Below are 53,628 nucleotides of genomic sequence, written 5' to 3'. Positions count from 1 at the left end.
CTGCGGGCGGAATCGGGACAGCGGGGTCTCGCCGGCCGCGCCCAGGCGCTCGATCAGCGCCGCGTGCGGGCCCAGCGCGCTGCCGAAGCGCACGTCCCACGATTCGAACGAGGCGTCGCCGAGACGTCGCATCGCGTGGTGCGGCCAGTTCGGGTCGTCGAGGACCGTGCGCCCGAGCAGGATCAGGTCGGCATCGCCGGATGCGACGAGCAGGCGTGCCTGTTCGGGCTCGACGACGAGTCCGACCGTCGCGACGGGCACGTCGACGGATTCGCGGATGCGGCGGGAGAAGTCCGCGTGGAAGGCGAAGCCGCGGCGGACGCGCGTCTCGATCGATCGATCGGTCGAGACGCCGCCGGAGGACACGTCGATGAGATCGACGCCGGCATCCTGCAGGCGCCGCGCGAAGACGGCGGTCTCCTCGACGGTGAGGCCGCCGGCGACGCCGTCCACGGCGGAGAGGCGGTAGGCGAGCGCCGCGTTCGTGCCGACCGCCTCGCGCACGGCCGCGACGACCTCGAGCGGATAGCGCATCCGCCGTTCCGCATCGCCGCCGTAGGCGTCCGTCCGCGCGTTCGCGACGGGTGACAGGAACTCGTGCAGGAGGTAGCCGTGCGCCCCGTGCAGCTCGACGATGCGGAACCCGGCGGAGACGGCGCGCTCCGCGGCCTCGACCCAGCGGGCGATGCTGCGGCGGATCCCGGACTCGTCGAGGGCGTCGGGCGTGGGCCATCCGGGCCCGGCAGGCAGGGCGGACGGCCCCTCGACCGTCCAGGGCGCGTACCCCGCGGCGGCATCCGTGTCGTCCAGCGGAGCGCCCGCGCGCCACGGCTCGCGGACGGAGGCGCGCCGGCCGGCGTGACCGAGCTGGATTCCGGGGATCGAGCCGTGCGTCGACAGGAAGTCGGCGATGCGTCGCAGCCCCGGGACGTGATCGTCGCTCCAGATGCCGAGGTCGTGGTGCGAGATGCGCCCCTGCGGCTCCACGGCCGTGGCTTCGACCATCGTGAGGGCCGCGCCGCCCAGGGCGAGCCGACCGAGATGCACGAGATGGAAGTCGGTCGCGAACCCCTCGGCCGCCGCGTACGTGCACATCGGCGAGACCGCCAGACGATGCGGCAGCTCGATCGGGCCGACCACGAGGGGCGCGCGCAGGACGTCGGTGTTCTCCATCGGCCGGATCCGTTCAGCTTCGCGTGATCGTGCGGCGTGCGAGGCGCCAGCCGTCGGGGCCGCGCGTGAACGCGTCGTCGTACACGCCCATCGTCGCCAGCCGCGGCGTCGCGTGGGTGTCGAGGTAGTAGCGGTAGTACGCGCGGGATGAGGCCCGATCGCCGTCCACGGCGATGGCGATCGTCGAGACGTCGTGCCTCGTACGGCTTCCGGGGCCCTGCATCCCCTGCCGCCGCCGTTCGCGGACTCCGGCCTCGAGATCCGCGCGACCGCGTCTCGTCTGCACCTCGAGCCCGATCCCGCTCGCGTCGGCGAGCTCCCACTCCGCGTCCGTCGTGAAGCAGTCGAGGTAGGCGCCGACGGAGCCGTCGTCCGCCAGCTGTGCGATGCGTGCGATGAGCATGGCGATCTCGACGCGGTCGTCCACGCTCATGCGCCGGCCTGTCGCCAGGTGTCGAGCCGAGCACGCAGCTCCGCCGGGAGCGGCACCGGGCGCTGATCGGCCGACACCGTGACCACGGTGTTCGACGCGCGCGCGACCTGCACCTCGTCCCCGAGTCGGCGCATGTCGAAATCGAAGCGGAACGATGTCGTGCCGACCTCCCCGAGCCTCAGGTCGATGCGGAACTCCTCGAGCAGCCGTGCCGCGGCGACGTACTCGCAGCGCGTCGCGCGGGAGACCGTCCACCAGCCGAACCGGTCGAGCAGAGTGTCCTGCCGCAGGTCCTGAAGGTAGAGGAACTCGGTCTGCAGCGCCTCCATCTTCGGAAACCACGCTGCGTAGTAGAGGATGCCGGCAGGATCGGTGTCGGCGTAGCTGAGGCGGTGTCGCGCGCTGTGCAGGACGGGACCGGCGCCGGTCACTGCGTCACCGTCCAGCCGCCGTCGACCGGGAGGAAGACGCCGTTCACGTAGCCGGCGAGGGGCGACAGCAGGAAGAGCGTGGCGAACGCGATGTCGTCGGGAGAGGCCATCCGGCGCAGCGGGATCCGCCCGAGCACGCGCTCTCCCATCGGGCTCGCGGCGAAGCCGGCCAGTCGGGGCGTGTCGGTCATGCCCGGTGCCACGCCGTTGCTGCGGAACTCGGCGGCGCGATGGGCGGCGAGGTGGCGGACATAGCCCATCAGCCCGGCCTTGGCCGCCGAGTACCAGTCGCTGTCCGTGCCGACGAGGTTTCCCGCGACCGAGGTCGTCACCACCATGGCGGCCCCCTCGCCCGGCCCGCGCTCGGCCCAGGCGGCGGTCATGCGGCGGACGCTGCCGACGCACAGCTCGAGGGCGCGTTCGAAGCTCAGGCTCGCGCTCGACGGCGGTCCGGCGTTGTTGTGCAGCAGGCCGATCGGGCCGAGCGCGGCGATGGCGTCGTCCAGGCCGTCGGCGACGACGGCGGGATCCGTGACATCGCCCACCCACGGCCGGGCGAGGCCGCCGCCCTCGGTGATCAGGCGCACCGTCTCGGCGAGCCCGTCGGGGGCGATGTCCCAGGCGCTGACCCGGAGTCCCTGCTGCGCGGCGCGCAGGGCGGTCGCGCGCCCGATCCCGCTGCCGGCCCCCGTCACGAGGATCGTGCCGCCGGGGCGGAATCCGAAGCGTGCATCGTCCATGATGCTCCAATCAACCAAGCATTTGCTTTGTCCGATGGTAGCCGGATCCGCCCGCGTCCGCCAGAGGCAGACGGCTCCCCGGGTGTCAGGCGGGGACCGCGGTGCGGGTGCTCAGCACGAAACCGGTGTAACCCTCGTCCGCGATCCGGTCGACCCGGTCGATGTACGGCCGGAAGCCGCCGATGTACGGCAGGAAACCGCGCGCCTTGCCGGCGATGTTCGCGCCGGAGTACCAGGAGTCCGTCTTGCTGAACAGCGATCCCGAGGCGACTTCGGCGCCGTGCTCGATCCACGCCTGCGCGGCGTCCGCGCGCACCTCCGCCGAGGTGAAGCCCTGTGCGGCGCAGTGCGCGATCAGCCGCAGCGCGTAGTCGCCCTGCTGCTCGGAGGTCAGAGCCATGTTCGACAGGACGCTGGGGCTGCCCGCGCTGTTGAGGGTGAGCAGATTGGGGAAGCCGGGCACGCCGATCCCGAGGTAGTTGACGGCCCCCTCGGCCCAAGCGTCGCGGAGCAGGATCCCGTCGCGGCCGTGGATGTCGATGTGGGTGAGTGCGCCGGTCATGGCGTCGAACCCGGTGGCGTAGACGATGACGTCGAACTCGCGCAGGCCCGACTCCGTGCGGATCCCGCTCGGGCCGACCTCGACGATCGGATCGCGACGGAGGTTCACGAGCGACACGTGCGGAAGGTTGAACGACCGGTAGTACCCCGAGTCCGTGCAGATCCGCTTGGTGCCGATCGCGTACCCGTGCGGGGTCAGGTCGGCGAGGGTCTGCGGATCCTCGACGATCTCGGCGAGCTTGCGCTCGAAGAACTCGCGGGCGGCGTCGTTGATCTCCTGCCGCGCGGTGAGGCCCTGGAACGCCTTGGCGAACAGCACCCCTCCGCGCAGCCAGGCCTCCTCGAAGATCGCCTCGCGCTCCTCCTCGGGCACCTCGTCGTACGGGACCGGGTGGCTGGTCCACGGGGAACCCGCCAGGCCGTTCCAGGAGAGCTCCCGGCGGTGGTCGTAGTCCTCCTGCGCGGCCCGCCAGTCCTCGTCGGTCAGCGGCCGGTTGAAGGCGGGCACGCTGTAGTTGGCCGTGCGCTGATAGACGACGACCTCGGCCGCGCTCTCCGCGAAGATCGGCACGGACTGCACGGCGGAGGCGCCCGATCCGATCACCGCGACGCGCTTCCCGGTGAAGTCCGGGTGCTCGTGGGGCCAGGCCGCGGTCTGGTAGACGTCGCCGGCGAAGGACTCGCGCCCGGGCAGATCCGGGAGGATCGGGGTCGACAGGCAGCCGCTGGCCATCACGAGCCAGCGCGCGCTCGTCTCGAGCCCCTGTTCGGTCCGCACGGTCCAGACCTGGGCGTCCTCGTCCCAGCGGGCCTGGGAGACCCGCTGGGAGAACCGGTAGTGCCGTCGCACGTCGTGGCGGTCGGCGACGTGCGAGAGGTAGCGGAGGATCTCGGGCTGCGTGGCGTAGCGCTCGCTCCAGCGCCACTGCCGCTGCAGGTCCTTGTCGAACGAGTACGAGTAGTCGATGCTCTCCACGTCGCAGCGGGCGCCCGGGAAGCGGTTCCAGTACCAGGTGCCGCCGATGTCGGCGCCGGCCTCCAGGCCGATCACGTCCAGGCCCGCCTGCGCGGCGTGGATGGTGGTGTAGATGCCGGCGTAGCCGGCTCCGACGACGACGATGTCGTGAACGGTCGTGCTGTCGCTCATCGGGCGACCTCCTCGAGGGTGGGTGCGGTGCGGAAGGTGCGGGCGAAGTCGGACCAGAGGATCCCCGAGGCCGCGATGCCGGGGCCGTATCCGGGGATCGTCAGGAAGCCGTGGAACTGGTCGGGGTAGTGCCGGTGCACGACCGGGACCCCGGCGGCGACGAGCGTCTGCGCGTAGGCCGCGCCCTCGTCGGTGAGCGGGTCGAGGCCGGCGGTGATGACGATGGCGGGCGGGAGGCCCTCATGGGTCGCGGCGAGCGCGGGGGCGATCCGCCAGTCGGAGGCGACCTCGGCCGGATCTGCGCCGAGGTACGTCGACCAGTAGTAGCGCAGCTGGCGCGCGGTCACGAAGTAGCCCTCGGCGCGCGTCGTGTAGGAGGCGCGGGAGGTGGTGGGATCCAGGAACGGATAGGCGAGGACCTGCCCGACCAGGGGCGAGTCGCCGCGGTCGCGCAGGGCGATGGCGACGACCGCGGCCAGGTTGCCGCCCGAGCTGTCCCCGGCGACGACGATGCCGCGGCCCTCGTCGAGCCCCCAGGCCGTCACGGTGTCGATCGCGGTCAGGACGTCGTCGGCAGGCGCCGGGGCGGTGTGCTCGGGCGCGAGGCGCATGTCGACGGAGACGACGACGGATCCGGTTCCGCGCGCCCACTCCCGGCAGAACCCGTCGTGGCTCTCGATGGACCCGTGCAGGAATCCACCGCCGTGCAGGTACACGGTCGCGGGCACCGGACGGGGCTCGTGCGGACGGTAGACGCGGATCCGCACCGTGGCGCCGGGCCCGCCGAGGACGTGATCCTCTGCCGAGGCGACCGCGTCGAGGTTGGCCGGCGTGCGTACCCGGGCGTCGACGACGGCCCGCGCTTCGAGCGGCGGCATCGTGGTGATGTCGGGGAACACCTCGTTGAGCAGATCGAGCATCCGCGTGGTCTCGTCCATTCGATCTCCTTCGATCGATATGACTAACAGTCATAGTGCTTTCCGTACTCTGGCACGGTCGCCGGCGCTTGGTCAAGCGCTTGTTTTTCCGCGGATCGGGATGCTAGAAACGACTCGCGCCGGTACGGGTCCGTGCCCAGCGCGGGACGAGGAGGTCCGGAAGATGGCTCGGTTGGACGGCAAGGTCGTGCTGATCAGCGGTGCGGCGCGGGGGATGGGCGCCGCGCACGCGCGGAGGTTCGTGAGCGAGGGTGCGCGCGTCGTGCTCGGGGACGTGCTCCGCGAGGACGCGGCCGGTCTCGCGGCGGAGCTGGGTCCCGCCGCGATCGACGTGCCCTTGGACGTCGCCGACTACGCCGCCTGGGAGGCGGCCGTCGCCGCGGCGCGGGAAACGTTCGGCCGACTCGACGCGCTCGTGAACAACGCGGGGATCGCCGCCAGCGCGCCGGTCGACGAATACCCTCTGGAAGGCTGGGACCGGATCATCGCCGTCAACCTCACCGGGACCTTCTACGGGATCCGCGCGAGCGTGCCCGCGCTGCGCGCCTCCGGCGGCGGTTCGATCGTCAACATCTCCTCCGTCGCGGGACTCAAGGGCATGCGCAACATCGCCGCGTACACGGCGTCGAAGTTCGGTGTGCGCGGGCTCACCAAGACCGCGGCGCTCGACCTCGGCCCCGACGCGATCCGCGTCAACTCGGTGCATCCCGGCCTCGTCCGCACGCCCATCATCGACGGTGTCGACGACTCCCAGACCCACGTCGCGCTGAAGCGGGTCGGCGAGCCCGAGGAGGTCAGCGACCTGGTGCTGTTCCTCGTGAGCGACGAGTCGCGCTACTGCACGGGGGCTGAGTTCGTCATCGACGGGGGCGAGACCGCCGGCATCGCCGACTACGTCGGGCGGCGGACGCCGGTGGCGCCGTGACGGCGATCGCCCTCGTCGCCGATCTGGGCGAGGATATGGCGGACAGTCATGCTCCGGTGCGGATCGCCGGAGCGGATGCGAGGAGAGCCATGCCCGACCATCCCGCAGCGCCCGGAGCCGTCGCCGACCTGGAGGGCATGCCCGCGACCAGCTGGGCCGTGCTCGGCATCCTCTCGTTCGGGGAGCAGCTGTCCGGGTACGACATCAAGCGCTGGGCCGAGCAGAGCCTGGCGTTCTTCTACTGGGCGCCGTCGCAGAGCCAGATCTACACCGAGCTGCGGCGCCTGGAGGACCTCGGCCTCGTGGTCTCCCGGGTCGAGCAGACGCACGAGGCGAAGAGCCGGCGGCTGTACGAGATCACCCCCCGCGGACGCGAGGGCATGCGGCACTGGGCGGACCGAATGGATCCGGATCCGGTCGTGCTGAAGCACCCGATCCTGCTGCGGGTGTGGGCGGCGCACAACGGCGACGTCGCCCGGCTGCTGGGCGTGCTGGACGCGCACCGCGAGGAGCTGCTCGCCCGGGCGGAGCGCGCCGAGCGTCATCAGCAGAACGCCGTGGACGTGCCGGGCTGGGCGTTCTCCGCCCTGGCGCTGGAATGGTCGGTCCGGTCCCTGCGGGACGAGGCGGCCCAGATCGAATGGCTGCGGGAGCAGCTGGAACGGGGAGGGTTCGCATGAGCGCAGCGACGACGGGCACACGACCGGAGGACGTCTTCGCCGGCGGGCTCGCGGTCATCACGGGGGCCGGCGGCGGCATCGGCGAGGGACTCGCCCGTCACGCCGGGGGGCTCGGCATGAAGGTCGTCATCGCCGACGTGGACGCGTCGAACGCGGATCGCGTGGCCCGCTCGCTCATGGAGGAGGGGACGCAGGCCTGGGCCGTGCCGACGGACGTCCGCGACCCGGATCAGGTCGAGGCGCTCGCCGAGGCCGCGTTCGCGCACGGCCCGGTGACCCTGCTCGTCAACAACGCCGGGGTCGAGCAGCTCGGCCTTCTGTGGGACACGCCGCTGGAGAACTGGCGGCGGATCCTGGACATCAACGTCAGCGGGGTGTTCCACGGGATCCGCGCCTTCGTGCCCCGGATGATCGCCTCCGGTGGCGCGGCCGCGATCTGGAACGTCGCCTCGGTCGCGGCGGTGAAGACGATCTCGGGGCAGGCCCCGTACATCGCGAGCAAGCACGCGGTGCTCGGGATGACGGAGGCGCTCAAGGTCGACCTCGAGCGGGTCGGGGCGCCGATCCGGGTCTCCGCGGTCCTGCCGGCGGCGGTGAGGACCGGGATCTTCGATGCGACCGGCATGGTCGACACCGGCGACGTCGCCTCCGCGGAGCAGGAGCGGGAGACGATGCGCCGGCTCCTCGCCACCGGGCTCACGCCCGCCGAGGCGGCGGCGGAGACCTTCGCGCAGGCCGCGGCGGGCGCGTTCTACCTGCTGCCCCAGCCGGAGACGGGCGCCGGCATAATGCGGGAGCGCGGCGAGCAGCTGATCGCGCGGACCGCGCCGGTCGAGCGCCGCACGGCGGTCTGACCCGCGATCGGGTGTCCGCAGGCCAGGATCACGCCGCCGGGCGGTCAGACCCCGTAGCCGCCGTCCACGTCGAGCTTCTGCCCGGAGATGAACGCGGCCCGGTCGGAGGCGAGGAACGCCACCGCCTCGGCGATGTCGGCCGAGGCGCCGAAGCGGCGCAGCGGGATGTTCGCGGTCGCGACCGCGAGGGCGCGGTCGTCGAGGTCTCCGCTCGCCTGCAGCCGTGCGGACATGCCGTCGGCGAGCATCCCGGGTCCGACCATGTTCACGCGCACCCCGTAGCGGCCCTCCTCCGCGGCGAGTCCGCGGGCCAGAGCCTCGACGCCGCCCTTGGGGGCCGCGGACAGGCCGTCGCGCGCGGGGTGACGGCGGGTCGCGGCGGTGGTGACGGCGACGATGGATCCCGCGGACGCCCGCAGCAGGGGGAGGGCGGCGTGCGCGACCGTGAAGAACCCGACCAGGTCGGCCTCGACCTGGCGGGCGAACTGCGTGGGGGAGACGCGGGAGAGGTGCACCATCGGCACGTGCGGCCCGGCGGCGTGCACGAGGGTGTGCGCTCCGCCGTGCGCCGTCGCGATCTCGTCGAAGAGCTCGTGCACCGCGGTCTCGTCGCCGACGTCGAGCGCACGGCCGATGACGGCGTCGCCGAGATCGTCGAAGAGTCCGTCCGGGCGATGCGAACGGTACGTCGCGACGACGCGGGCGCCGCCGGCGGCCAGTCGTCGTACGATCGCGGCGCCGATGCCGCCGGAGCCGCCGGTGACGACGGCGACGCCGCGGCGGTCGAGGAAGTCGACGGGAGAGGGGAGCTCGTGGGTCGTCATGACCAGGACGGTAGCAGTGCGGAACGACCAATACCAAGCAAATGCATGGTTGGTATTGTCCCCTCCGCGGGAATGTGCCAGACTCTCTGGAGCATGCTCTTGAGCAAGCGTTTGGTAGTTCCTCCTCAATGACGAGAAAGGTCGACTCGTGCGACGCACCCGAATCACAGCAACGGTCGCAGCCTTCGCGATCTCCGCACTCGCCCTCGCGGGCTGCTCCGGCGGTCAGGCGGACGCGAAGCCCGCCGCCAGCGGAGACTCGACGCCGATCAAGGTCGTCGTCCTCGGCGGTATCGGCGCCAAGGGCATCCTGGCCAACAACGCGACGACGTCCGTGACGTCGGCGCAGGCGTCGGTCGCGGCGATCAACGACAAGGGCGGCATCCTCGGCCGCAAGGTGCAGATCCAGGTCGTGGACGACACCGGCGACCCGACGGTCGCGGTGACGAAGCTCCGCGAGCTGATGGCGGGCAAGGACAAGCCCGACGTCGTCCTGAACTCGGGGCCGTCCACGGTCACCGAGGCCATGATGCCGATCGTGACGCAGAACAAGGTCCTCTCCTTCGACATCGGTCCGACGGTGACGTCGGGGGATCCGAAGAAGAACCCCTACAACTTCGACCTCTCCGCGGGCGTGCCCGACTACATCAACTCGTTCGCCGAGGAGATGAAGAAGCGCAAGGTCAAGAAGGTCGCGATCCTGCACGGCTCGAGCGCATACGGCGAGCTCTTCGGCACGGTCACGAAGGACTCCTTCGCCAAGGCGGGCATGACGGTCACCGGCGACGAGGGCTACGACATCGCGGCGCTCGACATGACCCCGCAGATCGAGGCGCTGCAGCAGGGCAAGCCCGACGTGCTGGTTCTCGACGCGTACGGAGCCCCGCTCGGCTACGTGCTCCAGGGCATCGAGAAGCTCGGCTGGAACATCCCGATCATGGGCAACACCTCGGTGTCCGCGACGGGTCTCATCGCCACCGCGCCGCCCACCGGCGTGCTCGGCACGTCCGCGGTGAAGAACCTGACCATGCAGGTCTTCACGAGCACGAAGCACGACGCCAAGGACAAGGCGGTCAACGACGCCGTCGCGCAGATGAAGAAGGCCGGCGACATCAAGTCGTCGCTGATCCTGGCGTACAACTACGACTCGATGTTCCTCGTCAAGGCGGCCGCCGAGAAGGCCGGCAAGTTCGACGCCGCCGCGATCTCCAAGGCGCTCATCGACCCGAAGGTGCAGAAGTCCGCGGGCACTGCGATCCTGTCGGAGTACGCGTTCACGGCAGACTCCCACACCCCGCACGTGAAGCCCGGCGACTTCCTCTTCATCTCGCCGGGGCCGCTCGTGGACGGCCAGTTCCAGTAAGCACACGACGCCGAGGCGGCCTCGGAGCGCGATCCGGCGCCCGGGGCCGCCTCGCAACAGCGGGCGGACCGCGAAAGGACCCGAACCCATGACGATCATCTGGTCCGGACTCGCGCTCGGGGCGGTCTACGCCCTGGTCGCGGTCGGATACAACATCGTCTTCCTCTCGCAGAAGACGTTCAACTTCGCGCAGGCCTCCCTGATGATGGTCGGCGGCTTCATCGCCTACGTCGGCACCGTGTCCTGGCACCTGGAGTGGTGGATGGTCGCGATCATCGCGGGCGTCGTGGTGGGCGGCATCGCCGCGCTCGAGGAGCGGATCGCGATCCGTCCGGTGAAGGATCCGCACAACATCCTCGTGACCACGCTCGGCGCGTCCATCATCATCGAGGGCATCGCGCAGGTCATCTGGGGCGGCGAGCCGCTCAACGTCCCGTTCTTCGCCGGCGACAAGGTGCTCACGGTCTTCGGCGGACGGGTCTACCCCGTCGAGCTCGCGCTCATCGTCCTCGTCGTCGTGGTGGTGCTCGCGCTCACGCAGTACGCGAAGCGCACCCTGACCGGGATCGCGCTGCTCGGCATGAGCGAGGACCGCGAGGCCGCACAGCTGCGCGGAGTCAACGTCCGCCGGTTCGCGTTCTTCGCGTTCGTCTTCACCGGCATCCTCGCCGGCGCGCTCGGCGTCTTCGTCGGGCCGAAGACGTACGCGGTGGCCACGCTCGGCGCCTCGTTGGCGTTGAAGGGCTTCGTCGTGCTGGCGATCGGCGGGTTCGGATCCCTCTGGGGCGTGCTGGCCGGCGGCGTCATCGTCGGCCTCGCCGAGGCGCTCGCCGCGCGTTACATCAGCGCGGACGCGGCGAACCTCAGCATCTTCCTCGTGCTCATCGTGATCCTCATGGTCAAGCCGACGGGCCTGTTCGCCCGCCGCAAGGAAAGGGCCGTCTGACATGGCCGCGTTCTGGTTGAAGCTCCGCGCCGTGCCCGGCTGGGTGTGGCCGCTGATCATCGGCGTCGCGCTGATCGCCCTGCCGTCCGTGGGAACCGACTATCCCGTGATCCGGCAGGTCGAGCTGACGCTGCTGATGGCCCTGATCGTGTCCGGGATGAACCTGTCCCTCGGCTACGCGGGCGAGCTCGCGATGGGCCAGGTGGCGATGTACGCCGCCGGTGCCTACACCGCCGGGATGATCGGCGCCGCAGGGATCACCGAGATCTGGCTGCAGCTGATCGCCGGTGCGGCGGCCGCGCTGATCGTCGGCCTGATCTCGGGCATCCCCGGGCTCCGCCTGGGCAGCTGGTCGCTCGCCATGACCTCGTTCTTCCTGATCCTGCTCGTCCCCGACGTGCTGTCGATGTTCAAGGGCGTCACCGGCGGCCGCAACGGCCTCGCCGGCATCGCGCCGCCGACCTTCGCGGGCGAGATGATCGACCCGTCCGCGTACTACGTCATCATCATCGCGCTCGTGATCGGATGGTTCGCGGTCATGCGCAACGTCGTCGTGTCGCGCCACGGCACGGCGCTGCGCGTCCTCAAGCAGAGCCCCGTCCTCGCCTCGTCGATCGGGATCTCCGTCTTCCGCGCGAAGCTCACCGCGTACGCCCTGGGTGCGCTGCCGGCCGGCATCGCCGGCGTCATGTTCGCCAACCTCGACCTGTTCATCTCGCCGGAGGCGTTCTCGTTCTCCTTCGCGATGACGGTCCTCGCGGCGTCGATCTTCGGCGGATCCTCCAGCATCTACGGCGCCGTGGTGGGCGCGGCGGTCCTGCAGTTCGGGATGAACCAGGCCACGAACTTCCAGCAGTACGGCCTCATCATCACGGGCGCCTTCCTGCTGTTCGGCGGCGTGCTGTTCACCGGCGGCCTGTCGGGCCTCGCCTGGTCCCTGATCCGTCGGGCGGATGCCGCGGCGCGGCGTGTGACCGGCGTGCAGGAGGCCCCGGCGGCGGAGGCCGAGATCCCCGAGATGAGCGGTGCGCACCTCCGGATCTCCGACGTCTCGAAGGCCTTCGGCGGGAACAAGGCGCTCACCGAGGTCAGCGTCGACGCCCGGCCGGGTGCGGTCACCGCGATCATCGGCCCGAACGGATCCGGCAAGACCACCCTGCTGAACATGATCTCCGGCTTCTACCGGACCGACTCCGGGGCGATCACGCTGGACGCCCACGAGATCAGCGGGCTCCCCTCGTACCGGGTCGCCCGGGCCGGCGTCTCGCGCACCTTCCAGACCCCGAACCTTCCGGAGAAGCTCACGGTCCTGGAGACCGTCGAGTCCGGCCGCTACGCCCGCGACCGCGTCGGGATCCTCGGCGCCGTCCTGCGGCTGCCGGTGTTCCGGCGGGTGCGCCGCGAGGACCGGCTCGAGGCGGAGCGCGCTCTCGCCCTCGTGGGCCTCAGCGCCCACCGCCACGAGCTCGCCACCGCGCTGCCGCTCGGCAACCGCCGCCTGCTCGAGGTCGCCCGCAGCCTGGTCGGGGGCCCCAAGGTGCTCCTCCTCGACGAGGTCGCCTCCGGTCTGGACGAGGACGAGCTCGACGTTCTCGCCTCGCTCATCACGCGCCTCCGCGACGCCGGGATGACCGTGGTCCTGGTCGAGCACAACTTCCAGCTGGTGCTGCGCCTCTCCGACGACATCTACGTGCTCGCCCAGGGCAAGGTCATGGCGCACGGCACATCGGCCGAGATCGAGAGCGATCCGCGCGTGATGCAGGAGTACCTGGGCGTGACGCCCGAGGACGTGACGACCGCACACGGAGGCGACGATGACTGATGAGATCCTGCTCGAGGTCGAGCATCTGCAGACCGGCTACGGCGACCTGAAGGTCGTGCGCGACGTGTCGCTCACGGTGCGCGCCGGCGGCATCACGGTTCTGCTCGGTCGCAACGGCGCGGGCAAGACCACCACGCTGCGTGCGATCACCGGGCTGAACCGGGCCTCGGGTGGGACCGTGCGCTACCGCGGCGAGACCCTCGGCGACGTGCCCGCCCATAAGCGGGTCGGCCGGGGCATGTCGTACGTCCAGGAGGGCAAGCGCGTGTTCCACGAGCTCACCATCGAGCAGAACCTGCTCCTCGGCGGCATGTCCACCGGCAAGGCCCGGCGCGCACTGGACCGCGCGGTGCGGGAGATCTACGAGCTGTTCCCGATCCTCGGCGAGAAGCGCTCCCTCACCGCCGCGAGCATGTCCGGCGGCCAGCAGCAGATGCTCGCCATCGGGCAGGCCCTGATGGCCAAGCCCAGACTGCTCATCCTCGACGAGCCGAGCCAGGGTCTGGCCCCGGTGATCGTCAAGGAGGTCATGGAGCGCGTGCACGCGCTGAAGGAGACCGGCATGGGGATCCTGCTCGTCGAGCAGGCGGTGCAGGACTCGGTCGCGATCGCAGACGACGTGAGCGTCATCGAGATGGGGCGCACCGTGCTGGCCGGAGCGGCCGACACGGTCACCCTGGAGGACCTGCAGAAGGCGTACTTCGGCGGACCGGACGCCGAGTCCGCGGCCTGAGCCATCCGCCGGCGTCCCCGGCGGGCCGAGGTCAGGCGCCCGGCGGCAGGATCCGGGCCCGCAGCGCGTGCAGCGGATCCCCCGGGCCCCTGCTGCCGCGGGGTCCCGGCCCCTCGGGCGCGACGATCCGCCCGGCATCGGAACGGGTCCATTCCCGGACCGCGAAGCGCTCGACGATCCGCCAGCCCTCCGGGTCCCGGCGCAGGTGATCGAGATAGCGGAACCCGCTGGTGAAGTTGCGGGCCGGATCGTCGTGCGGCGAACCCCAGTGCACCGCGGTGCCGTACGTCTCGGCGACCGCGTGATCGCCGTTCAGCTCGGCCAGGTGGTTGCCGACCAGATGCATCGTGCCGTCGAAGACCGCGATGCGCTCGCGCAGCCAGGCGACGTAGTCGTCGGCGGGCCCGGAGAACCCGGTGTGGTGGTCGACGCCGTCGGGCGCGTACACGGCGCGGACGCCGGCGTCGTCCCCTCGATCGACCGCGCGGCAGTATTCCAGCACGAGCCGGTGGATCGCGGCCCGGTCCTCCGCCTCGCTCATGCGCCGTCCGGGCGGTTCGTCCAGCCGCGGGTCGCGGTGCGCCCGTACCAGCCCGATGCGGCGAGGGTGCCGCCGTCCACGGGGATGGTGTGCCCGGTGACGAAGCGGGCCGCATCGGAGGCCAGGAAGGACACGACCTCGGCGTGGTCGTCGGGGGACCCGAACCGCCCCAGCGGCACCCAGGACCGGACGAGCGCGGGATCCCGGCCCTCGAGCATCGCATCGGCGGGGGTCTGCGCGGTGTCGGTGAGATCCGGCGCGATGGCGTTCACCCGGATCCCGCTCGGGCCGAGTTCGACGGCGAGGCTCTTCGTGAACGCGCTCACCCCGGCCTTGTACGCCGAGTAGACGGCGTTGCCGGGGATGCCGCGGAACGCCTCGACCGTGGAGACGTTCACGATCGCGCCATCGCCGCGGGCGATCATCGCGGGGATGACGAGGTGGCTCACCGCGAAGACGTGGTGCAGGTTGATCCGGTGCAGCGCCTCCCACTGGTCGGGGGAGCTCTTGTGGAAGACGGCGCGGGCGGGCCGGAAGTCCCCGACGTTGTTGACCAGCACCTCGATCCCGTCCGCGGTCTCGCCGTCGATCAGCGCCCCGAGCTGTTCGACCGTCTCGTCGCGCGTGATGTCGCCGACGAGTGCGAGAGCGCTGCCGCCCTCGCCGCGGATGCGCTCCGCCGTGCCGGCCGCGCCCTCCGCGTCGACGTCGACGAGGATCACCCGCAGACCGTCGCGGGCGAGGCGGCGGCTGACGGCGCCGCCGATCCCTCCTCCGCCGCCGGTGACGACGGCGGTGCGGTCGGGGCTGCCGGGGGACGCTGCGCTGCGCTGCTCCATGCACCAAAACTAGCATTTGTTTGGTAAGGTGACCAGAGACCGCGACGACGCGAGGAGATCCAGTGAGCGTGACCATCGATCTGACCGGCCGGGTCGTCCTCGTCACCGGCGGCGGACGAGGCGTGGGCGCCGGCATCGTCGACAGGTTCCTCGCGGCCGGTGCCGAGGTCGAGATCTGCGGTCGCACGGAGCCCGATGCCGCCTCCCTCGCCCCCGGCGTCGTCTTCCGCCCCGTGGACGTGCGCGATCCGGAGGCCGTGGACGGCTGGATCTCCGACGTGATGGAGCGCCGCGGGCGCCTCGATGTGGTCGTCAACAACGCCGGCGGCTCGCCGTTCGGCCGCTTCGAGGACGGTTCGCCGCGATACCTGCGGGCGATCACCGAGCTCAACTTCCTCTCCGCCGCGTTCGTGTCGCGCGCGGTACTCGAGCACCTGCGCGCGAGCCGCGGATCCCTCGTCAACGTGACCTCGATCAGCGCACGCCGCCCGAGCCCCGGCACCGCGGTGTACGGCGCGGCCAAGGCGGCCATGGAGAGCCTGACGCAGAGCCTCGCGGCCGAGTGGGCGCCGCACGTCCGGGTCAACGCGGTCAGCTGCGGGCTCGTCGCGACCGAGGGCGCCGCCGAGCACTACGGCGACGCCGCGACCTACGAGCGCATCGCCGAGACGATCCCGCGGGGACGCCTGGCGAGCCCGGCCGAGATCGGCGACGCCTGCGTGCTGCTCGCGTCGCCGCTCGCGGGACACATCACCGGGGCGGTGGTCCCGGTGGACGGCGGCGGGGAGTGGCCCGCGTTCCTCGTGCACACCCCCGACGCCCCGACCGTCTTCCCTCGCCACGGCGGAGGCCGTGGCAGCGACCATGAAGGAGACCAGAAATGACCGAAGCGGTCATCGTATCCGCCGCCCGCTCGCCGATCGGCCGGGCGAACAAGGGCTCGCTCAAGGACATGCGCGCCGACGACCTCGCCGTGCAGATGGTGCGGGCGGCGCTCGACCAGGTGCCCGAGCTGGATCCCGCCACGATCGACGACATGATGGTGGGCTGCGGCCAGCCCGCCGGCGAGCAGGGCTACAACATCGCCCGCCAGATCGGCCTGCAGCTGGGGCTGGACTCGGTGCCGGGCACGACCGTGCACCGCTACTGCTCCTCGTCGCTGCAGACCACCCGCATGGCCCTGCACGCGATCAAGGCGGGCGAGGGCGACGTGTTCATCTCGGCGGGCGTCGAGACGGTCTCGCGCTTCGGCCTGGGCAAGGCCGACGGCATGCCCGACACGAAGCACCCGGCGTACGCCGCGGCGGCGGAGCGCACCCGTGCGCTGGCCGAGGATCCGACGTCGACCTGGGCCGATCCCCGCACCCGCGGCGAGCTGCCGGACATCTACATCTCGATGGGCGACACGGCCGAGAACGTCGCGCAGTTCCGCGGCGTCTCCCGGCAGGCGCAGGACGAGTGGGCGGTGCGCAGCCAGCGGCTCGCGCAGGAGGCGAAGGCCCGCGGCTTCTGGGATCGGGACATCACCCCGGTGACGCTCGGCGACGGCACCGTCGTTTCGGCCGACGACGGCCCCCGGGCGGGCGTCACCCTGGAGAGCGTCTCCGGACTGCAGCCGGTGTTCCGCCCGCACGGCACCGTGACCGCGGCGAACTGCTGTCCCCTCAACGACGGCGCCGCGGCGCTGGTGATCATGAGCGACACCCGGGCCAGGGAGCTGGGCCTCGCCCCGCTCGCCCGGGTGGTCTCGACCGGCGTCTCCGCGCTGAGCGCCGAGATCATGGGCCTGGGCCCCGTGGGCGCCGTGGCGCAGGCGCTGCGCCACGCGAAGCTGTCGATCTCCGACATCGACCTCCTCGAGATCAACGAGGCCTTCGCGGCGCAGGTGCTGCCCTCGATCGACGACATCGGCATCGATCCGGACCGGGTGAACGTGAACGGCGGTGCGATCGCACTCGGCCACCCGTTCGGCATGACCGGCGCCCGCATCACCACGACCCTCATCCACGCGATGCAGGAGCGCGACGCGCAGTTCGGCGTCGAGACGATGTGCGTGGCCGGGGGCCAGGGCATGGCGCTCGTGCTGGAGAGGCTGAGCTGACCGCGGGTCCGCTCGACGGGGCGGCCGTCGCGATCACCGGGTCGGCGGCCGGCCTCGGGCGCGCCTACGCGCTGGCCTGCGCCGAGGCGGGGGCCGGGGTGGTCGTCGCCGACCTCGACGGGACCGCCGCGGAAGCCGTCGCCGCCCGGATCCGCGGGGCCGGAGGCCGCGCCATCGCACTGCGGCACGACGTGCGGGATCCTGCGGCGGCGGAGGAACTGGCGGCGCTGTGCGTCTCCTCGTTCGGCCGCATCGACGGATTCGTCGCCAACGCCGGGCTGATGCGCTCCGGTGACGCGGTCGACGTCGACGCCGTCGATGTCGCGGAGATGCTCGCGACGAACGTGGCCGGCGTCGTCCACGGCGCGACCGCGGCGATGCGGGCGATGCGTGCGGCCGGCACCGGCGGCAGCATCGTGACGGTCGCGTCGGGGGCGCTGCAGGGTCTCGCGGGCCTCTCGCTCTACGGAGCGACCAAGGGGGCCGTGATGTCCCTCACCTACGCGTGGGCGCTCGAAGGGGCCGACGCGGGGATCCGCTGCAACGCGATCGCGCCGCTCGCGCACACGGCGATGTCGGTGCAGAGCTCCGCCAGCGCACGTTTCCCCGGAGGCAGGCCCGAGAGTGTCGCGCCCGCGGTCGTGCACCTGCTGAGCGCGGCCTCCGCGCCGATGACGGGCCAGATCGTGCGCTTCGACGGGCGGCGGCTCGGGCTCATGGATCCGCCTCAGCTGTCCTCGGTCGCCCAGCGCGAGAGCTGGGACGCGGCGGCGGTCGCCGCGGCGCTCGACGGCGTCCTCGCCGAGGCGATCGCGCCGGTCGGACTGCTCGCCTCGCCGCGTCCGCGCTGGGTCTGAGCCGGACGCACCCCCGGGGCGAACCCCGGGGGCGCGGGGCCGCCACGGGCGCTCAGGCCAGGCGGCGCAGCTCCGCCTTCAGGATCTTCCCCGTCGCGACGCGCGGGAAGTCCTCCACGATCACGAACTCCGCGGGCACCTTGAAGTTGGCGAGACGCTCGCGGCAGAACGCCGTCAGCTCCGCGGCGTCCGGGCGGTGCTCGATGTCGCTGAGGAACGCCACGTAGGCGCGCCCGACCGATCCCAGGCGGTCGTCGGGGATCCCGATCACCGCGGACTCGTTGACCGCCGGGTGCTTGCGCAGCACGTTCTCGACCTCGGCCGGGTACACGTTGAACCCGCCGACGATGAACATGTCCTTGAGACGGTCGGTGATCTTCAGGCAGCCGTGCTCGTCGAGCTGACCGATGTCGCCGGTGTGGAACCAGCCGTCCTCGTCGATCACCGCGCTCGTCGCCTCGGGGTCCTCGAAGTACCCGAGCATGACCTGCTCCCCGCGGAGCAGGATCTCGCCGTCGGATCCGGTGGGGACGTCCCGCCCCTCCTCGTCGACGACCCGGATCTCCATCCCGGCGATGGCCGGTCCGGTGGTCTGCTGGGCGTGCTCGAGCGACTCGCCCTGGCGCGACATCGTCGCGACCACGCACTCGGTGAGCCCGTACGCCTGCGCCACCCGCTGGAAGCCGAGGATCTCGACCATGTCGCGGAACAGCGTGGCCGGGGCGGCGGTGGCGCCGGCGATCGAGAAGCGCAGCGAGGACAGGTCGTACTCGCTCAGCCGAGGGTGGTCGATCAGCGTCGTGAAGATGGTCGGCACGCCCGGCAGCACCGTGATGCCCTCCCGCTGGATCACCTCGAGCAGGGCGTCCGCGTCGAGCACGGGCAGCGGGTGGATCGTGGATCCCGCGACGAGCGCGGCGATCATGCCGGCCTTGTAGCCGAACCCGTGGAAGAACGGGTTGACGATCGCGTAGCGGTCCGCAGGGGAGAGCTCGGCGCCCTGCGCCCAGGCCCGGGCCACGCCCAGGGTCTGCCGCTGCGCGCTCATCACGCCTTTGGGGATCCCGGTGGTCCCGGACGTGTACAGGATGTCGATCACGTCGTCCGGGGAGACGGCGTCGAGCGCCCGGCGCAGGGTCTCGTCGTCGATGCTCCGCCCGGCGTCGAGGAAGCTCCGCCAGTCGGTGCCGCCGTCGCCGGCGCGGCCGTCGAGGTCGACGACGAGGCGGAGGTGCGGGAGGCCGGGCACGGCGTCGCCGTCGGCCGGCTCGAGGTCCGCGGCCGCCTCGCGCAGCATGCGGGAGAAGGACCGGCCGAGGAACCCGTCGGCGAGGACCAGCACGCTCGCCCGCGAGCGGGAGAGGATCCCCGCCGCCTCGTGCCCGGTGTAGCGGGTGTTCAGGGGGACGACGGCGGCGCCGATCGCCTCCGCGCCGAGCATCGCGAGGATGAAGCCGAGCCGGTTCGGCGCCCACACGGCGACCCGGTCGCCGTGGCGGACGCCCGCGGCGAGGTAGGCCCGGGCGGCCTCGTGCACGCGCGTCTCGAGGTCGCGGTAGCTCACCCGGTCGTCTCCGTCCACGACGGCAGGATGGTCGCCGAACGCGCGGACGTCGGACAGCAGCGCGGGGACGGTCGTGGCCGGGGAATAGCGTGTCATCGGGGGTCCTTCGTGCGGGGAATCCGGGTGTTCCGGCATTCGGGCGTGTCGTGGAGGCGTATCGTGGGGGTAAGAGCACATTTGAACAAACGCTTGATCAACTCATCGGGGAGAGCCGGATGGCCATGAACACTCGAACGGAACGTGCCGACCAGAGCTCGGTGCGCCGGACCCAGATCCTTGCGATCGCCGCGCGGCTGATCGCGTCTCAGGGATACTCGGCGACGACCGTGCGCGACATCGCGGACGAGGCGGGAATCCTCTCTGGAAGTCTTTACCACCATTTCTCGTCCAAGGAGGCGATCCTCGAGGAGATCCTGCGCAGTTTCATGGACGGGCTGCTCGCCCGGTTCGAGGAGATCGCGTCCGCCGGCACGAGCCCGCGGGAGACGTTCGACGCCCTGGTCCAGCACTCGTTCCTCACCATCGAGCGCGAGCCGGATGCCGTCGGGCTGTACCAGAACGAGTCGGCCTTCCTCGCGACGCAGCCGGGTTTCGAATTCCTGCAGGAGAAGTCCTCGCGCATCGAGGCGCTGTGGATGACCGTGCTCCGCGAGGGCCAGGCCGCCGGCGCGTTCCGCGGTTCCATGGACGTCGGCGTCGTGTACCGGTTCCTGCGCGATTCGCTGTGGTCGACGGTGCGCTGGTTCCGGCCGGGCGGCCGGCACACGGCGGAGAGCGTCAGCGGTCACTACCTCGACCTCTTCCACAACGGCCTCCTCGCCGACTAGCGGTGGTGACGGCGGGGCCGGACGGAGTCGTCCGGCCCCGCCGTCGTTCAGTCCGGGACTTCCTTGGAGCGCAGGTTCCGCGGATCCAGGACCTCGCGGATGAGGCGCAGCTCTTCCGCGTCCGGGATGCGGGTGGCGGGGACGTCCGTGGTGCCGATCTCGAAGCCGGTGCTCTCGCGCACCGTCTCGGGGGAGATCCCGGGGTGGATGGAGCGCAGCTGCACGCGTCCGTCGGCGTCGTAGCCGAAGACGGCGAGATCGGTGACGATCACGCCGAGGTGATGGAAGCGCAGCGTGGATCCGACCTCGCGGGCGCGGTCGTTGCCGACGCCCGACACCATGTCGACTCTCTCCACGAAGACGCGCGCGGAGTGCCGCGCGACCCAGTAGTCCACCCGGTGATTGGCGGTGTTGCCGGGGGCGCCGCGCACGCCGATGAGCTGGCGCTTCGGCCGCGCCCAGTCGCCGATCAGGGAGATGTTCTGGTTGCCGTGGCTGTCGATCTGGCTGGCGCCCATGAGGCTCTGCCGGCGGCCGGTGGCGAGGATGTCGAAGATCCTCCGGAACGGCGCCCAGCTCTCGATGATGCCCCCGGCGGCCGCCGAGCGGCCGAGGGGCGGGGGCTCGGCCATCAGGAACGCCTCGCCGTCGGTGAGCACGATGTCGGGCGCGCTCGTGAGCTTCGCCAGGCGGGCGCCGAGGGTCGGCACGATGCCGACGGCGTGCGCGAGGACCTCGCCGGACTCGCGGTAGGTGTCGGCGCACGCGGCGATGCAGATTTCGGCGTGGGTGGCGGCGCTGGTCATGACTCTCCCTGGGAGGCGTGGAAGCGGGCGACGGCGGCCTGATACGCGGTCTCGTCGATGCCGAGGAACGTCTCGGCGAACGCGGCCCAGGCGGCGGGGTCCTTCGCGGCGGCGGCGTAGTGGCGCTGGAAGGCCTCGTCGCGGTCGTAATCCGGTTCGCAGCCGGTGAAGTGCGCGCCGTTCGGTGCCTCGACGACGCCGTCGACGTACATCCGGCTGAACAGCATCGTGTGGAAGGATCCCTCGTCCAGCAGGTTCTCGGTGGGGACCACCTTCTCGGCGGAGACGATGGTGCGCTGCGACGCCATCGCGAACAGATCGTCGAAGTAGGGGTCCGGGCCCAGGAACTGGGCGTTGCCGCGCTCGTCCACCCGGTTCATGTGCACGAGTGAGACGTCCAGAGGCAGGGCCGGCATGGCCACGTAGACGTCGTCGCCGTAGGGAGACGCGACCGTCCTCAGATGCGGGTTGGCCGGCAGCACGTCGGACCCGAGGCCGGCGCGGATCGGCAGGAACTCCAGGCGCTGGGCGGCGGCGCGCAGACCGGCGACGAACATGCCCTCGTCGTACTCCTCGATCTCGAGGTCGCCGCGCTCCCGCGCCTGCGTGAAGAGGGGATCCAGCGGGATGCTGTCGAGGGTGACGAAGCCGTACACGAGGCGGCGGATCCGGCCGGCTGCGGCGAGGAGGCCGACGTCCGGCCCGCCGAACGCGACGACGGTCAGGTCGGTGATGTCGGTGCGCAGCAGTGCGCGGACCAGGGCCATCGGCTTGCGGCGCGACCCCCACCCGCCGATGCCTATCGTCATCCTGCTCTCGATCGACGAGACGGCCTCGTCGATCGTCATCAGCTTGTCGGGCATCCTGCTCCCTCTCGCGACTCTGCGATGGCCCAGGCCTCCGGAGTCGATCCGAGCGACCTAGCGCTTGTTTGGTTTCCAGGCTAGCATGACGATGGCGCGGACGTGCGACGTCCGCCGGTTCCGTCGAGGAGGACGCATGAACAGCGGTGTCCCGCTTGCTCGACGCCTCACGAGGTCGGGCACGAGCTCGCGCCCCCTCCGCCGGCCCGGCTCAGTGCGGCGGCTCGAGCAGCTCCACCCTGACGTCGTCCGGCCCCACGACATAGACGTAGCGCCACCCGTCGATCGGGCCCGCGGTGGCGGTCATCGGCGCCGACAGTGCCCGGTAGCCCAGTGCCTCGACGCGCGCGAGCGACGCGGCCATGTCGTTCACTGTGAGGGCAGGATGGGCCGCCCCCGCCGCCCCGTTGTCCGGAACGATCCGCGCACCGGAGCCACCGCGGTATTCGACGAGCTCGATCACCGCATCCCCGTCGGGAAGGGTGAGGTAGGTCAGCAGGATCTCGACGCCCGGATGCCCGACGGCGGCCTCGACGGCCGGGCCCTTCTTCACGAGCGGGCCGATGACGTCGCCGTCCGTGAGGGCGCGGTAGAAGTCCAGCGCGGTCGCGGTGTCGCTGACCGTGAGCCCGATGTGGTGGAGTCTCTGCATGCGGCTCAACCTAATGCTTGCTCGGTCATCCGCTCAACCCTGCCTGCGACGGGGTGCATCGACCAGGACCCCATCATGAAGAAGCACGCAAGAACAGGAGCACATCCATGACCGCACCCGTCATCGACCTCTCCGGGCGCGTCGTCGTCCTCACCGGCGCCGCCGGCGGACAGGGCCGGGCGCACGCCCGGCTGCTGCACGACCTCGGCGCCCGTCTCGTCCTCACGGACATGGACGCCGCGGGCGTCGAGGCTCTGGCCGCCGAGCTCGGGGACGCGATCGGCCTCGCGCACGACGTCTCGTCGCCGGCCGCGTGGGAACAGGTGATGACCGCGACCCGCGAGGCGTTCGGACAGGTGGACGTGCTCGTCAACAACGCCGGCATCTGCCCGACCGGTCCTCTCGCCGACACGACGGAGCAGACGATCCGGCTCACCCTCGACGTCAACCTCGTCGGGCCGATGCTGGGGATGCAGGCCGTGCTCCCGCTGATGCGCGAGCACGGCGGCTCGATCGTGAACATCTCCTCCACCGCAGGGCTCGCCGGCTACGCGAACCGCGTCCCGTACGCGGCGTCGAAGTGGGGCCTGATCGGGGCCTCCCGCTCGGTCGCCCGGGAGTACGGACCGCACGGCATCCGGGTCAACACGATCTGCCCCGGTGCGGTCGACACCCCGATGATCAGCGAGGAGACCCGGCAGGGGACCGGCTTCATCACCACGATCCCGATTCCGCGGGCGGGGCGCCCGGAGGAGGTCTCGCGCCTGGTCGCGTTCCTCGCCAGCGACGCGAGCAGCTACTGCACCGGGCACGAGTTCGTCATCGACGGCGGCCAGATCGCCTGAGCCGACGGCACGCCGCACGGACGTGAGGCCCCGGGGAACAGTTTCCCGGGGCCTCTTCCGCAGGGTGGCGCTGTCAGAGTGCGAGCGCGTCCTGGATCCGGCGGCGCTGCGCATCCGGATCGCCGAGCAGCTGGGCGGTGGCGTGAGCGCGCTTGAAGACCAGGTGGGCGTCGTGCTCCCAGGTGATCGCGATGCCGCCGTGCAGCTGGATCGTCTCGCCCGCGATGCGGTTCAGGGCCTCGGAGCAGCGCGCCTTCGCGAGAGGGGCGAGGTCGGCGAGCTCGGCGGCGTCGTTCGCCGAGGCCCAGCAGGCCGCGCGGGACGTGGTGCGCGCCGTCTCGAGCTCGACGTGCATGTCGGCCATGCGGTGCTTGAGCGCCTGGAAGGATCCGATCGCGCGGCCGAACTGCACGCGCTGGCCGGCGTACTCGACGGTCATGTCGAGGCCGCGGGCCGCCGTCCCCACCTGCAGCGCGGTGATCGCCGTCAGCACGCGGTCGCGCAGCACGTCGAACCGGGCGTCATCGCCGACGGCGAGCAGGCGCGCCGCCGTGCGCGCGAAGCGCACGTTCGCGAAGCGCAGGGTCGGATCCACCGCCGGGGTGTCGGTGCGCTCCGGGTCGCCCGTCACCTCGAACAGCGCGGGGCCGTCCTGCGTCCGCGCGATTGCGAGCAGCACGTCGGCCTGCGCGCCGTACAGCACGAGCGGAGTCTGCCCGGACAGGACCCAAGCCTCGCCCGCCGGCTCGGCGGTCACCGCGACGGATTCGGGCGCCCAGCTCCCGTCCGCGTCCGCCCAGGCGAGCGCGGCGATCACGGACCCATCGGCGATGCCGGGGAGCAGACGCTCGCAGGCGTCCTCGTCCCTGGCGAGCAGCAGGGCCTGGGCGGCCATCACGGCCGAGCCGAGGAACGGCGACGGCGTGAGCGCGTAGCCGAGGGCCTCGAGCACGAGATGGGTCTCGGCGGAGGAGAACCCGGATCCGCCGAACTCCTCCGGGATCGCGAGCGACGCGGCGCCGATCTCCTCGCAGAGCACCCGCCACAGCTGCGGGTCGTATCCCTGCGCGCTCGTCATCGCGGCGCGCACGGCGGCGCTGTCGGAGCGCTGCTGGAGCAGCGTGCGCAGCATCGACGCGAGCTCCTCCTGCTCCTCGGTCAGGTCGAATCGCATGGCGATGCTCCGGTCAGGCTCGGGTGAGCGCGCGGGCCACCCGCGCGCGGTGGAAGGTGGGGGTGCCCCAGGCGGCGTCGAGCACGGGGGCGAGCGCGATCCACAGCCCCACGGGGTGCTCGGCCGTGTAGCCGATCGCGCCGTGGACCTGCAGCGAGGTGCGGGCCGCGCGGCGGGCCGCGGCCCCTGCGGCGACCTTGGCGGCCGAGACGTCGCGTCCCGCAGTCGGGGTGTCGATCGCGAGTGCGGCCGCGTGCACCAGCGGGCGCGCGAAGCTCAGGGCCACGCGCACGTCCGCGAGCTGGTGCTTGAGCGCCTGGTACTCGCCGATCGGGCGTCCGAACTGCTCGCGGATCTTCGCGTACTCGACCGCCTCGTGCAGGAGCCGCTCGCCGGCTCCGAGCAGGAGGGCGGAGGCAGCGAGGGTGGCCTCGTCCAGCGCGGCACCGAGCGTGGCGCTCTCGAGCGGGGACCGCTCTCCGCTCGCCGTGAGCGGGCTCAGCCGGCGCAGGCCCGAGAGGGACTCGATCCGGGCGCCGGCCTCCGCCGCGCCGATGGATCCCGCGTCGATCGCGAAGCGCAAGGCCGCCGCATCCGCGTCCTGGGCGTAGGGCGCGACCCCCTCGACCGCCGCCGTCGCGACCGCGCCCGCGGCGAGTTCGGCCCGGGTGCCGGCGTCGACGAGGCGGGGGAGCAGCGCGACGCTCTCCAGGTACGGGCCGGGCACGGCGTGGTAGCCGAGCCGCTCGAACACGACCGCGAGGTCCACGGCGCTGCCGCCGAGCCCGCCGTCGTCCTCCGCGATGCGCAGACCGCCCAGGCCCAGCTCGGCGAACTGCTGCCAGAGCGCGAGCCCCGGGGCGGTGTCGCCCGCGGACCAGGCCTGCGGGATGTCGGTGCCGCCGAGCCCGTCGACGATCTCGTCCACGGTGTCCGCGAACGCCTGCTGCTCCTCGGTCGGGAGAAAGCGCATCATGACCTCCTTCGGTCGCCGCGGGGGAGGGAGAGGATCCGCTCCGCGACGATGTTGCGCTGGATCTCGTTGGTGCCCGCGTAGATCGGGCCGGCGAGGGCGAACACGTAGTCCTCCGCCCAACGGCCGTCGTCCGGGGCGTCGGGCCCGCGGAGCTCGGCGCGCGGGCCGAGCAGTCGCAGGCCGGTCTCCTGGATGTGCAGGTCGAGGGCGGACCAGAACAGCTTGTTCATGCTGCCTTCGGCGCCCACGTCCGCGCCCTCCAGCATGCGGCTGACGGTGTTCCAGGTGAACAGACGGTACGCCTCGGCGCCGATCCAGGCGTCCACCACGGCGTCCTCGGCGGACGGCTCGTGCGCGCCCTCCTCCTGCCACAGGGCGGTGAGCCGGTCGGCGGCGGCGAGGAAGCGGCCGGGGGAGCGCAGCGAGAGCCCCCGCTCGTTGCCGGCGGTGCTCATCGCGACCCGCCAGCCGTCGCCGGGCGCGCCCAGTACATCCTCGTCCGCCACGAACACGTCGTCGAAGAAGATCTCCGCGAACCCGGTCCCGCCGTCGAGCTGCTCGATCGGGCGGACGGTGATCCCCGGGGCGTCGAGCGGGAACAGGAAGTACGTGAGGCCGCGGTGGCGATCCGCCTCGGGGTCGGAGCGGAACAGCCCGAATCCGCGGTCGGCCCACACGGCGCGCGAGCTCCAGATCTTCTGACCGTTCAGCACCCAGCCGCCGCGCACGTCGTCGCGTCGCGCGGTGCTGCGGATCGCGGCGAGGTCGCTGCCGGCACCGGGCTCCGACCAGGCCTGCGCCCAGATGGTCGTGCCGTCCGCCATGTCGGGCAGATAGCGGTCGCGCTGCGCCTGCGTGCCGTGCTCGAAGATGATCGGCGCGAGCAGGGAGATGCCGTTCTGCGCGACCCGGGTCGGTGCTCCCGAGCGGTAGTACTCCTCCTCGAAGAGCACCCACTCGACGAGCCCGCCCTCGCGGCCGCCGTACTGCGCGGGCCAGGAGACGACGGACCAGCCGCCCTCGGCGAGCCGGGCCTCCCACGCGCGGTGGGCGTGGAAGCCCTCAGCCGCGTCCATCGACGGCAGCCGCTCGGCAGGCACGTTCTCCGCCAGCCACGCGCGCGCCTCGGCGGCGAAGGCCTCCTGCTCCGGGGACAGATCGAGGTTCACCGGGTGCCTCCCGCATCGCGGATCGAGCGGATGCCGACGCCGGCGAGCGAATCGCCCTGCACTTCGGCGTTGTGCGCATGGGCGGCGTGGTGCAACCCGAACACGGAGTCCATGCCGGCGCGCATGCCCTGCAGATCCTCCGCCTGGTTGACGGCCTTCTTCGTCAGGGCGAGGCCGAGACGCGGCATCGCGGCGATCCGCTCGGCGATCGCGACCGTGCGCTCCTCCAGCTCGGCGCGCGGCACGACGTGGTTGACCATGCCGAGCTCGTACGCGCGAGCGGCGGGCATCCGGTCGCCGGTGTAGAGCATCTCCTTCGCCGCGCGCGGGTTGGTGACCCACGGATGCGCGAAGAACTCGACGCCGGGGATGCCCATGCGCACCACCGGATCCTGGAAGAACGCGTCCTCGGACGCGACGATGAAGTCGCAGGACCACGCCAGCATGAGGCCGCCCGCGATGCAGGCGCCCTGCACCATCGCGATCACGGGTTTGGGGATCTCGCGCCAGCGGCGGCACATGCCGAGGTACACCTCGGACTCCCGCGCGAACCGCGCGTCGACGCCCTCGGCGCCGACGTGGTCCCACCAGATCACCGCCTGGCGCTCGAAGCTCTTGTCGATGTCGCGGTCGGGGGTGCCGATGTCGTGCCCCGCGCAGAAGTGGTCGCCGTTGCCGGCGAGAACGATGACCTTGATGTCGTCGTCGTCCACAGCGGTGCGGAAGGCGGCGTCGAGCGCGTAGGTGACGCGCGAGTTCTGCGCGTTGCGGTACTGCGGCCGGTTCAGCCGGACGAATGCGACCGGGCCGCGCACCTCGTAGACGACCACGTCGTCGGTGTCGGTTGTCATCCCGAGCTCCTCTCTGAACTCTGCGGGAGGGAAGGGCACTCGGCCGTCTCCGTCGCGGATACCAAACAAGTGCTTGGTTGTTGATACTATACGAGAAGCAGAGTCGATGACCAAGGGCGGCACGACGAGGAGACGATGACGTGGACATGACCCATTCGGCCGAGGACGAGGCCTTTCGCGCCGAGATCCGGGGATGGCTGGGACAGAACCTCAGCGGCCGTTTCGCCGCACTGAAGGGCCTGGGCGGATCCGGTCGCGAGCACGAGGCGTTCGAGGAGCGCCTGGAGTGGAACCGCCACCTGGCGGCGGCCGGCTGGTCGTGCGTGGCCTGGCCCGTCGAGCACGGCGGACGCGGGCTCAGCATCGCCCAGCAGGTGATCTTCCATGAGGAGTACGCGCGCTCCGGCGCTCCCGCACGCGTGAACCACCTCGGCGAGGAACTGCTCGGCCCGACCCTCATCGCGTACGGCACGCCCGAGCAGCAGGCGCGCTTCCTGCCGGGCATCGTCGCCGTCGAGGAGCTGTGGGCCCAGGGGTACTCGGAGCCGGGGGCGGGATCCGACCTCGCCGCCGTGTCCACGCGGGCCCGGCTCGCGGGGGACCAGTGGGTCATCGACGGGCAGAAGGTGTGGACCTCGCTCGCGCAGCACGCGGACTGGTGCTTCGTCGTCGCCCGCACCGGCGAGGGCACGCGCCGTCACGACGGCCTCTCCTACCTCCTCGTGCCGCTGCGGCAGGAGGGCGTCGAGGTGCGCCCGATCGTGCAGCTGACCGGGACCAGCGAGTTCAACGAGGTGTTCTTCGACGGCGCGACCACGCACGCCGACAACGTCGTCGGCGAGGTCGGCGGCGGCTGGAAGGTCGCGATGGGCACGCTCGGGTTCGAGCGCGGCGTCTCCACGCTCGCCCAGCAGATCGCGTTCCGCCGCGAGCTCGACCGTGTCATCGAGACGGCGCGGGCGAACGGGCGGATCGCGGATCCCGCCCTGCGGGACCGGATCACCCGGGCGCACATGGACCTCGAGGTCATCCGCCTGCACGCGCTGCGCACGCTCGGCGGCGAGCAGGGCTACGACGCCTCCGTCGCGAAGCTGCTGTGGTCGCAGTGGCACCGCGCGCTCGGCGAGCTCGCCATGGACGCCGCCGGACCCTCGGCGCTGACCGTCGCGTCCGCGCCCTACGAGCTCGACGATCTGCAGACCCTGTTCCTGTTCAGCCGCGCCGACACGATCTACGGCGGCTCCGACGAGATCCAGCGCAATGTCATCGCCGAGCGCGTGCTCGGCCTGCCCCGAGAGGCCCGCCCATGACCACTGCTACTCCCGCCCCCGCGTACGTGCCCGGCCACGGCCTGCTCGCGGGTCTGCGCATCGTCATCACCGCCGCCGCCGGCGCCGGCATCGGCAGCGCGGCCGCCCTGCGCTGCCTCGAGGAGGGCGCCGCGCTCGTCGTGATCGGCGACACGCATGAGGGGCGGCTCGAGCAGAGTCGCGCCGAGCTCGCGGAGCGCTTCGGCGCCGACCGGGTGCGTGCGGTCGTGTGCGACGTCACCGACGAGGCGCAGATCACCGCCCTCCTGGACGTCGCGGAGGACGGGGGCCCGATCGACGTCATGATCAACAATGCGGGCCTGGGCGGCACCGCCTCGATCCTGGACATGCCGGACGAGCAGTGGGCGAAGGTGCTCGACGTGACCCTCACCGGCACGTTCCGGTGCGTCCGCGCCGTCGGGCGGCGGATGGTCGCGGCCGGGCACCCGGGCGTGATCGTGAACAACGCGTCGGTGATCGGCTGGCGCGCGCAGGAGGGGCAGGCGCACTACGCCGCGGCCAAGGCCGGCGTCATGGCGCTGACCCGGTCGGCCGCGAAGGACCTCGCCGAGCACGGGATCCGGGTCAACGCCGTCTCGCCGAGCCTGGCGATGCACCCGTTCCTGGAGAAGGTGACCAGCCCCGAGCTCCTCGAGGAGCTCAAGGCGCGCGAGGCGTTCGGCCGTGCCGCCGAGCCGTGGGAGGTCGCCAACGTCATGGTGTTCCTCGCCAGTGCCTACTCCTCGTACATGACCGGCGAGGTCGTCGCCGTCAGCAGCCAGCACGCGTGAGACCCCGAGAGGATCCGAGATGACCACCGCCTACATCGTCGACGCCGTCCGCAGCCCCGTGGGCAGGCGCGGGGGCGCTCTCGCCCACATCCACTCCGCGGATCTCGGCGCGCACGCGATCCGCGCACTCGTCGACCGCAGCGGGATCGACCCCGCCGCCGTGGACGACGTGATCATGGGCTGCACCGACACGATCGGCTCCCAGGCCGGCAATGTGGCCCGCACCGCCTGGCTGGCGGCGGGTCTGCCCGAGCACGTGCCCGGCGTCACGATCGACCGCCAGTGCGGGTCGAGCCAGCAGTCCGTGCACTTCGCCGCGCAGGCCGTGATGAGCGGCACGAACGACCTCGTCGTCGCAGGCGGCCTGCAGAACATGTCGGCGATCCCGATCTCATCCGCGATGGTCGTGGGCGCCGAGTTCGGCTTCACGACCCCGTTCGCCGAGTCGGAGGGCTGGCGTGCCCGCTACGGCGACCAGGAGGTGTCGCAGTTCCGCGCCGCCGAGATGATCGCCGCGCACTGGGACATCACCCGCGAGGAGATGGAGCGGTTCGCCTACGAGAGCCACCGCCGGGCGATCGTCGCGACCGACGAGGGGCGCTTCGCGAGGGAGATCGCACCGCTCGCCGGGCTCGACGCGGATCAGGGCCCGCGCCGGGACACGTCCCTGGAGAAGATGGCGGCGCTCGCGACCCTCGTCGACGGCGGACGGATCACTGCCGCCGTGGCCTCGCAGATCTCCGACGCGTCCAGCGCGGTGCTCGTCGCCTCCGAGCGGGCGATCGCGGAGCACGGACTCACCCCTCGCGCCCGGATCCACCACCTCTCGGTGCGTGCGGCCGATCCGGTCTGGATGCTGACCGCGCCGATCCCCGCGACCATGCACGCGCTGGAGCGTGCCGGGATGTCGATCGACGACATCGACCTGTTCGAGGTGAACGAGGCGTTCGCCTCGGTCGTGCTGGCCTGGATGAAGGAGACCGGCGCCGACCCCGCGAAGGTCAACGTGAACGGCGGCGGCATCGCCCTCGGCCACCCGATCGGCGCGACCGGCACCCGTCTGATGACCACGCTGCTGCACGAGCTGGAGCGCACGGGCGGCCGCTACGGCCTGCAGACCATGTGCGAGGGCGGCGGCGTCGCGAACGTCACGATCATCGAACGGCTCTGAGCCGCGGACGCGCCGAGAGAGGGCCGCTCCTTCGGGAGCGGCCCTCTCTCGCATCCGACCCCGTCAGCGGATGATCGCCGCGCCTGCCGACTCCAGGTGCGCGACGGCCTCGCGCACGATGCGGTCGACGAGTTCCTCGCACGAGGGCAGGTCGTCGATGAGGCCGACGACCTGCCCGGCCGCGAGCATGCCCGCGCCGGTGTCGCCGTCCACGAGCCCCGCCTTCAGCAGCATCGGCGTGTTCGCCGCCTGGCTCATCTGGGCGAGGGTGCGGCCGGAGGCCTTGCGCATCGCCAGACCGTCCTTCAGATACGCCGGCCAGCTCATGCCGCTCACCCGTCGGAACTCCAGGGCGCGGCGCAGGTCCGGCAGCAGCGTGCGGAGTCGCCCGGTGCGCTCCAGGTCCTGCACGTACTCGGTGCGCAGCAGCCGGTGCGGCATGCCGTCGGCGCGGGTCGTCACGACCGTGCCGTCGAGGCCGAACTCCAGGTAGCGCCGCTTGATCTGCTCGGGCACGGCGCTGTCGCTGGTGAGCAGGAAGCGGGTGCCCATGCCGATCCCGACGGCGCCGTAGGAGAGCGCGGCGGCGAGGCCGCGACCGTCCAGGAAGCCGCCCGCGGCGATCACCGGGATGTCGACGGCCGACAGCACGGACGGCAGCAGGAGCGTGGTCGGCACCGCACCGGTGTGCCCGCCGCCCTCTCCGCCCTGCACCATCACCGCGTCGGCGCCCCAGGCGGCGACCTTCTCGGCATGCCGGGCCGCGCCGATCGAGGGGATCACCACGATGCCGTGGTCCTTGAGCTTCGCGATCAGCTCCTGCTTCGGCGCGAGCGCGAAGGAAGCGACCTTGACGCCGTGCCGGATCAGCAGGTCCGTGCGTGCGGACGCGTCGCCGGCGTCGGCGCGGAGATTGACACCGAACGGGCGGTCGGTGCGCTCCTTCACCTCGAGGATCGCGCTCTCCAGCTGCTCGTAGGTCATGGTCGCCGAGGCGAGGATGCCCAGGGCGCCGGCCTTCGCGGTGGCGCTGACCAGTCGCGGACCGGCGACCCAGCCCATGCCGGTCTGCACGATCGGATGGTCGACGCCGGTCAGCGCGGTGAGCGGCGTGCGGAGCACGGGGGGAGTGGTCATGACGACGGCACCTCTTTCTCGCGTCGGGCGCGGGGGTCGAGGAGCGTGCGGATCAGTCGCAGCTCCTCCTCGGTCGGAAGGCGGGTGGACGGCACATCGGCGGGGATCGCCAGGTCGAAGCCGGTGGCGGTCTGCACCTCGTCGCGGGTGACGCCGGGGTGCACGCTCACGACCGCCATGGTCCCGTCCGGGCCGGAGAGGTCGAGCACGGCGAGGTCGGTGACGATGCGGCGCAGCTCGTGGAAGCGCCCGGCCCGCCCCAGCGATGCCGCGCGCGCAGGGCCGATGCCGGTGACGATGTCGACCTGCTCCACGAACACCCGAGGAGAGTGCCGGGCGATCCAGTAGCTCGTCGCGTGGTTGAGGGTGTTCGTCGACGCGGCCCGGGCGCCGAGCAGCTGCCGGTGCGGACGGTCGCGATCGCCGATCGCGGAGAGGTTCTGGTTCCCGTGCCGGTCGAGCTGCGCGGCGCCCATGACGACGTGGCGCCGCCCTCGGGCGATGAGGTCGAACAGGGCGCGGTAGGGGAGCGACCCCTCCGGGACGCGGAAGGGCTCGTCGATCGTGGGGGTGTCGGCGTAGAGCGTTGCCTCGCCGTCGCTGAGGAGCAGCCGGGGCGCGTGCGTGAGGCGGGCGAGGCGCGCCCCGATGCCCGCGATCGTGCCCGTCGGGCTCGCGAGGATCTCGCCGTCACCGCGGAACAGGTCGCTGCAGGCGGCGACGGCGATCTCGGCGCGGGTCGCGGTCATCGCTCGCCTCCTTCGTGCAGTTCCCGGACGGCCTGCAGGTACTCCTCATCGCTCACGTCCACGAAACGGGCGTGGAACTCCGTCCACGTCTCCGGCGACACCGAGGCCGCGTAGTGACGCTGGAACGCCTCGTCGCGCGCGGCCGAGGGCTCCGCGGCGGTGAAGTGCGCGCCGTCGGGGGAGTGTACGACGTGGTCGACCATGGTGCGGTTCAGCAGCAGCGTGGCCGGGATCGCATCGGCGAAGGATCCGGCGGGGACGATCTCGTCGGCGCTCACGACCGTCGTCGTCGCGGCGAGGGCGAACAGGTCGTCGAAGTACGGGTCGGCGCCGAGGCACTGCGCGTTGCCCGTCGGGTCGGCGCGATCGAGGTGGAGCAGGGCGAGGTCGAGGGGGATCGCCGGCATGGCCAGCAGCTCCTCGCCGTCGTCATAGGGGGAGCGGACGGTGCGCAGCGCAGGGTTGCGGGTCACCGCATCCGATCCGATCCCGGAGCGGATCGCCTCGAACGGCAGCCGGCGGCCGGCCGCACGCAGGCCCGCCACGAGCATCGCCTCGTCGTACTCGACGTTCTCGACCGTGCCCGCCTGTCGCCGCGCCGCGAAATGCGGGTCGATCGCGATCGTGTCGAGCGACACGAAGCCGTGCACCACCCGCGCCGCCTGCCCGGTCGCGCAGAGGATGCCGACGTCGGGTCCGCCGAAGCCGACCACGGTCAGATCCCGTGCACCCGAGCGGACGACGGCGCGGATCAGGGACATCGGCTTGCGCCGGGATCCCCATCCGCCGATGCCGATGGTCATCCCGTCGCGGATGAGCGTCTCGACGTCGGCCGTCGAGGTGAGCTTGTCGTTCACGGGGTCACGTGTCGAGGTTGTCGCCGGTCTCGACGAACGCGTCGCGGTGCTCGTCCGCGACGCCGGCGAGGTTGAGCTCGAAGGTGAACCCCTGTTCGAAGCGGTAGCTGCGGTTCACGTCGATCGGGTCGATCCCGTTCAGCGCCTCCTTGGCGGCGCGGATGACCCGCGGATCCTTGGCGGCGATCTCACCGGCGACCTCGAGCGCGGCCGCGTCGAGCGCGTCGCGGGGGACGACGCGCAGCACGGTCCCGAGCTCCGCGAGGCGGGCCGCGGCCACGGTCTTGCTCGTGTAGTAGAGCGAGCGCATCAGGTGCTGGGGCACCAGGCGGGCGAAGTGCGTGGCCGCGCCGAGGGCACCGCGGTCCACCTCGGGAACGCCGAAGTAGGCGTCCTCCGAGGCGACGATGACGTCGCTGTTGCCGACCAGCCCGATCCCGCCGCCGAGGCAGAAGCCGTTGACGGCCGAGATCACCGGCACCGCGCACTCGTAGATCGCCTTGAACGCCGCATAGCATCCGCGGTTCGCGCCGATCAGGGCGTCGAACCCGGCCGTCCGCTGCATCTCCTTGATGTCGACGCCGGCGTTGAACCCACGGCCCTCCGCGCGCAGCACGACCACGCGGGTCTGCGGGTCGCGGGTCGCCTCGCCCATCGCGTCGGCGACGGCGTACCAGCCGTCGACGGGCAGGGCGTTGACGGGTGGGTAGTCCATGGTGACGACACGCACGCCCTTGTGGTGCATCTTCGCGCTCACGGTCATGGGAGGCTCCTTTACCTAACGCTTGCTTGGGTAACCCTAGCATCTGCTTGGTTCGTTGTCTGCGGGCGGATCCCCCAACCTAGCAATTGCTTGGTATGCTGACCGGAACAGACTCGAAGGAGAGATGGCTCATGGCGGGAATCCTCGAAGGCCGGGTGGCGATCGTGACCGGTGCCGGACGCGGGCTGGGGCGCGAGCACGCGCTGGAACTGGCGCGTCAGGGTGCGAAGGTCGTCGTGAACGACCTCGGCACCACCCTCGGCGGCGCCGGCGATTCGGTGGGGCCGGCCCAGGAGGTCGTCGACATCATCCGCCGGTTCGGCGGTGAGGCGGTCGCCAACGGGGCGGACATCGCCGACTTCGCCCAGGCGGAGGAGCTCGTCGCGCAGGCGCTCGAGGCGTTCGGGCGGCTCGACATCCTCGTGAACAACGCCGGATTCGTGCGGGACCGGATGCTCGTCAACGCCGAGGAGGACGAGTGGGATGCCGTGATCCGCGTCCACCTCAAGGGGCACTTCGCACCGCTGCGGCACGCCGCCGCCTACTGGCGCACCGAGGCGAAGGAGGGTCGTATGCCCGTGGCCCGGGTGATCAACACCTCTTCCGGAGCCGGCCTGCAGGGCAGCGTCGGCCAGACCGCCTACTCGGCCGCGAAGGGCGGGATCGCCTCGATGACCCTCGTCGCCGCTCACGAGCTCGCCCGCTACGGCGTGACGGTCAACGCCATCGCGCCGTCGGCGCGCACCCGGATGACCGAGGGGGCGTTCGCCGAGGCCATGGCGGCCCCCGAGACGGGCTTCGACCGGATGGATCCGGCGAACGTCTCGCCGATCGTCGCCTGGCTCGCCAGCGCCGACTCCGAGGGGGTCACCGGAAGGGTGATCGAGATCGAGGGCGGGAGCGTCTGCGTCGAGGAGGGCTGGAACCACGGTGCGGCGCTCGACCTCGGTCGCCGCTGGGAGGCCGCGGAGGTCGGCCCGAAGCTGCGCGAGCTGCTCGCCGCGGGCGCCGTGCCCGAGCCGGTGTACGGCGCATGAGCGAGCGCCTCGCGAACGCGGGCGAGTGGGCCGGACGCGGGCTCGGCGAGCGCACCGTCGGCTACGCCGAGCGCGACGCGATCCTGTACGCGCTCGCCGTGGGGGCCGGCGCCGAGCGCCTGGACCTCGTCTTCGAGGAGCGGCTGCGGGTGCTGCCGTCCTTCGGCCTCACGCTCGCCCAGTGGGCGCCGGACGTGCTCGCGGAGGCGGGCGCCTTCGACAACCGTGCCGTGCACGGCTCCCAGACCCTCGAGGTGCACGAGGCGTTGCCCCGGGCGGGCGAGCTGACGCTGGCCGCGCGGGTCGGGAACGTGTGGGACAAGGGGTCCGCCGCGATCTTCGAGGTGATCGTGGAGTGCCGGCAGTTCGCGGCGACATGGTCGATCTTCGCGCCGGGGCGCGGGGGCTTCGGCGGCGACCGCGGGCCGGGCCGGGTCCCGGACGTCGAACGGGATCAGCCGCGCGCCCTCGCCCTGCCGACCGCCGCGGACCAGGCCGCGCTGTATCGGCTCACCGGCGACCGGCACCACATCCACATCGATCCCGCGGCCTCGGCGCGGATTGGTCAGCCGCGCCCGATCCTGCAGGGCCTGTGCACGCTGGCCGCCGCGACGATCCCGATCGCCGAGGCGATCGGTGCGCACCCGGCGGATCTGACCGAACTGGGCGGGCGTTTCAGCGGCCCGGTGGTGCCGGGCGATCTGCTGGATGTCCGCACGTGGGCGGACGGCGCCTTCGAGGTGCGTCACGAGGGGGCATCGGTGATCGACGACGGCCGGGCGGTGTTCGCATGACGGATCGCGTGCTCGTCGTCGGCGGCACCGGCCTGCTCGGCAGCGCCGTCGCCGCGCATCTCGCCGAGCGCGGCGACGCCGTCACGGTGATGAGCCGGCGTGCCGCGGGCGAGGGGGATCCGCCCGCCGTGACCGGGCTCGCGCGCCTCGTCGCCGACTACGCGGCCGAGGACCTCGACGAGCGTCTGCTGCAGGGGTTCGATGCGGTCGTGTTCGCCGCGGGCGCGGACATCCGTCATCTTCCCGCCGATGCGGACGAGGACGGATTCTGGCGGCGCGCACAGGTCGAGGGCGTGCCCCGCTTCGCGGCGAAGGCGGCAGCGGCAGGGGTCGGGCGGTTCGTCCAGCTCGGCAGCTACTACCACCAGCTGCATCCGGAGTGGGCGTCGACGCTGCCCTATGTGGCGGCGCGGCAGGCGGCGGACGAGCGCACCCGGGCCCTCACGGGCGACGGGTTCGCTGCGATCACGCTGAACCCGCCCTCGATCGTGGGAGCCCTGCCCGGCCGTTCGCTGCGGGGGTGGGCCCGGATGATCGCCTGGGTGCGCGGGGAGCTCGCGCAGCCCGAGCTGTTCGCCCCGCCCGGGGGCACGAACTACATGTCCCTCCGCTCCCTCGTGCAGGCGGTCGCCGGGGCGCTGACCCGGGGAGAGCCCGGCCGCGCGTACCTCATCGGCGATGCGAACCTCGCCTACCGCGACTATTTCCAGCTGCTGGCCGACGCCGCGGGATCCTCGCGCGTCATCCCGGTGCGCGACGAGGAGCAGCCCTTCCAGCCCGACCGGTTCATCGTGCAGGGCCGGGGGCGCACGATCTCCTACGAGCCCGACGCCGCCGAGGTCGCCCTCCTGGGCTACGCGCGGGACGACGTGGCCGATGCCCTCCGCCGGATCGTGGACGATGCGTCCACCTTGGCCCGATGACGCTCTACCGATGAAAGCGAACGCATGAGGATCTTCGTCCTGGTGAAAGAGGTGTCCGACACTTATGGGGACCGCAAGCTGGACCTGGTGACGGGTCTGGCCGATCGTGGTGCGGGTGAGGTGGTGTTGGATGAGATCACGGAGCGTGCGCTGGAGGTCGCGCTGAGCCATGCGGATGCCCACCCCGGCACCGAGGTCGTGGCGTTGTCGATGGCACCCGAGTCGGCGACGGCGTCGATCCGGCGGGCGTTGGCGATCGGTGCCGGATCCGCGGTGCATGTGGTCGATGGGCAGCTGCGGGGGGCGGATCTGGGTGTGACGGCGGCGGTGTTGGCGGCGGCGGTGCGGCGGGGTGGGCCGGATCTGGTGATCACGGGCAATCTGTCGACGGATGGGTCGGGGGGTGTGCTGCCGGCGATGTTGGCGGAGCATCTCGGGTTCGCGCTGGCGAGTGCGATGAGCAGTGTCACGATCGGGGAGACCGAGGTCGCGGGCAGTCGGGTGACGGATTTCGGGTCGCAGCGGGTGACGGTGCCGTTGCCGGCGGTGGTGTCGATCACGGAGGCGTTGCCGGATGCGCGGTTCCCGAATTTCAAGGGCATCATGGCGGCGAAGAAGAAGCCGTTGGAGGTGCTGTCTCTCGCCGATCTGGGGGTGGATGTCGATCCGGCCGGGGTGCCGCAGTCGATCCTCACGGCGGTGTCGGAGAAGCCGCCGCGGGCGGCGGGTGTGAAGATCACGGACGAGGGGGATGCGGCCGGGCAGTTGGTCGAGTTCCTCGCGCAGAACAGGCTGGTGTGACATGGCGTACCCGGTGAACCCGATCCTGGTCCTGGTGGATGTGACCCCGGCGGGTGCTGCGGCGCCGTCGACGGCGGGCCTGATCGGTGCGGCGGCGCTGTTGGGGTCCCCGGTCGCGGTGGTCGCCGCGCCTGCCGGGACGGCGCAGGCGGCGGTGGATGCGGCTGCGGCCGCGGGGGCGCAGGTCGTGCTGACCGCGGACGTCGACGGCGGGCCGGTGACGGTCCCGGTCGTGGACGCGCTGCAGGCCGCGTTCCGGGCCGTCCAGCCGGATGCGGTGCTGGTGTCGAACTCGATCGCGGGGCGTGATGTCGCGGGCCGGCTCGCGGTGCGCGAGCGCCTGGCCCTGTCGGTCGACGCGGTCGGCGTCTCCCGCGACGACCAGGGTGTTGTGGCGCATCACTCGGTGTTCGGGGGGGCGTTTCTGACGGATTCGGCGCCGACGTTCGGTGTCCCGGTGATCACGGTGCGGCAGGGCGCGATCGACGCCCGCGCCGACGCCGCCGATGCGCGGGTGGAGCCGCTTGAGGTGACTGCGTCCGGTGCCCCGGCGGCGACCGGTGAGCCGGTCGAGGCCGTGGAGGCGACGTCGTCGCGTCCGGAGCTGCGGGGTGCGAAGGTCGTCGTGTCCGGGGGGCGGGGGCTGGGATCGAAGGAGAGCTTCGCCCTGGTGGAGGACCTCGCCGACGTGCTCGGTGGTGCGGTCGGCGCGTCCCGGGCGGCGGTCGATGCCGGGTTCATCCCGTACGCGCATCAGGTGGGGCAGACCGGGGTGTCGGTGTCGCCGCAGCTGTATGTCGCGGTGGGGATCTCGGGAGCGATTCAGCATCGGGCGGGGATGCAGACGGCGAAGACGATCGTCGCGATCAACAAGGACCCGGACTCGCCGATCTTCGACGTCGCGGACTTCGGGATCGTCGGGGACCTGTTCACGGTCGTCCCGCAGCTGATCGAACAGCTGCGCGCCAGGAAGGCGTGAGCGTGGTCACGTTGCGTCGGGGGCTGCCCCGCACCCCGGGCGGCGATCCCTGGCCGCCGGCCGGGGTCATCGAGGCCGGTGCCGCGGCCGGGGTCGTTGAGCGAGCACCGGCGGAGCCGGAGCGAGACGAAACGCGGTCCCTTGCGGGCCAGGTGTCGGTGCCGCCTGTCGGTGACAGCGTTTCGTCTCCGTCATCTGCGCCGTCCTCGCTCAACGACCCCGGACGGGGCGGATCCGGATCCGTCCTCCGCCGCGGCCTGCCCCGCGTCGCGGGCGGAGACCCCTGGCCCCCCGCCGCGGTACCGGTCGTTGAGCGAGCGCAGCGAGACGAAACGCCGCCCGTGGCGCACGCCGTTTCGTCTGGGTCGCCTGCGGCGTCGCTCAACGACCCCGGGACGACCGCCCCCGGATCCGCCCGCCCGACATCTCCACCCCGCTGCCGTTCATCCGCACGGTCACGCTCGGCGTCGAGGCGCAGCGGTGGAGCGCCGCCCGGGCCTCCGGTGTCGGACTGCACGCCCCCGAACCGGTCCGCATCGGGCTGTTCACGCGCGCACAGTGGGCGGGCGCAACGGTCGTCTGCGGCGGCGGGCTGCTGCTCGCGGCCTGGTTCGCCGTGACGCTCGTGCGGTGGCTGCTCAGTCTGCCGGCCCTGCACGACTTCACGCGCACCTATCCGGGACAGTACGCCCTGCCCGGCGGTGCCCCGGTCGGGTTCCCCGCCTGGCTCGGCTGGCAGCACTTCTTCAACGTCTTCCTGATGACCCTGATCATCCGGACCGGCCTGACGGTGCGGCGGGACACGCGACCCACGGCGTTCTGGGCCTCGAGGAAGGATCCCGGCCGAAGGATCAGCCTGACCCTATGGCTGCATCAGTCGCTCGACCTGCTGTGGCTGGTCAACGGTGCGATCTTCGTGATCCTGCTGTTCACGACCGGGCAGTGGATGCGGATCGTCCCGACCAGCTGGGAGGTCCTCCCGAACGCGCTGACGGCGGCCCTGAAGTACGTGTCGCTGGAATGGCCCACCGAGGACGGCTGGGTGAACTACAACAGCCTTCAGCAGCTCGCGTACTTCGCCATCGTGTTCCTCGCGGCCCCGCTCGCCGCGCTCACCGGCGTGCGCATGTCGGACGTGTGGCCGAAGAGGGCGAAGCGGCTCGGCTCCGCCTGTCCGGTCGAGTGGGCGCGGGCGGTGCACTTCCCGGTGATGCTGTTCTTCGTCGGGTTCATCGTCGTGCACGTGGCGCTCGTCCTGGCGACCGGCGCGTTGCGCAATCTGAACCACATGTACGGCGGATCCGACGAGATCAGCTGGGCCGGGTTCTGGATCCTGGTCCTGTCGCTGGCGGTGATCGCCGCGGCCTGGGTCGCGGCCCGGCCGCTCGTGCTGGCGCCGGTCGCCCGCCTGTTCGGCCACGTCAGCGGCCGCTGAGCAGGCCTTCCAGCCCCGTCGCGGCCTCCGGCGTCAGCGGGACGACGGATCGAGCAGTCGCGCGTCGGCGACGGTGCGCGCGTCGGGCACGCCGGCGAGCTCGGACCACCGCGCGTAGAAGTCGTCGTCCTCGACGGGCGCGAACAGGCGGACCCACCGCTCGTCGTCGATGCTCCGGCGCAGGGCGACGTTGCGTTCCGCGTCCGCGCCCACCGGCGTGCGGAACGGGGATGCCGGATCGGTGAGGACCCGCTGGATCGCGATCGCGACGTCGTCCGGGTCCATGCTCTCGGTGCGGCCCGCGGCGATCATCGTGCGGTAGCGGGAGAGCGTCCTGTCGTACGCGGCCGGGCTCGGCCGGGCCGAGATCTTGCCGCGCATCGCCGTCAGCGTGATGCCGGGCTGCACGATCGCGATCCGGATCCCGAACGCCGCGACCTCGTTCGCGACCGACTCGAGGGAGCCCTCGAGCGCGCACTTGGAGCCCGCGTATGCGGTCCAGGACGGGAGGATCGCCTGGGCGGAGTTCGAGGTCACGGCGCAGATCACGCCACCGCCCGCCTCGCGCATGCCCGGCAGCACCTTCTGGACGCAGCGGAGCGCGCCGAAGTAGTTGACCTCGAAGACGTCCTTGATCGCCGCGATCGTCTCCGCCTCCAGGGTCGCCGACGTGAACAGGCCCGCGTTGTTCACGAGCCGGTCCACCCGGCCGCCGTCGGCGAGGATCTCGGCGAACGCGGCGTCCACCGAGGCGTCGAGGGAGACGTCGCACGCCACGATCCGCAGATCCAGGCCCTCCGCGGCGGCGAGCGCGGCGAGATCCGCACAGGCGGACGGGGTGCGCACGAGCGCCCACACCCGATCTCCCGCCCGCGCCTGCCGCACCGCGGTGGCGAGCCCGATCCCCGTGCTCGCGCCGGTCACCACCGTCGTCATCGTTCCGGAGTCCGTCCCTGCCGGCATCGTCGTCATCGTCGCCCTCCTCTGTCCTCGGCGCCCTCGCTCGCCGCCGGTCCTCCGGCGGCGAGTCGGAACAAACCTAGCGCTTGGTTGGTACGCGCGCTAGGGTGAGCGCATCGCTTCTCATCGACGCCGTGGAGGACACATGGACCGGGCCGTCCCGCACACGATCGTCACCGGAGGGGCGAGCGGGATCGGCGCCGCCGTCGTCGACGAGCTGCTCGCCCGGGGTCACGCGGTCACGGTGTTCGACCTCGACGAATCGCCGGATCGCCGGGCCGCCACCGAGCGCGTCGACCTCACCGACGAGACGGCCGTCGCCGCCGCCGTGGGTGCGGCACTGGCCCGCGGCGGAGTGGTCACCGGTGTCGTCGCATGCCACGGCATCCGCGGCGCCTACGTGCCGGCACTCGAGATGCCGCTCGCGCTGATGCGGCGCCTCTACGACGTCCACGTCGTCGGTACCGTCTCGGTCTGCCGGGAGGTCGTGCGCCGTCTGGGCGGTGCATCGGCGTCGATCGTGCTGATCTCCTCGACCACGGCCTACGGCGGCTGGGCGAACCAGATCGACTACGGCCCCGCCAAGGCGGCGATCCGGCAGGTGACCGAGAACCTGGCGATCGAGTGGGCGCCTCTCGGCGTCCGCGTGAACGCGATCGCCCCCGCGCACACGCGCACGCCGATGCTCGAGCAGCTGATCGCCGGCGGCTACGACATCGAGGCCGTGGAACGGCGGACTCCGCTGGGGCGCCTCGCGATGCCCGCCGAGATGGCATCGACGATCTGCTATCTGCTCGATGCGGCGACCTTCGTGACCGGGCAGTGCCTCGCGGTCGACGGCGGATGGACCGCCGTCGGGAAGTGACGCGCGCCGAGTGCTCGAGGAAGCAATTCGTCGGTTTGCTACGGATGCTCCCAGGGGATTGACAGGAACCCGGTATTCTGGGCTGCGCTCAGCAGGGTGCGCCGGCCGGCGTGCAGGATGCGCAGATCCGCCTCACCCTCGACCTAACAGAAGGCATTGGAAATGACTGGTATTGCTCGGAACGCGCTCGCCGAGGCGATCTCGACCTTCCTCTTCGTGTTCGCGATCATCGGCGCGGTCAACGCGAACAGCCCCGTGACGCCGCTCGCGATCGGTCTCACTCTGACCGTTCTCGTCTACGCGACCGGCCACATCTCCGGCGCGCACTTCAACCCGGCTGTCTCCCTCGGCGTCCTGATCCGCGGCGCGATCGGCGTCACCGACTTCGTCGCCTACGTTATCGCGCAGCTCGTCGGCGGCTCCCTCGCCGCCCTGGCCAGCTTCGCCGTCTGGCCGCACGCCGCCAAGGCCGTCAAGATCTCGGTCGGCCCGGCCTTCCTCGTCGAGGCGCTGTTCACCCTCGCCCTGGTGTGGGTCGTCCTGAACGTCGCGACCTCCAAGGACAACGAGAACAACTCGTTCTACGGCCTCGCCATCGGTGGCACCGTCTTCGCCGGCGCCGTCGCGGTCGGCGGCATCTCGGGCGGCGGCTTCAACCCGGCCGTCGCGCTGGGCCTGTCGATCAGCGGCCAGTTCGACTTCGCCAACCTGTGGCTCTACATCGTCGCGCCGCTCGTGGGTGCCGCGATCGCCGCGCTGCTGTTCCGCGTGCTCAACAGCGCCGACGTCAAGAAGGCCTGATCCTCGGATCCCTCTCGGATCGCCCCGTGCTCCCCGGAGCGCGGGGCGATCCGTGTTTCCGGCATCCGTCGTGTCATTCCGCAGGAGGATCGCACCTCCACGGGATGGATCCGGAAGGCCCGGCCTCAGTAGGCGCGGAGGCCGTCGAAGACGACGCGGGTGACGTCGGTCGCGAGCTCGTCCGGGGCGACGGTCGTCTGGCCGGGGCGGTACCACTCGATGATCGAGTTGATCATGCCGAAGATGAGACGCGTGGTCACCGAGGGGCGGATGTCCGCGCGCAGCGCGCCCTCGTCCTGCGCAGCCTCGACGAGGCGCGCGACGCGCTGGTCGAACGCGCGCCGGCGCACGAGCGCCGCACGCTCGACATCGCTGTTGCCGTGCACCCGCAGCAGCAGGGTGACCTGGGGCAGCCGGCTCGTCAGCACGCGCACGGCGCCCTCGATCACGGCGACGAGCCGGGTCGCGGCGGGCAGGTCGTCGCCGGCCAGGGCGTCGTCGAGCACGGCCTCCAGCCCGCTCAGGGCGTCGTCGAGCGCGATCTCGAGGATCTGCTCCTTCGACGAGAAGTGGTGGTACAGGGCGGCCTTGCTGAGGCCGAGCTTCTCGGCGAGCCCCGACACGCTGGTCGCGTCGTAGCCCTGTTCGTTGAACAGGCCGACGGCGATCTCGAGCACCTGGGAGCGGTCGTATCCGGGGCGTCCGCGGCGTGCGCGGGGGACGGCCTCGTCGTCGGTGTCCGCGACGGCGGTGCGGGGAGTGCTCATCCGCCTCATTCTCCCATCCCGGTCGCGTCGGACTTGCCCGGTTCCGCGTCCGTCTGAGATAGTTTTACTGAACGATCGGTCGGGAAACAAGAGCGATCCGCGAACCCGTCGACGACGACCCGGGAGGATGACGATGTCCGAGGCCTACCTCATCGGCGGCGTGCGCACGCCCGTCGGCCGCTATGGAGGCGCCCTCGCCGGCGTCCGTCCGGACGACCTCGCCGCGCTCGTCGTCCGCGAGGCGGTGTCCCGCGCGGGGATCGCGGATGACGCGGTCGAGGAGATCATCCTGGGCGCCGCGAACCAGGCGGGGGAGGACAACCGCAACGTCGCACGGATGGCCGCCCTGCTCGCGGGCCTGCCCGACAGCGTGCCCGGCATCACGGTGAACCGGCTCTGCGCGTCCGGGATGTCGGCCGTGGCGATGGCCGCGCAGGCGATCCGTGCGGGCGACGCCGACGTCATGCTCGCGGGCGGCGTCGAGTCGATGACCCGTGCGCCCTGGGTGCAGGCCAAGCCGGAGCGCGCCTGGGCCAAGCCGGGCCCCGAGTTCGACACCTCGATCGGCTGGCGCTTCGCGAACCCGCGCCTCATCGCGCGGGAGAAGGCCACCTTCTCCATGCCGGAGACCGCGGAGGAGGTCGCCCGCCTCGACGGCATCACCCGCGAGGACGCCGACGCCTTCGCCCTGCGCAGCCACCAGCGCGCGATCGCCGCGATCGACGCCGGCCGGCTCGCCGCCGAGATCGTCGCCGTGCCGACCCCGAAGGGCGGATCCGTCGACACCGACGAGGGGCCGCGACGCGAGACGACCCTCGAGGTGCTCGCCGGACTGCGGCCGGTCGTGGCGGGCGGCAGCGTCGTCACCGCCGGCAACTCCTCGTCGCTCAACGACGGCGCCTCGGCGATCGTCGTCGCCTCCTCCGACGCGGTCGCACGGCACGGGCTGACCCCGCGCGCCCGGATCGTCGCCTCCGCCTCCGCGGCGCTCGCCCCGGAGATCATGGGCCTCGGCCCCGTGCCGGCCACGGAGAAGGCCCTCGCGAAGGCCGGGCTCACCGTCGCCGACCTCGGAGCGGTCGAGCTGAACGAGGCGTTCGCGACCCAGTCCCTCGCCTCGATGCGCCGGCTCGGCCTGGATCCGGAGATCGTGAACGTCGACGGCGGGGCGATCGCCCTCGGCCATCCGCTCGGATCGAGCGGCTGCCGGATCCTGGTCACGCTCCTCGGCCGGATGGAGCGCGAGGGCGCGCGGTACGGCCTCGCGACGATGTGCGTCGGTGTCGGGCAGGGCACCGCGATGATCCTGGAACGGGTGTGAACCATGGCTGAGATCCTCCGCATCGAGCGGACCGAGGCGCACGTGACCGCGATCCTCGACCGCCCCGAGACGCGCAACGCGATCGACCAGGCGATGATCGACGAGCTGCACGCGCTGTGCACCGAACTCGAGGAGCACCCGCGGATCCTCATCATCGCCGGATCCGGAGGCGTCTTCGCCTCGGGCGCCGACATCGCCCAGCTCCGCGACCGGCGGGCGCAGGACGCCCGCCGCGGCATCAACACCATGGCGTTCCGGCGCATCAGGCAGCTGCCGATGCCGGTGATCGCCGCGATCGACGGCTACGCGCTCGGCGGCGGCGCCGAGCTCGCCTACGCCGCCGACATCCGCATCGGCACCCCGTCGACCCGGATCGGCAACCCCGAGACCGGCCTCGGCATCATCGCCGCGGCCGGCGCGACCTGGCGCCTGCCGCAGATCGTCGGCGAGGCCCGCGCGGCCGAGCTCCTGCTCACCGGGCGCCAGCTGACCGCGGACGAGGCGCTCGCCTGGGGGCTGCTGTCGTCCCTGCACGAGTCCGAGGACCTGCTCGCCGCGGCGCACGCGATCGCCGACCGCATCGCCGCGAACGACCCGCTCGCCACCCGGCACACCAAGACCGCGCTGCTCGCCGCGGCCGACCGGCACCCCGACATCGAGCTGGAGCTGCAGGCCGAGCTGTTCGAGAGCCCGGAGAAGCACCGGCGGATGACCGCCTTCCTGGATCGGAGGAACCGCCGATGAGCGGACGGAACCTGCTGGCGCCCGAGCGCGTCGGCGTGCTCGGCGGCGGACGGATGGGCGCGGGCATCGCACACGCCTTCCTGCTCGCCGGGTCCCAGGTCGTCGTGGTCGAGCGCGACGAGCCCACCGCGGCCGCCGCGGGCGAGCGCATCAGGGAGAGCCTGCGCCGCTCGGTCGAGCGGGGCAGCACGGACCAGACGTTCGACGAGCTGGAGGCCCTGCTCTCCACCGGCGCCGACACCGCCCTCTTCGCGGACCGCGACCTCGTCGTCGAGGCCGTCCCCGAGGACCGCGCGCTCAAGGTCGACAGCCTGCGCCGGATCGAGGCGGCCGCGCCCGGCGCCGCGGTCGCGTCGAACACGTCCTCGATCTCGATCGACGACCTCGCCGCGTCGCTCGACCGGCCGCAGCGCTTCCTCGGCCTGCACTTCTTCAACCCCGTGCCGGCGTCCTCGCTCGTCGAGGTCGTCGTGGGTGCCGCCACCGAGCAGGAACTCGTGGACGACGCCCGGGGCTGGGTCGAGGCGCTCGGCAAGACCGCGGTCGTCGTCGCCGACGCCCCCGGCTTCGCGTCGAGCCGGCTCGGCGTCGCGATCGCGCTCGAGGCGATCCGGATGCTCGAGGAGGGCGTCGCGACGGCCGCCGACATCGACGCGGCGATGGAGCTCGGCTATCGGCACCCCACCGGGCCGCTGCGGACGACCGACATCGTCGGCCTCGACGTGCGGCTCGGAATCGCCGAGGAGCTGCACGCCAAGCTCGGCGACCGGTTCGCGCCGCCGCAGCTGCTGCGCGACATGGTCGCGGACGGACACCTGGGCCGCAAGACCGGCCGCGGATTCTACGAATGGAGCGAGTGACCATGACCGGACTGCTGCCCAGCTACTTGCAGGGATCGTGGTGGACCTCTGCGTCGGAGGGCGGCACGATCGTCCGCGACGCGTCCACCGGCGCCGAGATCGTGCGCGTCGATTCCGCGGGGATCGACCTCGCCGGCGCGGTCGACTACGCCCGCACGGTCGGCCAGCGCAGCCTCGGCGCGCTCACGTTCCATCAGAGGGCGATGCTGCTCAAGCAGATGGCGACCGTGCTGAACGAGCACAAGGAGGAGCTGTACGAGCTCTCCAAGTCCTCCGGCTCCACGGTCCGCGACTCGTACTCCGACGTCGACGGCGGCATCGGCGTGCTGTTCACGTTCTCCTCGAAGGGCCGCCGCGAGCTGCCGAACGCGACCGTGATCCTGGACGGCCCCGTCGAGCCGCTCTCGAAGGACGGATCCTTCCTCGGCCGGCACGTGTACACCCGCCTGCCCGGCGTCGCCGTGCAGATCAACGCGTTCAACTTCCCGATGTGGGGAGCACTGGAGAAGTTCGCACCCGCGTTCCTCGCCGGCGTCCCGTCGATCGTCAAGCCCGCGACCCCGACCGCGTACATCGCGGAGGCGTGGGTGCGGATCCTCGTCGACTCCGGTCTGCTGCCGGACGGATCCCTCCAGCTCGTGAGCGGATCCCTCCCCGGGATCTTCGACCTGCTCCGCCTCGGCGACCTGGTCGCGTTCACGGGCAGTGCCACCACGGCGGCGGGCCTGCGCGCGCAGACCGCGGACGGCGTGCGCTTCACGAGCGAGACCGACTCGATCAACGCCTCGGTGCTCGGCCCGGACGCGACGCCGGACACCCCGGAGTTCGACGCGTACGTCAAGCAGCTCATGGTCGAGCTGACCACCAAGGCCGGGCAGAAGTGCACGGCGATCCGGCGCGCGATCGTGCCGGCCGACTCGGTCGGCCCGCTCGTCGACGCGTTGCGGGCGAAGATCGCCGAGCGCGTCGTGATCGGCGACCCGCACGCCGAGGGCGTCACCATGGGTCCGCTCGTCTCCACCGCGCAGCGCGACGAGGTGCTGCGCCAGGTCGCGGCCCTGCGCGCCGCGGGCGGCGAGCTGCTGATGGGATCCGCCGAGGCGCCGTCCGTCGTGCACGCCGACGGCAGCGTGGGACCCGCCCCGGAGGGCGCGTTCGTCGCCCCGATGCTCGTCGGTTTCGCCGACACGACCGCCCCGGCCGTGCACGAGGTCGAGGCGTTCGGCCCGGTCTCCAGCGTGCTCGGCTACTCGACCCTCGAGGAGGCCGCCGAACTCGTCGGGCGCGGCGGCGGATCGCTCGTCACGAGCGTCGCGACGAAGGATCCCGAGGTGGCGACCGAGCTGCTCACCCGCATCGCCGCGTACAACGGCCGGGTGCTGTTCCTGAACCGCGACGACGCGCGCACCTCGACCGGGCACGGCTCGCCCGTGCCGCACCTCGTGCACGGCGGTCCCGGCCGGGCCGGCGGTGGCGAGGAGCTCGGCGGCATCCGCTCGGTCATGCACTTCATGCAGCGCACCGCGATCCAGGGCACGCCCGAGATCCTCACCGCGATCACCGGCGTCTGGCACCCCGGCGCCGGCACCGACCGCGCCGTGCACCCGTTCCGCAAATCGCTCGCCGAACTGCGCCTCGGCGATCAGGTCGAATCGGGCTTCCGCGAGCTGTCGCTCGAGGACATCGAGGCGTTCGCGTACTCGACCGGCGACACGTTCTACGCGCACATGGACGAGGAGGCCGCCGAGGCCAACCCGTTCTTCGGCGGGCGCGTGGCGCACGGCTACCTGCTCGTGTCCTGGGCGGCCGGCCTGTTCGTGTCGCCCGAGCCGGGGCCCGTGCTCGCGAACTACGGCCTGGAGAACCTGCGCTTCGTCACCCCGGTGAAGCCCGGCGACTCGATCCGGGTGACCCTCACCGCGAAGCAGATCACTCCGCGCGAGACGGACGAGTACGGCGAGGTGCGCTGGGATGCGGTGATCCACAACCAGCGCGACGAGATCGTCGCGACCTACGACGTGCTGACGCTGGTCGAGAAGGAGCTCGCCCCGGCCTGATCCGCGTCGGAGATGGAAAACGCCGCCCGGGAACGGGGCCTCTCGGGGTCGTTGAGCGAGGACGGCCGCAGGTGCCCTCCTCGGGGTCGTTGAGCGAGGACGGCCGCAGGCCCCCTCCTCGGGGTCGTTGAGCGAGGACGGCGGAGCCGACCGAGACGAAACGCGGTTTCCCGCGGATCACCGTCGTTTCGTCTCGCTCGCTGCGCGTGCTCGCTCAACGACCCCGGGGGGAGCGTCGGAGGCCGTCGCTAGCCTCGGCGGATGACCGGATACGCGTACATCCTGAGATGCAACGACGGCACGTTCTACGCCGGAAGCACGAACGACCTCGATCGGCGGTTGGAACAGCATGCCGCGGGCGAAGGCGCGGCGTACACGCGCCGGCGGTTGCCGGTGGCATTGGTCTGGCATGTCGAGTGCGAACGCGTCGACGAGGCGTTCGCGTGGGAGAAGCGGATCCAGGGCTGGAGTCACGCGAAGCGAGCCGCATTCATCGAGGGCGGGCTGGACGCGATCCGCGGCTGGAGCGTCAATACCCGTCGCCTTCCCCGGGGTCGTTGAGCGAGGCCGCTCCGCCTGTTCGGGGTCGTTGAGCGAGGCCGGCGGAGCCGACCGAGACGAAACGCGGTTTCCCGCGGATCGCCGTCGTTTCGTCTCGCTCGCTGCGCGTGCTCGCTCAACGTCCCCGATGGAGGCTGCTCCGCCTGTTCGGGGTCGTTGAGCGAGGACGGCGGAGCCGACCGAGACGAAACGCGGTTTCCCGCGGATCGCCGTCGTTTCGTCTCGCTCGCTGCGCGTGCTCGCTCAACGTCCCCGGGGTACGTCAGCGCAGGTCGTAGAGGCGCTTGTACTTGCCCTCGCTGCGGGGGAGGGATCCGGGCTCCTCGATCCGCACGTCGACCGACGTGCCGATCGACTGCTTGATCCGCAGCTTCAGCACGTCCGCCGCGGCCGCGCACGTCTCCGCGTCGATGTCGGGGTGGCGCTCGATCCGCACCGTGAGCGAGTCGAGGTGGCCCTGCCGGGTCAGCTCCAGGATGAAGTGCGGCGTGAGGTGCTCGATCCCGAGGGCGAGCTCCTCGATCTGGGTCGGGAACAGGTTCACGCCGCGCAGGATGATCATGTCGTCATCGCGGCCGGTGATCTTCTCCATCCGGCGCATCGCGGGGTACGCGGATCCGGGGAGCAGGCGGGTGAGGTCGCGGGTGCGATACCGGATCACCGGGAACGCCTGCTTCGTGAGCGTGGTGAACACGAGTTCGCCCGGCTCCCCGTCGGGCACCGGCTCGCCCGTTTCGGGATCGATGATCTCGGGCAGGAAGTGGTCCTCCCAGATGTGCGGGCCGTCCTTCGTGGCGGCGCTCTCCATCGCGACGCCCGGGCCCATGACCTCGCTGAGCCCGTAGATGTCGACAGCGTCGATGTTCAGGCGCTGCTCGATCTGATGCCGCATCTCGTTCGTCCACGGCTCGGCGCCGAGGATCCCGACCTTGAGCGACGTGGAGCGCGGATCGATCCCGGCGTCCTCCATGGCGTCGGCGATCGTGAGCAGGTACGTGGGCGTGCACATGATGGCATCGGGCTCGAAGTCGTGGATCAGCTGCACCTGCTTGGTGGTCTGCCCGCCCGACATCGGGATGACGGTCGCGCCGAGCCGCTCGATGCCGGCGTGCGCGCCGAGACCGCCGGTGAACAGGCCGTAGCCGTACGCGTTGTGCACCTTCCAGCCGGGCTGCACGCCCGCCGCGCGCAGCGAGCGGGCGATGAGGTCGGCCCAGTTGTCCAGGTCGCTCTGCGTGTAGCCGACGACCGTGGGGCGCCCGGTCGTGCCGGAGGAGGCATGGATCCGGCGCACCTCCGTCATCGGCACGGCGAACATGCCGAACGGGTAATACTCGCGCAGATCGTTCTTCGTCGTGAAGGGCAGCCGGGCGATATCCGCCAGAGACGTCACGTCGTCCGGATGCACCCCGGCGCGCTGGAACGCGAGCCGGTAGAAGGGCACGTTCTCGTACGCGTGGTGCACCGACCACTGCAGCCGCTCGAGCTGCAGAGTCTGCAGCTGTTCCCGGGTCATCGCCTCGGCGGCATCGGTCATGACGGGTCTCCTTCGGCGTCGGCGCCGTCGGGAACGGCGCGGTTCGTGGTGATCGAACGGCCGCGGAACTCGGCGACCACGTCGCCGGTCTCATCGGTCACCGTGATGTCGTACAGGCCCGTCCGGCCGTTGCGCGCACGGCGTACGCCGGTCGCGGTGAGGATCTGGCCCGCCCGGGTGGACTTCAGGAACGTGATGTCGGCGCCGGCGGCGACGGTGACCCGCTCGTCCTCGTTGCAGACGATCGCGAAGGTGGTGTCGGCGAGGGTGAAGACCATGCCGCCGTGGGTGATGTCGAACCCGTTCGTCATGTCCTCGCGCACGGGCATCGAGACGACGGCCCGGCCGGGCTCGTCCACCTCGACCCGCATGCCGAGGGCGGCGGAGGCCCGATCGCGCTGCAGCATCGGCCGCAGCTCCGGGGTGGTGTCGGTCATCGGTTCTCCTTCGAGCGATGCAGCGCCGTTCCAGCGGGCGTTCTTCTGCGAACGGTACGAGTGTGCCATAATAACTGGACGAACGGTAGGTAATTCACGGAGGAGTCGAGGATGACCGTCCCAACCGCACCGATGTCGCTCACCGCGGACGTCGACGCCCAGGCCGTGTTCGACGGCCTCATCGAGAACGAGCAGCGCATCGAGCCCCGCGACTGGATGCCGGACGCGTACCGGAAGACCCTGATCCGGCAGATCTCCCAGCACGGCCACTCCGAGATCATCGGGATGCAGCCCGAGGGCAACTGGATCACGCGCGCCCCGAGCCTGAAGCGCAAGGCGATCCTGATGGCGAAGGTGCAGGACGAGGCCGGGCACGGCCTGTACTTGTACTCCGCCGCGCAGACGCTCGGGATCACCCGCGACGAGATGATGCAGCAGCTCATCGACGGCAAGGCGAAGTACTCGTCGATCTTCAACTACCCCACGCCCACCTGGGCCGACATGGGCGCGATCGGCTGGCTCGTCGACGGCGCCGCGATCTGCAACCAGGTGCCGCTGTGCCGCGCCTCCTACGGCCCGTACGGCCGGGCGATGGTGCGGATCTGCAAGGAGGAGTCCTTCCATCAGCGGCAGGGCTTCGAGATCCTGCTCACCCTCATGCAGGGGTCCGAGGAGCAGCGCGCGATGGCGCAGGACGCCGTGAACCGCTGGTACTGGCCGGCGCTCGCGATGTTCGGCCCGCCCGATGACCAGTCCCCGAACTCGGCGCAGTCGATGCAGTGGAAGATCAAGCGCTTCTCGAACGACGACCTGCGTCAGCGCTTCGTCGGGATGCTCGTGCCGCAGGCCGAGATCCTCGGGATCACCCTGCCGGATCCGGATCTCCGCTTCGACGAGGAGACCGGGCTGTACGAGATGGGCGAGATCGACTGGGAGGACTTCTTCGAGGTCGTCCGCGGCAACGGCCCGCTCAACGCGGAGCGCCTGCAGCGGCGCCGCGACGCCCACGAGGAGGGCGCCTGGGTGCGCGAGGCCGCGGCCGAGTACGCCCGCAAGCAGGCCCTCCGTCAGAGCGAAGGGAAGGCCGCCTGATGACCACCCCCGGCGCATCCCCCGAGGAGACCTGGCCGATGTTCGAGGTCTTCGTCCGCGCGAACCGCGGGCTCAGCCACGTGCACGTCGGATCCCTGCACGCCCCCGACGCCGCGATGGCGATCCGCAACGCCCGCGATCTCTACACCCGGCGCAACGAGGGCACCTCGATCTGGGTGGTCGAGGCCGACGCGATCACCACGAGCGACCCCGACGACAAGGGCGCGTTCTTCGAGAGCCCGGCGGGCAAGAACTACCGGCACGCCGTGTACTACACGGCGTCGGAGGGGGTGCCGCACCTGTGAGCGCCCACGATCTCGATGGTGCGGTCGACCCGCACGGCGACGTCTCGGTCTCCGAGCTCGCGCTCGCCGCGGAGCTCGCCGGGTCCGGGGAGCGCGCCGCGTCCGCCGACATCGCCGAGTACGCGCTCTGGCTCGGCGACGACGCGCTGATCCTGTCCCAGCAGCTCGGAGCGTGGATCACCTACGCCCCCGAGCTCGAGGAGGACATCGCGCTCGGCAACATCGCGCTCGATCTGCTCGGGCACGCCCGCTCCTTCCTCCGCTACGCCGGCAGCTGGGACGGCCGCACCGAGGACGACCTCGCCTACTTCCGCGACGAGGAGGAGTTCCGCAGCGCCTGGCTGTTCGAGCAGCCCAACGGCGACTTCGCGCAGACGATCGCGCGCCAGCTGATCGCGAGCACCTACCTGCTCGAGCTGTACTCGGCCCTGCGCGCGAGCACGGATCCGACCTTCGCCGCGATCGCCGAGAAGGCGGTCAAGGAGGTCGACTACCACCGCGACCACGCCGTGCAGTGGACGCTGCGCCTCGCCGGCGGCACCGACGAGTCCCGCAGCCGGGTCGTCCGCGCCTTCACCGACGTCTGGCCCTACGCGGCCGAGCTGTTCCGCGACGAGGAGCTGATCGACCGCCTCGGCGACGCGGCCGTGCGCCCGTCGTCGCTGCGCCCGGGCTTCGACGCCGTGATCGAGGCGGTCTTCGCCGAGGCCGAGCTGGAGATCCCGGCGGTCTCGACGTCGAGCGGCGGAGGACGCCACGGATCCCACGCGACGCCGCTCGGGCACCTCCTCACCGAGATGCAGGTGCTCGCCCGCAAGCACCCGGGGGCGACATGGTGACCCGGCCCTCCTCCACGTCCCCCTCCACTTCGCTCGCTGGTCGCGGCCCGCCCCCCTGCAGGCGGGCGGTGGGCGGGGGGGGGCCCGCGGGCCCGGCGGG

56 protein-coding genes (1 of these 56 only partly in view) are annotated in these 53,628 nt (G+C 71.7%); 31 read left to right on the top strand and 25 right to left on the bottom strand.

Translation table 11 applies throughout. The annotated features are described in order from the left end of the window. The 6 genes from RBR11_RS07075 to RBR11_RS07050 form a co-directional block, all read right to left on the bottom strand. Positions 1-1,173, bottom strand: partial view of an NADH:flavin oxidoreductase/NADH oxidase gene (locus RBR11_RS07075; RefSeq protein WP_308488616.1) — the 5' portion only. Its footprint begins 24 nt before the window's first position; the window shows 1,173 of its 1,197 coding nt (coding positions 1-1,173); its start codon is at positions 1,171-1,173; its stop codon lies beyond the left edge, outside the window. A gap of 13 nt (positions 1,174-1,186) precedes the next feature. Continuing rightward, positions 1,187-1,606, bottom strand: a complete 420-nt coding sequence (locus RBR11_RS07070) for a nuclear transport factor 2 family protein (RefSeq protein WP_308488615.1) — start codon at positions 1,604-1,606, stop codon at positions 1,187-1,189. Beyond that, positions 1,603-2,037: an acyl-CoA thioesterase gene (locus RBR11_RS07065; RefSeq protein WP_308488614.1), complete on the bottom strand. Its 435-nt coding sequence runs from the start codon at positions 2,035-2,037 to the stop codon at positions 1,603-1,605. Before RBR11_RS07065 ends, RBR11_RS07070 begins: the two co-directional genes overlap by 4 nt. Next, a complete protein-coding gene (locus RBR11_RS07060) occupies positions 2,034-2,777 on the bottom strand; it encodes an SDR family NAD(P)-dependent oxidoreductase (protein ID WP_308488613.1) in 744 nt (247 codons plus the stop codon). Before RBR11_RS07060 ends, RBR11_RS07065 begins: the two co-directional genes overlap by 4 nt. An 85-nt stretch (positions 2,778-2,862) precedes the next feature. Then, complete coding sequence (locus RBR11_RS07055; protein ID WP_308488612.1) at positions 2,863-4,485, bottom strand: flavin-containing monooxygenase; 1,623 nt, start codon at positions 4,483-4,485, stop codon at positions 2,863-2,865. Then, positions 4,482-5,423 (bottom strand): alpha/beta hydrolase, encoded by a 942-nt coding sequence (locus RBR11_RS07050; protein WP_308488611.1) that lies wholly within the window; start codon positions 5,421-5,423, stop codon positions 4,482-4,484. The genes RBR11_RS07055 and RBR11_RS07050 overlap by 4 nt, the downstream gene beginning before the upstream one ends. Before the next feature lie 163 nt (positions 5,424-5,586). Here RBR11_RS07050 and RBR11_RS07045 point away from each other — a divergent pair, with 163 nt between their 5' ends. From RBR11_RS07045 to RBR11_RS07035, 3 genes are all read left to right on the top strand, one after another. Next, entirely contained in the window at positions 5,587-6,348 is a 762-nt protein-coding gene (locus RBR11_RS07045) for a glucose 1-dehydrogenase (protein WP_308488610.1), read from the top strand. 89 nt (positions 6,349-6,437) lie between these two features. Next, positions 6,438-7,028: a PadR family transcriptional regulator gene (locus RBR11_RS07040; RefSeq protein ID WP_308488609.1), complete on the top strand. Its 591-nt coding sequence runs from the start codon at positions 6,438-6,440 to the stop codon at positions 7,026-7,028. Then, entirely contained in the window at positions 7,025-7,882 is an 858-nt protein-coding gene (locus RBR11_RS07035; RefSeq protein WP_308488608.1) for an SDR family NAD(P)-dependent oxidoreductase, read from the top strand. The genes RBR11_RS07040 and RBR11_RS07035 overlap by 4 nt, the downstream gene beginning before the upstream one ends. Positions 7,883-7,926: 44 nt before the next feature. Here the strand turns inward: RBR11_RS07035 and RBR11_RS07030 are convergent, their stop codons facing one another. Next, on the bottom strand, positions 7,927-8,706 hold the full coding sequence (locus RBR11_RS07030) for an SDR family NAD(P)-dependent oxidoreductase (RefSeq protein WP_308488607.1): 780 nt from the start codon (positions 8,704-8,706) through the stop codon (positions 7,927-7,929). A 148-nt stretch (positions 8,707-8,854) separates the two neighbouring features. On the opposite strand from RBR11_RS07030, the gene RBR11_RS07025 reads away from it, so the two are divergent. From RBR11_RS07025 to RBR11_RS07010, 4 genes are all read left to right on the top strand, one after another. Further along, a complete protein-coding gene (locus RBR11_RS07025; protein WP_308488606.1) occupies positions 8,855-10,069 on the top strand; it encodes an ABC transporter substrate-binding protein in 1,215 nt (404 codons plus the stop codon). 88 nt (positions 10,070-10,157) lie between these two features. Next, on the top strand, positions 10,158-11,015 hold the full coding sequence (locus RBR11_RS07020) for a branched-chain amino acid ABC transporter permease (protein WP_308488605.1): 858 nt from the start codon (positions 10,158-10,160) through the stop codon (positions 11,013-11,015). Between the two features lies 1 nt (position 11,016). After that, complete coding sequence (locus RBR11_RS07015) at positions 11,017-12,837, top strand: branched-chain amino acid ABC transporter ATP-binding protein/permease (RefSeq protein ID WP_308488604.1); 1,821 nt, start codon at positions 11,017-11,019, stop codon at positions 12,835-12,837. Further along, a complete protein-coding gene (locus tag RBR11_RS07010) occupies positions 12,830-13,570 on the top strand; it encodes an ABC transporter ATP-binding protein (RefSeq protein ID WP_308488603.1) in 741 nt (246 codons plus the stop codon). The genes RBR11_RS07015 and RBR11_RS07010 overlap by 8 nt, the downstream gene beginning before the upstream one ends. 31 nt (positions 13,571-13,601) lie before the next feature. Here the strand turns inward: RBR11_RS07010 and RBR11_RS07005 are convergent, their stop codons facing one another. Both RBR11_RS07005 and RBR11_RS07000 read right to left on the bottom strand, forming a co-directional pair. Continuing rightward, complete coding sequence (locus RBR11_RS07005) at positions 13,602-14,111, bottom strand: nuclear transport factor 2 family protein (RefSeq protein WP_308488602.1); 510 nt, start codon at positions 14,109-14,111, stop codon at positions 13,602-13,604. Next, positions 14,108-14,950, bottom strand: coding sequence for an SDR family NAD(P)-dependent oxidoreductase (locus tag RBR11_RS07000; RefSeq protein ID WP_308488601.1), 843 nt, complete (start codon positions 14,948-14,950; stop codon positions 14,108-14,110). The genes RBR11_RS07005 and RBR11_RS07000 overlap by 4 nt, the downstream gene beginning before the upstream one ends. A gap of 62 nt (positions 14,951-15,012) precedes the next feature. Between RBR11_RS07000 and RBR11_RS06995 the strand changes: the two genes are divergently transcribed. The 3 genes from RBR11_RS06995 to RBR11_RS06985 are packed head-to-tail and all read left to right on the top strand — an operon-like array spanning position 15,013 to position 17,908. Beyond that, positions 15,013-15,834 carry an SDR family oxidoreductase gene (locus RBR11_RS06995; RefSeq protein ID WP_308488600.1) on the top strand — a complete coding sequence of 274 codons (822 nt, stop codon included), beginning with the start codon at positions 15,013-15,015 and terminating at the stop codon, positions 15,832-15,834. Further along, on the top strand, positions 15,831-17,051 hold the full coding sequence (locus RBR11_RS06990; protein WP_308488599.1) for an acetyl-CoA C-acetyltransferase: 1,221 nt from the start codon (positions 15,831-15,833) through the stop codon (positions 17,049-17,051). Before RBR11_RS06995 ends, RBR11_RS06990 begins: the two co-directional genes overlap by 4 nt. Beyond that, the gene (locus RBR11_RS06985; protein ID WP_308488598.1) at positions 17,000-17,908 is read left to right on the top strand and encodes an SDR family NAD(P)-dependent oxidoreductase; all 909 of its coding nucleotides are present in this window, start codon (positions 17,000-17,002) and stop codon (positions 17,906-17,908) included. Before RBR11_RS06990 ends, RBR11_RS06985 begins: the two co-directional genes overlap by 52 nt. 52 nt (positions 17,909-17,960) lie before the next feature. Here the strand turns inward: RBR11_RS06985 and RBR11_RS06980 are convergent, their stop codons facing one another. Beyond that, positions 17,961-19,568 (bottom strand): AMP-binding protein, encoded by a 1,608-nt coding sequence (locus tag RBR11_RS06980; protein ID WP_308488597.1) that lies wholly within the window; start codon positions 19,566-19,568, stop codon positions 17,961-17,963. Between the two features lie 125 nt (positions 19,569-19,693). On the opposite strand from RBR11_RS06980, the gene RBR11_RS06975 reads away from it, so the two are divergent. Then, the gene (locus tag RBR11_RS06975; RefSeq protein ID WP_308488596.1) at positions 19,694-20,299 is read left to right on the top strand and encodes a TetR/AcrR family transcriptional regulator; all 606 of its coding nucleotides are present in this window, start codon (positions 19,694-19,696) and stop codon (positions 20,297-20,299) included. Between the two features lie 47 nt (positions 20,300-20,346). On the opposite strand, the gene RBR11_RS06970 is transcribed toward RBR11_RS06975, so the two are convergent. The 3 genes from RBR11_RS06970 to RBR11_RS06960 form a co-directional block, all read right to left on the bottom strand. Continuing rightward, a complete protein-coding gene (locus tag RBR11_RS06970; RefSeq protein ID WP_308488595.1) occupies positions 20,347-21,105 on the bottom strand; it encodes a CoA-transferase subunit beta in 759 nt (252 codons plus the stop codon). Beyond that, positions 21,102-21,968 carry a CoA transferase subunit A gene (locus RBR11_RS06965; RefSeq protein ID WP_308488594.1) on the bottom strand — a complete coding sequence of 289 codons (867 nt, stop codon included), beginning with the start codon at positions 21,966-21,968 and terminating at the stop codon, positions 21,102-21,104. Before RBR11_RS06965 ends, RBR11_RS06970 begins: the two co-directional genes overlap by 4 nt. A gap of 211 nt (positions 21,969-22,179) precedes the next feature. Next, a complete protein-coding gene (locus RBR11_RS06960) occupies positions 22,180-22,620 on the bottom strand; it encodes a VOC family protein (RefSeq protein ID WP_308488593.1) in 441 nt (146 codons plus the stop codon). 107 nt (positions 22,621-22,727) lie between these two features. Between RBR11_RS06960 and RBR11_RS06955 the strand changes: the two genes are divergently transcribed. Then, the gene (locus RBR11_RS06955; RefSeq protein WP_308488592.1) at positions 22,728-23,465 is read left to right on the top strand and encodes an SDR family NAD(P)-dependent oxidoreductase; all 738 of its coding nucleotides are present in this window, start codon (positions 22,728-22,730) and stop codon (positions 23,463-23,465) included. 73 nt (positions 23,466-23,538) lie between these two features. Here the strand turns inward: RBR11_RS06955 and RBR11_RS06950 are convergent, their stop codons facing one another. The 4 genes from RBR11_RS06950 to RBR11_RS06935 are packed head-to-tail and all read right to left on the bottom strand — an operon-like array spanning position 23,539 to position 27,635. After that, positions 23,539-24,639 carry an acyl-CoA dehydrogenase family protein gene (locus RBR11_RS06950; RefSeq protein ID WP_308488591.1) on the bottom strand — a complete coding sequence of 367 codons (1,101 nt, stop codon included), beginning with the start codon at positions 24,637-24,639 and terminating at the stop codon, positions 23,539-23,541. 13 nt (positions 24,640-24,652) lie between these two features. Continuing rightward, positions 24,653-25,615 carry an acyl-CoA dehydrogenase family protein gene (locus tag RBR11_RS06945; RefSeq protein WP_308488590.1) on the bottom strand — a complete coding sequence of 321 codons (963 nt, stop codon included), beginning with the start codon at positions 25,613-25,615 and terminating at the stop codon, positions 24,653-24,655. Next, a complete protein-coding gene (locus tag RBR11_RS06940) occupies positions 25,612-26,784 on the bottom strand; it encodes an acyl-CoA dehydrogenase family protein (protein ID WP_308488589.1) in 1,173 nt (390 codons plus the stop codon). Before RBR11_RS06940 ends, RBR11_RS06945 begins: the two co-directional genes overlap by 4 nt. Further along, positions 26,781-27,635, bottom strand: coding sequence for an enoyl-CoA hydratase (locus tag RBR11_RS06935; protein ID WP_308488588.1), 855 nt, complete (start codon positions 27,633-27,635; stop codon positions 26,781-26,783). Before RBR11_RS06935 ends, RBR11_RS06940 begins: the two co-directional genes overlap by 4 nt. 146 nt (positions 27,636-27,781) lie before the next feature. Here RBR11_RS06935 and RBR11_RS06930 point away from each other — a divergent pair, with 146 nt between their 5' ends. From RBR11_RS06930 to RBR11_RS06920, 3 genes are read left to right on the top strand one after another with little or no spacing between them, the layout of a single operon-like run. Further along, positions 27,782-28,945 carry an acyl-CoA dehydrogenase family protein gene (locus RBR11_RS06930; RefSeq protein ID WP_308488738.1) on the top strand — a complete coding sequence of 388 codons (1,164 nt, stop codon included), beginning with the start codon at positions 27,782-27,784 and terminating at the stop codon, positions 28,943-28,945. After that, positions 28,942-29,736, top strand: coding sequence for an SDR family oxidoreductase (locus RBR11_RS06925; protein ID WP_308488587.1), 795 nt, complete (start codon positions 28,942-28,944; stop codon positions 29,734-29,736). Before RBR11_RS06930 ends, RBR11_RS06925 begins: the two co-directional genes overlap by 4 nt. Before the next feature lie 19 nt (positions 29,737-29,755). Beyond that, positions 29,756-30,907, top strand: a complete 1,152-nt coding sequence (locus RBR11_RS06920; protein ID WP_308488586.1) for an acetyl-CoA C-acetyltransferase — start codon at positions 29,756-29,758, stop codon at positions 30,905-30,907. A gap of 63 nt (positions 30,908-30,970) precedes the next feature. On the opposite strand, the gene RBR11_RS06915 is transcribed toward RBR11_RS06920, so the two are convergent. From RBR11_RS06915 to RBR11_RS06900, 4 genes are read right to left on the bottom strand one after another with little or no spacing between them, the layout of a single operon-like run. Next, entirely contained in the window at positions 30,971-32,044 is a 1,074-nt protein-coding gene (locus RBR11_RS06915) for an NAD(P)H-dependent flavin oxidoreductase (protein ID WP_308488585.1), read from the bottom strand. After that, positions 32,041-32,793 carry a CoA-transferase subunit beta gene (locus RBR11_RS06910; protein WP_308488584.1) on the bottom strand — a complete coding sequence of 251 codons (753 nt, stop codon included), beginning with the start codon at positions 32,791-32,793 and terminating at the stop codon, positions 32,041-32,043. Before RBR11_RS06910 ends, RBR11_RS06915 begins: the two co-directional genes overlap by 4 nt. After that, the gene (locus tag RBR11_RS06905) at positions 32,790-33,650 is read right to left on the bottom strand and encodes a CoA transferase subunit A (RefSeq protein WP_308488583.1); all 861 of its coding nucleotides are present in this window, start codon (positions 33,648-33,650) and stop codon (positions 32,790-32,792) included. The genes RBR11_RS06910 and RBR11_RS06905 overlap by 4 nt, the downstream gene beginning before the upstream one ends. A gap of 4 nt (positions 33,651-33,654) precedes the next feature. Then, the gene (locus tag RBR11_RS06900) at positions 33,655-34,413 is read right to left on the bottom strand and encodes an enoyl-CoA hydratase family protein (protein WP_308488582.1); all 759 of its coding nucleotides are present in this window, start codon (positions 34,411-34,413) and stop codon (positions 33,655-33,657) included. Positions 34,414-34,544: 131 nt separating this feature from the next. Between RBR11_RS06900 and RBR11_RS06895 the strand changes: the two genes are divergently transcribed. The 6 genes from RBR11_RS06895 (at position 34,545) to RBR11_RS06870 (ending at position 40,382) form a co-directional block, all read left to right on the top strand. Further along, the gene (locus RBR11_RS06895; RefSeq protein WP_308488581.1) at positions 34,545-35,450 is read left to right on the top strand and encodes an SDR family oxidoreductase; all 906 of its coding nucleotides are present in this window, start codon (positions 34,545-34,547) and stop codon (positions 35,448-35,450) included. Beyond that, positions 35,447-36,244 (top strand): MaoC/PaaZ C-terminal domain-containing protein, encoded by a 798-nt coding sequence (locus RBR11_RS06890; protein ID WP_308488580.1) that lies wholly within the window; start codon positions 35,447-35,449, stop codon positions 36,242-36,244. The genes RBR11_RS06895 and RBR11_RS06890 overlap by 4 nt, the downstream gene beginning before the upstream one ends. Beyond that, on the top strand, positions 36,241-37,167 hold the full coding sequence (locus RBR11_RS06885) for an NAD-dependent epimerase/dehydratase family protein (protein WP_308488579.1): 927 nt from the start codon (positions 36,241-36,243) through the stop codon (positions 37,165-37,167). Before RBR11_RS06890 ends, RBR11_RS06885 begins: the two co-directional genes overlap by 4 nt. A gap of 24 nt (positions 37,168-37,191) precedes the next feature. Next, positions 37,192-37,968, top strand: a complete 777-nt coding sequence (locus RBR11_RS06880; RefSeq protein WP_308488578.1) for an electron transfer flavoprotein subunit beta/FixA family protein — start codon at positions 37,192-37,194, stop codon at positions 37,966-37,968. A gap of 1 nt (position 37,969) precedes the next feature. After that, positions 37,970-38,947: an electron transfer flavoprotein subunit alpha/FixB family protein gene (locus RBR11_RS06875; RefSeq protein WP_308488577.1), complete on the top strand. Its 978-nt coding sequence runs from the start codon at positions 37,970-37,972 to the stop codon at positions 38,945-38,947. Positions 38,948-39,563: 616 nt separating this feature from the next. Continuing rightward, positions 39,564-40,382 carry a cytochrome b/b6 domain-containing protein gene (locus RBR11_RS06870; protein WP_308488576.1) on the top strand — a complete coding sequence of 273 codons (819 nt, stop codon included), beginning with the start codon at positions 39,564-39,566 and terminating at the stop codon, positions 40,380-40,382. A 33-nt stretch (positions 40,383-40,415) separates the two neighbouring features. Here the strand turns inward: RBR11_RS06870 and RBR11_RS06865 are convergent, their stop codons facing one another. After that, complete coding sequence (locus tag RBR11_RS06865) at positions 40,416-41,354, bottom strand: SDR family NAD(P)-dependent oxidoreductase (RefSeq protein ID WP_308488575.1); 939 nt, start codon at positions 41,352-41,354, stop codon at positions 40,416-40,418. A 133-nt stretch (positions 41,355-41,487) separates the two neighbouring features. On the opposite strand from RBR11_RS06865, the gene RBR11_RS06860 reads away from it, so the two are divergent. Further along, a complete protein-coding gene (locus tag RBR11_RS06860; RefSeq protein ID WP_308488574.1) occupies positions 41,488-42,207 on the top strand; it encodes an SDR family NAD(P)-dependent oxidoreductase in 720 nt (239 codons plus the stop codon). Positions 42,208-42,369: 162 nt separating this feature from the next. Next, positions 42,370-43,008 (top strand): MIP/aquaporin family protein, encoded by a 639-nt coding sequence (locus tag RBR11_RS06855; RefSeq protein WP_308488573.1) that lies wholly within the window; start codon positions 42,370-42,372, stop codon positions 43,006-43,008. Positions 43,009-43,133: 125 nt separating this feature from the next. Here the strand turns inward: RBR11_RS06855 and RBR11_RS06850 are convergent, their stop codons facing one another. Further along, complete coding sequence (locus tag RBR11_RS06850; RefSeq protein ID WP_308488572.1) at positions 43,134-43,775, bottom strand: TetR/AcrR family transcriptional regulator; 642 nt, start codon at positions 43,773-43,775, stop codon at positions 43,134-43,136. Between the two features lie 133 nt (positions 43,776-43,908). On the opposite strand from RBR11_RS06850, the gene RBR11_RS06845 reads away from it, so the two are divergent. The 5 genes from RBR11_RS06845 to RBR11_RS06825 all read left to right on the top strand — a co-directional run bounded on the left by RBR11_RS06845 (position 43,909) and on the right by RBR11_RS06825 (position 49,318). Then, positions 43,909-45,096 carry a thiolase family protein gene (locus RBR11_RS06845; RefSeq protein ID WP_308488571.1) on the top strand — a complete coding sequence of 396 codons (1,188 nt, stop codon included), beginning with the start codon at positions 43,909-43,911 and terminating at the stop codon, positions 45,094-45,096. Positions 45,097-45,099: 3 nt separating this feature from the next. Further along, positions 45,100-45,840, top strand: coding sequence for an enoyl-CoA hydratase/isomerase family protein (locus RBR11_RS06840; protein WP_308488570.1), 741 nt, complete (start codon positions 45,100-45,102; stop codon positions 45,838-45,840). Beyond that, positions 45,837-46,700, top strand: a complete 864-nt coding sequence (locus RBR11_RS06835; RefSeq protein WP_308488569.1) for a 3-hydroxyacyl-CoA dehydrogenase family protein — start codon at positions 45,837-45,839, stop codon at positions 46,698-46,700. The genes RBR11_RS06840 and RBR11_RS06835 overlap by 4 nt, the downstream gene beginning before the upstream one ends. Positions 46,701-46,702: 2 nt before the next feature. After that, on the top strand, positions 46,703-48,757 hold the full coding sequence (gene paaZ / locus RBR11_RS06830) for a phenylacetic acid degradation bifunctional protein PaaZ (RefSeq protein ID WP_308488737.1): 2,055 nt from the start codon (positions 46,703-46,705) through the stop codon (positions 48,755-48,757). A gap of 261 nt (positions 48,758-49,018) precedes the next feature. Then, positions 49,019-49,318, top strand: a complete 300-nt coding sequence (locus RBR11_RS06825) for a GIY-YIG nuclease family protein (protein WP_308488568.1) — start codon at positions 49,019-49,021, stop codon at positions 49,316-49,318. A 262-nt stretch (positions 49,319-49,580) separates the two neighbouring features. On the opposite strand, the gene paaK is transcribed toward RBR11_RS06825, so the two are convergent. After that, positions 49,581-50,855, bottom strand: coding sequence for a phenylacetate--CoA ligase PaaK (paaK, locus tag RBR11_RS06820; RefSeq protein ID WP_308488567.1), 1,275 nt, complete (start codon positions 50,853-50,855; stop codon positions 49,581-49,583). Beyond that, the gene (gene paaI, locus RBR11_RS06815; protein ID WP_308488566.1) at positions 50,852-51,292 is read right to left on the bottom strand and encodes a hydroxyphenylacetyl-CoA thioesterase PaaI; all 441 of its coding nucleotides are present in this window, start codon (positions 51,290-51,292) and stop codon (positions 50,852-50,854) included. The genes paaK and paaI overlap by 4 nt, the downstream gene beginning before the upstream one ends. 111 nt (positions 51,293-51,403) lie before the next feature. Between paaI and paaA the strand changes: the two genes are divergently transcribed. From paaA to paaC, 3 genes are read left to right on the top strand one after another with little or no spacing between them, the layout of a single operon-like run. Further along, entirely contained in the window at positions 51,404-52,384 is a 981-nt protein-coding gene (gene paaA, locus RBR11_RS06810) for a 1,2-phenylacetyl-CoA epoxidase subunit PaaA (protein WP_308488565.1), read from the top strand. Then, on the top strand, positions 52,384-52,689 hold the full coding sequence (paaB, locus tag RBR11_RS06805; RefSeq protein ID WP_308488564.1) for a 1,2-phenylacetyl-CoA epoxidase subunit PaaB: 306 nt from the start codon (positions 52,384-52,386) through the stop codon (positions 52,687-52,689). The genes paaA and paaB overlap by 1 nt, the downstream gene beginning before the upstream one ends. After that, complete coding sequence (gene paaC / locus RBR11_RS06800) at positions 52,686-53,528, top strand: 1,2-phenylacetyl-CoA epoxidase subunit PaaC (RefSeq protein WP_308488563.1); 843 nt, start codon at positions 52,686-52,688, stop codon at positions 53,526-53,528. The genes paaB and paaC overlap by 4 nt, the downstream gene beginning before the upstream one ends. Positions 53,529-53,628: the final 100 nt, after the last annotated feature.

The organism is Microbacterium capsulatum, from assembly GCF_030865425.1.
In the GTDB taxonomy this organism is placed as follows: Bacteria; Actinomycetota; Actinomycetes; order Actinomycetales; family Microbacteriaceae; genus Microbacterium; species Microbacterium capsulatum.
Note: the sequence above shows the minus strand (reverse complement) of the source record. Positions and strands in the feature narration are given on the sequence as shown.

Excerpts from the sequence above, each read along its gene's own strand:
- RBR11_RS06920 (WP_308488586.1), top strand. The coding sequence starts at position 29,756 with ATGACCACCGCCTACATCGTCGACGCCGTCCGCAGCCCCGTGGGCAGG.
- RBR11_RS06910 (WP_308488584.1), bottom strand. The coding sequence starts at position 32,793 with ATGACCGCGACCCGCGCCGAGATCGCCGTCGCCGCCTGCAGCGACCTG.
- RBR11_RS07055 (WP_308488612.1), bottom strand. The coding sequence starts at position 4,485 with ATGAGCGACAGCACGACCGTTCACGACATCGTCGTCGTCGGAGCCGGC.
- RBR11_RS06945 (WP_308488590.1), bottom strand. The coding sequence starts at position 25,615 with ATGATGCGCTTTCTCCCGACCGAGGAGCAGCAGGCGTTCGCGGACACC.
- RBR11_RS07010 (WP_308488603.1), top strand. The coding sequence starts at position 12,830 with ATGACTGATGAGATCCTGCTCGAGGTCGAGCATCTGCAGACCGGCTAC.
- RBR11_RS06915 (WP_308488585.1), bottom strand. The coding sequence starts at position 32,044 with ATGACCACTCCCCCCGTGCTCCGCACGCCGCTCACCGCGCTGACCGGC.
- RBR11_RS06975 (WP_308488596.1), top strand. The coding sequence starts at position 19,694 with ATGAACACTCGAACGGAACGTGCCGACCAGAGCTCGGTGCGCCGGACC.
- RBR11_RS07005 (WP_308488602.1), bottom strand. The coding sequence starts at position 14,111 with ATGAGCGAGGCGGAGGACCGGGCCGCGATCCACCGGCTCGTGCTGGAA.
- RBR11_RS06935 (WP_308488588.1), bottom strand. The coding sequence starts at position 27,635 with ATGACAACCGACACCGACGACGTGGTCGTCTACGAGGTGCGCGGCCCG.
- RBR11_RS06840 (WP_308488570.1), top strand. The coding sequence starts at position 45,100 with ATGGCTGAGATCCTCCGCATCGAGCGGACCGAGGCGCACGTGACCGCG.
- RBR11_RS06860 (WP_308488574.1), top strand. The coding sequence starts at position 41,488 with ATGGACCGGGCCGTCCCGCACACGATCGTCACCGGAGGGGCGAGCGGG.
- paaK (WP_308488567.1), bottom strand. The coding sequence starts at position 50,855 with ATGACCGATGCCGCCGAGGCGATGACCCGGGAACAGCTGCAGACTCTG.
- paaI (WP_308488566.1), bottom strand. The coding sequence starts at position 51,292 with ATGACCGACACCACCCCGGAGCTGCGGCCGATGCTGCAGCGCGATCGG.
- RBR11_RS07000 (WP_308488601.1), bottom strand. The coding sequence starts at position 14,950 with ATGGAGCAGCGCAGCGCAGCGTCCCCCGGCAGCCCCGACCGCACCGCC.
- RBR11_RS07060 (WP_308488613.1), bottom strand. The coding sequence starts at position 2,777 with ATGGACGATGCACGCTTCGGATTCCGCCCCGGCGGCACGATCCTCGTG.
- RBR11_RS06850 (WP_308488572.1), bottom strand. The coding sequence starts at position 43,775 with ATGAGCACTCCCCGCACCGCCGTCGCGGACACCGACGACGAGGCCGTC.
- RBR11_RS06950 (WP_308488591.1), bottom strand. The coding sequence starts at position 24,639 with ATGCGATTCGACCTGACCGAGGAGCAGGAGGAGCTCGCGTCGATGCTG.
- RBR11_RS06970 (WP_308488595.1), bottom strand. The coding sequence starts at position 21,105 with ATGACCAGCGCCGCCACCCACGCCGAAATCTGCATCGCCGCGTGCGCC.
- RBR11_RS06835 (WP_308488569.1), top strand. The coding sequence starts at position 45,837 with ATGAGCGGACGGAACCTGCTGGCGCCCGAGCGCGTCGGCGTGCTCGGC.
- paaZ (WP_308488737.1), top strand. The coding sequence starts at position 46,703 with ATGACCGGACTGCTGCCCAGCTACTTGCAGGGATCGTGGTGGACCTCT.
- RBR11_RS06845 (WP_308488571.1), top strand. The coding sequence starts at position 43,909 with ATGTCCGAGGCCTACCTCATCGGCGGCGTGCGCACGCCCGTCGGCCGC.
- RBR11_RS06925 (WP_308488587.1), top strand. The coding sequence starts at position 28,942 with ATGACCACTGCTACTCCCGCCCCCGCGTACGTGCCCGGCCACGGCCTG.
- RBR11_RS06825 (WP_308488568.1), top strand. The coding sequence starts at position 49,019 with ATGACCGGATACGCGTACATCCTGAGATGCAACGACGGCACGTTCTAC.
- paaA (WP_308488565.1), top strand. The coding sequence starts at position 51,404 with ATGACCGTCCCAACCGCACCGATGTCGCTCACCGCGGACGTCGACGCC.
- RBR11_RS07070 (WP_308488615.1), bottom strand. The coding sequence starts at position 1,606 with ATGAGCGTGGACGACCGCGTCGAGATCGCCATGCTCATCGCACGCATC.
- RBR11_RS06900 (WP_308488582.1), bottom strand. The coding sequence starts at position 34,413 with ATGACCGTGAGCGCGAAGATGCACCACAAGGGCGTGCGTGTCGTCACC.
- RBR11_RS07015 (WP_308488604.1), top strand. The coding sequence starts at position 11,017 with ATGGCCGCGTTCTGGTTGAAGCTCCGCGCCGTGCCCGGCTGGGTGTGG.
- RBR11_RS06855 (WP_308488573.1), top strand. The coding sequence starts at position 42,370 with ATGACTGGTATTGCTCGGAACGCGCTCGCCGAGGCGATCTCGACCTTC.
- RBR11_RS07040 (WP_308488609.1), top strand. The coding sequence starts at position 6,438 with ATGCCCGACCATCCCGCAGCGCCCGGAGCCGTCGCCGACCTGGAGGGC.
- RBR11_RS06965 (WP_308488594.1), bottom strand. The coding sequence starts at position 21,968 with ATGCCCGACAAGCTGATGACGATCGACGAGGCCGTCTCGTCGATCGAG.
- RBR11_RS06880 (WP_308488578.1), top strand. The coding sequence starts at position 37,192 with ATGAGGATCTTCGTCCTGGTGAAAGAGGTGTCCGACACTTATGGGGAC.
- RBR11_RS06875 (WP_308488577.1), top strand. The coding sequence starts at position 37,970 with ATGGCGTACCCGGTGAACCCGATCCTGGTCCTGGTGGATGTGACCCCG.
- RBR11_RS06885 (WP_308488579.1), top strand. The coding sequence starts at position 36,241 with ATGACGGATCGCGTGCTCGTCGTCGGCGGCACCGGCCTGCTCGGCAGC.
- RBR11_RS07035 (WP_308488608.1), top strand. The coding sequence starts at position 7,025 with ATGAGCGCAGCGACGACGGGCACACGACCGGAGGACGTCTTCGCCGGC.
- RBR11_RS06930 (WP_308488738.1), top strand. The coding sequence starts at position 27,782 with ATGACCCATTCGGCCGAGGACGAGGCCTTTCGCGCCGAGATCCGGGGA.
- RBR11_RS07045 (WP_308488610.1), top strand. The coding sequence starts at position 5,587 with ATGGCTCGGTTGGACGGCAAGGTCGTGCTGATCAGCGGTGCGGCGCGG.
- RBR11_RS06865 (WP_308488575.1), bottom strand. The coding sequence starts at position 41,354 with ATGACGACGATGCCGGCAGGGACGGACTCCGGAACGATGACGACGGTG.
- RBR11_RS07030 (WP_308488607.1), bottom strand. The coding sequence starts at position 8,706 with ATGACGACCCACGAGCTCCCCTCTCCCGTCGACTTCCTCGACCGCCGC.
- RBR11_RS06960 (WP_308488593.1), bottom strand. The coding sequence starts at position 22,620 with ATGCAGAGACTCCACCACATCGGGCTCACGGTCAGCGACACCGCGACC.
- RBR11_RS06895 (WP_308488581.1), top strand. The coding sequence starts at position 34,545 with ATGGCGGGAATCCTCGAAGGCCGGGTGGCGATCGTGACCGGTGCCGGA.
- RBR11_RS06890 (WP_308488580.1), top strand. The coding sequence starts at position 35,447 with ATGAGCGAGCGCCTCGCGAACGCGGGCGAGTGGGCCGGACGCGGGCTC.
- paaB (WP_308488564.1), top strand. The coding sequence starts at position 52,384 with ATGACCACCCCCGGCGCATCCCCCGAGGAGACCTGGCCGATGTTCGAG.
- RBR11_RS06990 (WP_308488599.1), top strand. The coding sequence starts at position 15,831 with ATGACCGAAGCGGTCATCGTATCCGCCGCCCGCTCGCCGATCGGCCGG.
- RBR11_RS06955 (WP_308488592.1), top strand. The coding sequence starts at position 22,728 with ATGACCGCACCCGTCATCGACCTCTCCGGGCGCGTCGTCGTCCTCACC.
- RBR11_RS07050 (WP_308488611.1), bottom strand. The coding sequence starts at position 5,423 with ATGGACGAGACCACGCGGATGCTCGATCTGCTCAACGAGGTGTTCCCC.
- RBR11_RS06980 (WP_308488597.1), bottom strand. The coding sequence starts at position 19,568 with ATGACACGCTATTCCCCGGCCACGACCGTCCCCGCGCTGCTGTCCGAC.
- RBR11_RS07020 (WP_308488605.1), top strand. The coding sequence starts at position 10,158 with ATGACGATCATCTGGTCCGGACTCGCGCTCGGGGCGGTCTACGCCCTG.